Genomic DNA, 57,671 nt, shown 5'->3' on the forward strand with positions numbered 1-57,671 from the left:
GGATACCTTGCTTCTCGTATCGGGAACAGGTGAAGTGATTGAGCCGGATGACGGCATTTTGGCAATCGGCTCCGGCGGAAACTACGCCCTGTCAGCAGGAAGAGCGCTGAAAACCTATGCCGGAGAGAATCTGTCCGCCAAAGATATTGCAAAAGCCGCTTTGAAAATCGCAGGCGAGATTTGTGTGTACACAAACGATCAGATCATTTTGGAAGAACTTGAATAGAAAGGACTTGAGGCGCATGGAAAACAAACCGTTAACACCGAGACAAATCGTAGATCGGTTGGATCAATACATTGTAGGACAGCAGGATGCGAAAAAAGCTGTCGCCGTGGCATTAAGAAACCGCTATCGCAGAAGTCTTCTTGATGAAAAACTGAGAGACGAGATCGTTCCCAAAAACATCCTGATGATGGGCCCGACCGGGGTGGGGAAAACAGAGATCGCCAGACGGATCGCCAAGCTTACCGGTGCGCCATTTATAAAAATTGAAGCGACAAAATTTACAGAAGTCGGCTATGTAGGCAGAGATGTCGAATCAATGGTCAGAGACCTTGTTGAGACATCCGTGCGGCTCATTAAAGAAGAAAAAATCAGCGAAGTGAAAGAACAGGCTGAAGAAAATGCAAACAAACGTATAGTGCGGCTTCTCGTTCCGGGAAAGAAAAAACAAGCGGGTGTGAAAAATCCGTTTGAAATGCTTTTCGGAGGAAGCCAGACGGCAAATGATGATGATACCGACCAGCAGGAAGAAGCAAGCCTTGAAGAAAAAAGAAAACGCATGGCGCATCAGCTCGCATTGGGAGAGCTCGAAGACCATTACGTCTCCGTAGAGGTGGAAGAGCAGCAGCCGTCGATGTTTGACATGCTGCAAGGCTCCGGGATGGAGCAGATGGGCATGAATATGCAGGATGCGCTGAGCAATCTGATGCCGAAAAAGAAAAAACGCCGCAAAATGACGGTCAGAGAAGCAAGGAAGGTTCTGACCAATGAAGAGGCAGGCAAATTAATCGATATGGATGAAGTCGGCCAAGAGGCCGTGTTAAGAGCTGAAGAGGGCGGCATTATCTTTATTGACGAAATAGATAAAATCGCAAAAAACGGAGGGGCTTCTTCCTCAGCAGATGTATCGAGAGAAGGCGTTCAAAGAGATATCCTTCCGATTGTCGAAGGATCTACCGTCGTCACGAAATACGGCTCCGTCAAGACAGATCACGTGCTGTTTATCGCAGCCGGGGCATTCCATATGGCCAAACCGTCTGATCTGATTCCGGAGCTGCAGGGCCGCTTTCCGATTCGTGTAGAATTGAGCAAGCTGACGGTGGATGATTTTGTGAAGATTCTCGTCGAACCCGATAACGCGCTGTTAAAACAATATCAGGCTTTATTGCAGACAGAAGGTATATCTCTTGAATTTTCTGACGAAGCTATTCGTAAGATCGCCGAAGTGGCTTATCATGTGAATCAGGACACGGACAACATCGGAGCGAGAAGGCTTCACACGATATTGGAACGTCTCTTGGAAGACCTGTCGTTTGAAGCGCCGGACGTGACGATGGAAAAAGTCGCCATCACGCCGCAATACGTTGAAGAAAAGCTCGGAACGATTGCAAACAACAAAGATCTAAGTCAATTTATATTGTGAAAATTTAATAAGAGGAATTCTAGGAGGATTATTTATCATGGCTTTACTACAAAAAACACGAATTATTAACAGCATGCTGCAGGCTGCGGCAGGCAAACCCGTAAACTTTAAAGAAATGGCTGAAACGCTTCGTGACGTCATTGATTCTAATATTTTCGTCGTCAGCCGCAGAGGAAAGCTTTTGGGCTACTCTATTAATCAGCAGATTGAAAATGACCGCATGAAAAAAATGCTTGAAGACCGCCAGTTCCCGGAAGAGTACACGAGAAATCTGTTCAATGTTCCGGAGACGTCTTCAAACCTTGATATCAACAGCGAATACACGGCGTTTCCTGTGGAAAACAGAGACCTGTTCCAAGCGGGCTTAACAACGATCGTGCCGATCATCGGCGGAGGAGAGAGACTGGGCACGCTGATTCTGTCCCGTCTGCAGGATCAATTTGAAGATGATGATCTCATTCTTGCTGAATACGGAGCAACCGTTGTAGGAATGGAGATTTTAAGAGAAAAAGCGGAAGAAATCGAAGAAGAGGCGCGAAGCAAAGCGGTTGTTCAAATGGCGATCAGTTCTCTGTCTTACAGTGAACTTGAAGCGATTGAGCATATCTTTGAAGAGCTTGACGGAAACGAAGGCTTGCTTGTGGCAAGTAAGATTGCGGACCGTGTCGGCATTACGCGTTCAGTAATCGTTAACGCGCTGAGAAAGCTGGAAAGCGCAGGCGTCATTGAATCCAGATCACTGGGAATGAAGGGGACGTACATTAAAGTTCTGAACAACAAATTCCTTATTGAATTGGAAAACCTTAAATCTCATTAAGACAAAAGCAGGATCCCTGAAAATGGGGGTCCTGCTTTTTTTATGGACAATAGGTGAAAAGTTGCAGTTTAAAGTTGCTTATTGGAAGCTGATCTGAGATAATCCATCTTGCTGTGTGAAAAAAGGAGGAAGATACAGAAATTCTGCTATTTTCAGTCTTATATTAAACAAATGCTTGTAGTCCAAATACTCTAGGACTTAATGCCTACATGCAAAATAGATATAATTGAGCACTTTTTTTTAGCCTAACTTCATAGACTTTAAGCCTGTTATTTCTTACAATAAGCATATGGTTTTACAATTCTCGACAAGGATTTTTAGGAGAAAAATATCTGAAATGGAGGTAAGTGGATTTGGACTTATTTTCTGGAACTATACAAAATCTTGAGAATGCCTTGGGGAGAGCGGACATTAAGCAAAAAGTCTTAACTAATAACATCGCCAATATAGATACACCGAACTATAAGGCAAAAAAAGTCTCTTTCCGAAATTTGTTAGATCAAGAAACATCCAATCTTGAGGCGGTAAAAACCGACTATCGGCACGTTGACTTTACGGGTTCAGGGGACGATTATTCTATCGTGTCCAGCAGTGATACATCGTACCAGCAAAACGGAAACAATGTCGATATCGACAAAGAAATGACAGATTTAGCCGAAAACCAAATTAATTATCAGGCTTTGGTTGAAAGAATGAGCGGCAAATTCAATTCTCTGAAAACCGTCTTGACAGGAGGAAAATAATGAGTGGCTTTCAAAGCTTAAATATTTCGGGCTCCGCTTTAACTGCACAGCGTGTCCGGATGGACGTCGTATCGTCCAACCTGGCCAATATGGATACAACGAGAGCGAAGCAGGTAAATGGTGAATGGGTGCCTTACAGAAGAAAGCTGGTATCTCTCCAATCGGGAGGCGAATCATTTTCGTCCCTTTTACATTCCAAGATGAACGGAACAGGAAGCGCTGGAAATGGCGTAAAGGTATCTGGCGTTACGGAAGACCCGTCCGCTTTTAATCTCGTTTATGATCCGGAGAATCCTGATGCGAATAAAGACGGATATGTGCAAAAACCAAATGTAGACCCATTAAAAGAAATGGTGGATCTTGTCAGCAGCACGAGATCATATGAAGCAAACGTAACTGCATTAAACGCCTCCAAAGGCATGCTTTTGAAGGCTTTAGAAATCGGAAAGTAAGGTGATGTAAGTGGTTAACGCTATTACTCCTTTTCAGCTTCAACAAACCCAAAACACTCAAAACGTAACGAATCAATTAAACCAAACTCAAAAAACTGATTCTTCAAACCAAACAAGCTTTTCGGAGCTTTTAAAAAACTCTATTGATTCGTTAAATGAGTCACAAGTAAAATCTGACCAAATAACGAACGAACTGGCTGCAGGAAAGGATGTAAACCTTGACGAGGTCATGATCGCTGCCCAAAAAGCAAATATCTCTCTGACGGCCGCTACCGAATTCCGCAATAAAGCCGTGGAAGCCTATCAGGAAATCATGAGAATGCAGATGTAGTGGTCAGATTGAAGAGAATGACTGGAATGACCGGGGGTTAACATGAATCGTACTCTAATGCAAATGAAAACCAAAACGGCAGCGTTTTGGAACAACAGATCAAAAACACAGAAGATACTCATGGTAAGCGGCTTGGCCGCATTCATTATTTTACTCATCGTCGTTATTATTTTTACTTCGTCTGAAAAGATGGTGCCTCTTTATAAAGATTTGTCCGCGGAAGAAGCGGGGAAGATTAAAGAAGAGCTCGATACGAAAAAGGTGTCTTCTGAACTTGCTGACGGCGGCACCGTCATAAAGGTTCCTGAGAGCCAAGTGGATTCGCTTAAAGTCCAGCTTGCCGCGGAAGGCCTGCCGAAAACGGGATCAATTGATTATTCGTTTTTCGGACAAAATGCGGGCTTCGGCCTGACAGATAATGAGTTTGACGTTTTAAAGGTTGAGGCGACTCAGACCGAATTGTCAAACCTGATAAATGAAATGGACGGTATTAAAAACTCGAAGGTCATGATCAATATGCCGAAAGAAGCCGTGTTCGTCGGTGAAGATCAGCCGGCAGCGTCCGCATCCATCGTTTTGCAGATGAAACCGGGCTACTCGCTTGATCAAAACCAGATCAACGGGCTGTACCATCTCGTTTCTAAAAGTGTTCCGAACTTAAAAGAAGATAATATCGTCATAATGGATCAAAATTCTACATATTATGACAAAAGTGACAGCGGTGCAGGGTCCGTTTCTGACAGTTATGCATCTCAGCAAGGTATTAAGTCGCAGGTCGAAAAGGACATTCAAAAACATGTTCAGTCACTGCTCGGCACAATGATGGGGCAGGATAAGGTCGTTGTTTCCGTAACGGCGGATATTGACTTTACGAAGGAAAAACGCACTGAAGACACTGTTGAACCTGTCGATAAAGATAACATGGAAGGCATAGCGGTAAGCGCCGAAAAAGTTGCGGAAACGTATAAAGGCGACGGCGCAGCCAACGGCGGCACGGCCGGAACGGGAAGCAATGACACCGCGAACTATGCCGAGACAAACGGCGGTTCAAACAGCGGGGACTACGAAAAAAGCAGCAATAAAATCAACTATGAAGTCAACCGCATTCATAAAGAAATCGCGGAAAGCCCGTATAAAGTGCGTGATTTAGGCATTCAGGTCATGGTGGAGCCGCCTAATCCGAAAAATGCCGCTTCCTTATCAGCACAGAGACAGGCTGATATACAGAAGATTTTAGGAACGGTCGTCAGAACGTCTCTTGATAAAAACGAAACGCAAAATCAAAACCTGACAGACAATGATATCAACAATAAAATCGTTGTATCCGTTCAGCCGTTTGACGGAAAAACAAGCCTGAACACAGATTCGGCACAATCTTCAGGTCTTCCGATCTGGGTATACATTACAGGCGGCGTACTGCTTGCGGCCATTATTCTGCTTATTATTCTCCTCATCAGAAAGAAACGCTCACAAGAGGATGAATACGAAGAATATGAATATGAAACACCGCCGGAGCCGGTTCGATTGCCTGATATCAACGAAGAGAAAATTGAAACGGAAGAAACAGTCAGACGAAAACAGCTTGAAAAAATGGCTAAAGAAAAACCGGAAGACTTTGCTAAATTGCTTCGAAGCTGGCTGGACGAGGATTAGGGGGAATGGAAAATGGCGAAACGTGATCAGAACAAGCTTACAGGAAAACAAAAAGCAGCCATCCTCATGATTTCCTTAGGCCTTGATGTATCAGCTTCTGTGTACAAGCATTTGTCTGAAGAAGAAATTGAAAGATTGACTCTCGAGATTTCGGGAGTCAGAAGCGTCGATCATCAAAGAAAAGATGAAATCATTGAAGAATTTCATAATATCGCAATCGCTCAGGACTATATTTCACAAGGCGGTTTAAATTACGCCCGCCAAGTGCTTGAAAAAGCGCTCGGAGAAGATAAAGCGGTAAGCATTTTAAACAGGCTCACCTCTTCTTTGCAGGTAAAGCCGTTTGATTTTGCAAGAAAAGCGGAGCCCGAACAGATTTTAAATTTCATTCAGCAGGAACATCCGCAAACGATGGCACTGATTTTATCCTACCTTGACCCGGTGCAGGCCGGACAGATTTTGTCTGAGCTGAACCCGGACGTTCAGGCTGAGGTGGCAAGAAGGATTGCGGTTATGGACAGAACGTCTCCCGAAATCATAAATGAAGTGGAGCGGGTCCTTGAACAAAAGCTGTCCTCCTCCTTTACGCAGGATTATACGCAGACCGGCGGCATAGAAGCCGTTGTTGAAGTGTTAAACGGCGTAGACAGAGGAACGGAAAAAACGATCCTTGATTCATTAGAAATCCAAGATCCTGAATTGGCGGATGAAATCAAAAAACGGATGTTTGTCTTTGAAGATATTGTCACCCTTGATAACCGTGCGATTCAGCGCGTGATCAGAGACGTTGAAAACGACGACCTCCTGCTTTCATTGAAGGTTGCGAGCGAGGAAGTCAAAGAGATCGTCTTCAGCAATATGTCACAGCGTATGGTTGAAACGTTTAAAGAGGAAATGGAAATTATGGGGCCTGTGCGTTTGCGTGATGTGGAAGAGGCGCAATCAAGAATCGTGGGCGTCGTCCGCAAGCTGGAAGAAGCCGGAGAAATTGTAATCGCGCGAGGCGGAGGAGACGATATTATTGTCTAATATCATTAAACAGCAATCATCATTTTCTCCTGAACAAAAACGGCGCAAGCTTTCCTTGCAGGAAGTCAGGAAAACACATTCCCAGCCAGACCGGGAGGAACTTGAAAATCCGGAGGCGCTCATGGCCTTTGCCAAGGCCGAAGCCGACAGGGTGTCTGAAGAAGCGAAAAGTCAATTGGATCACACTCTTCGGCAGATTGAAGAAGAGAAAAACCGCTGGGCGGAAGAAAAACAAAGATTGATGGAAGAAGCGAAGGCAGAAGGATATAAAGAAGGCATGGCATTGGGAAAAGCCGAGGCTCAAGCTGAATATGCCAATCTCATCAGCCGGGCCAATGCCGTTATGGGAATGGCGAGACAGTCAGTCGAGGAAAAACTGGAAAGCGCTGAGGAAGAAATTATTGAGCTTTCCGTTGCGCTCGCTAAAAAAGTATGGCGGCAAAAAAGTGACGATAAAGAGGCTTTCCTTCTGCTGGTCAAACAGGTAGTAGCCGAAGTAAAAGATTATGATGACATCTCCATCTATGTGGACCCTGAATATTATGAGACGGTTCATCAGCATATGGACGAAATTCAGCAGCTGTTATACAAAGAATGCAGATTAAGCTTATATGCCGATGAAAAAGCCGCGAAGGGAACGTGCTCGATAGAAACTCCGTTCGGACGTGTTGATGCAGGCATAGACACTCAGCTGATGCAATTAAAGCAAAAGCTTTTAACGGCGCTTGAGGCGGGAGCGGAGCAATGAAGACACAGTATTTAATAGACTCAATTGAAACAGCGGATCCGTACAAACGCTACGGCAAGGTTAAACGGGTCATCGGGCTGATGATTGAATCAAAAGGGCCCGAAAGCTCAATCGGAGATGTTTGTCTCATTTATCCGAAAGGCCATGCAAAAAAAGCGATTAAAGCTGAGGTTGTAGGCTTCCAGGATGAAAACATTCTGTTAATGCCTTATCTGGAAGCAGCCAGTATCGCGCCGGGCAGCATTGTGGAGGCCACTGGCGAGTCGCTCCGCATCAAAGTAGGGGCGGGGTTAATCGGACAAGTTGTCGACGCGTTCGGCGAACCTCTTGACGGCCGGGCGCTTCCGAAAGGTTTGTCCCCCGTTTCGACAGAACAGCAGCCGCCAAACCCGATGAAACGCCCGCCGATACGGGAAAAGATGGGTGTCGGCGTCAGATCGATTGACAGTCTGCTGACGGTAGGAAAAGGGCAGAGAATCGGGATTTTTGCCGGAAGCGGAGTCGGGAAAAGCACCTTGATGGGAATGATTGCGAAGCAGACTGAAGCTGATTTAAACATTATCGCACTTGTCGGTGAACGGGGGCGCGAGGTGCGTGAGTTCATTGAGAAGGATTTAGGCGAAGAAGGCCTGAAACGCTCGATAGTCGTAGTCGCGACCTCTGATCAGCCTGCGTTAATGCGATTGAAAGCGGCGTATACGGCCACCGCCATTGCGGAGTATTTCCGCGATAAAGGCCGGAATGTGATGTTCATGATGGACTCCGTCACGAGGGTCGCGATGGCTCAGCGGGAAATCGGCCTGGCAGCGGGAGAACCGCCGACAACAAAAGGATATACACCTTCTGTGTTCGCTATTTTGCCCCGTTTGCTGGAAAGAACGGGCGCGAATGAACAAGGAACGATAACCGCTTTTTATACGGTTCTCGTTGACGGAGATGACATGAACGAACCGATTGCCGATACGGTGCGCGGAATATTAGACGGGCATATTGTTCTCGACCGGGCGCTTGCCAACAAGGGGCAGTTCCCGGCCGTGAACATCCTGAAAAGCATCAGCAGGGTCATGTCTAATATTTCAGATACAGCGCACATAGAGGCGGCCAACAAATTCCGCGATCTTCTGTCAACTTATCAAAACTCTGAAGATCTCATTAATATCGGAGCTTACAAAAGAGGGTCATCAAGAGAAATTGATGAAGCGATTCAGTTTTATCCGCAGCTTATTCAATTTTTAAAACAAGGAACGGAAGAACCTGCTCAACTGGAAGACAGCATTGCGGCATTGACGAGTCTGACAGGAAATGAGGAATAAACATCATGGCTTACCAATTCAGATTTCAAAAGCTGCTGGAATTAAAAGAAAATGAAAAAGACCAAACATTGACTGAATACAGACAATCGGTTTCTGAATTTGAGACAGTGGCTGAAAAACTATATGAAAATATGAGCAAAAAAGAATTGCTCGAAAAAGACAAAGAATCAAAGCTGAAATGCGGGATGAGCGTTCAGGAAATGAGACATTATCAGCAATTCGTTTCCAATCTTGAGAACACCATCTATCATTATCAAAAGCTTGTCATTATGAAACGAAATGAAATGAATGAGAAGCAGGAACAGCTCACCGAAAAAAACATTGAAGTAAAGAAATTTGAAAAAATGCGGGAAAAACAATTTAATATGTTCGCACTTGAAGATAAAGCTGCAGAGATGAGGGAAATGGACGACATTTCAATCAAGCAGTTTATGATTCAGGGGCATTAGGAGCGAATGAAATGGCCGATAAAGAAAAGAGATCTGGAAAGTTCGGTTCAATCCTGCTTTTTATCATGATCCCGCTGATTTTTCTGATCATCGTCGCAAGCATCATCCTTTGGGCTGCCGGCGTTGATGTGATGAAGCCGATTCAGGAAACAGCCGCTAAAACGCCTGTTTTAAAAGAATTGGTTCCCGAAACGAAAGAAATGAAAAGCGCGGCGGAAAAGCAGAAGGAAGACAGAACGGCTTCTCTTGAAAAGACCATAAAGGAACAAAAAAGTGAAATTAACATTTTGAATAAAGATTTAGACACAAGCAAGTCCGAAATCGATAATCTGAATCAGAAAATCCGTTCGCTGAAACAGGAAGCTGAACAGCAGCAGAAAACGAAGACGGATGAAACAAAAAAAGACGCTTCGGATTCAGCCGGAAAAGATAAAATGATCAACATCTATAAAAGTATGGACAGCGGTAAAGCGGCAAGCATTATCGTAAAGCTGAAAGAAAAAGAAGCCCTCGATATTTTAAATGGATTAAGTAAAAAGCAGCTTGCTGAAATCTTGACGAAAATGACTCCTGAACAAGCGGCTAAATATACAGAAAAACTATCCGCTGACGGAAATAAGGAGTGATGTAAGTTGAAGCTGCTTGAATTAACGGGTAATCGTACGCAGACTGCGCAAAACAGCAATGTGAAGACGAATGTAAACAGCTTAGGTCTATTTCAGAACTGGCTCCTGTCGGAAATCACTTCTCCCCGGCAGCCCGGAGATGAAACAAAAACAAGTGACGCAGAGCTGAATGATGCCCTATCGAAAATCGGTGATTGGCTGAAAGCCGGCCCGGAAGATAAAGAATTGCAGCTTAAACAGCTGCTTGAGGCGGTAAAAGCTCTTGAAGGAAAGCAGACGGCTGAAACAGCTCTTCCTTTATTGAAACAGCTTGCCGAATCCGTTGAAGACATGTTAGCGGGAAAACAGCAGGGGGCGAAGCCTGAAACGAATGAGCCGGATTCTTCCGCAAAAGACGGGGATTCCGTCAAGGATGCGCTTGAGAAGGGCCTGCTTTTCATTCAAGAAGCCGTATCCCAGCTCTTCACATCTCAGCAGGAACTGCCGGACAGCACGCAGGCAAAGGCGGTTTACCGGGAAGGCGCCCGTTTATTAGAGGCATTGAAAAAACAAGGCGTTCCGGACCGCGTGATTCAAGACCTGCGGCAGACATTTTTTCCGAAAAACGAATCTGCATCTAAACTTTACGCCATGACAGCCGCTGAGCTGAAGAGCTTTCAAAGCGTCGCGGAGCAGCTTGCGGGCCTTTCTCAAAAGGGAACAAAGGAATGGGATATGGCTGAAACTGAGCTGAAAGCTTTTGTGTTATCTCAATCATCTGAATCATCCCAAGAGTCAGCCGGGAAAACGGAACAGCAAAACGGAGGCACGGTTTCTCACGCAAAGGCGCCTGACAGCAAATTGTCTGCACATATACTGTTTTCGGGAACGAGAAGCCTTGCCGGCATTCAGCAAGCGTCCGCAGGAGCTGAACAGCAGCCGGCAGAAAATAAACCGTTAACGGATCAGGTTATCAGCGGCTGGAAACAGATGAAATACACGCCTTTCGGGAAAGCAACCGGAAGCTTTACGATTCGTCTTAATCCCGAGAACCTCGGATTTGTCACAATTAAGGTGACAAACGAAAACGGGATGTTTCAAAGCAAAATAATCGCATCCAGCCAGTCCGCGAAAGAGCTGCTGGAACAGCATCTTCCTCAGCTGAAACAGTCGCTTCCGAATATGTCGGTCCAGGTCGACCGTTTTACAGTCCCGCTTCAAAGCGGGGATCAGCAGCCTGTTTACGGGCAGACGGCAGATCACAATAAACAGCAGCATCAGGGACAGAGAGAGCAGAAGAACCAGCAGCAGTCAGGCGATTTCGGAGATATGCTGGAGGAGCTTTCTCTCAATGAAATGGAGGAAGAATAGTTGACATCAGTAAACTCGGATTATGCCGCGGCGGGCGCTTCAACCACTTCAAACGCGAAGAGCACCTCCGCAGTAAACAGCAGTACGAATTTAGGGAAAGACGAATTTCTGAAGATCTTAATGACACAGGTTCAAAACCAGGACCCGCTCAATCCGGTTGATGACAAAGAATTCATCAGCCAGATGGCGACATTTTCTTCATTGGAGCAAATGATGAATATGAATACGACGATGACTAAATTTGTAGAAAATCAAGATCCGTTTACGATGTATGTGAACTGGATCGGCAAAAATGTCACATTCAGCGACAGCGACGGGAAGGATCAGACAAGCCCAGTCAATTCAGTCAAGCATTCAAACGGCAATTACGTGCTCGTGCTTGAAAATGGCAAAGAGGTCAGTCCGTGGAATGTCACGGCCGTCAGCGAAACATCTAAATAAAAAGAAACCCAGGGGGAATTTAACATGTTACGTTCATTATATTCCGGTATCAGCGGCATGAAAAACTTTCAGACAAAACTAGATGTAATCGGCAATAACATCGCCAACGTCAACACAGTGGGATTTAAGAAAAGCCGCGTTACATTTAAAGATATGATCAGCCAGACAGTCGCCGGCGGTTCAAACGTGACCAATTCAAAACAAATCGGCTTGGGTGCCGCGACTTCTTCCATTGATGTCGTTCATTCAACCGGCGCCCCGCAGGCTACACAGAATAAAACCGACCTAGCCATTGACGGAGACGGATACTTTCAGATTAATACAGGTTCGGGAATCGTTTACACACGTGCGGGGAATTTCGGAAAGGACAATCAAGGCAACCTTGTTACGACTGACGGGTACTACCTTGAAAAAATCGGCGGCGGCAAAATCAATATTCCGACTGATGCGAAAGATTACAGCATCGGTGCAGACGGAACCGTTACATACACTGATGCAGGGGATGCGGTTCATGATGCCGGAAAAATTGGTCTGGTCACGTTCCCTAACAGCGCCGGTCTGGAAAAAATCGGAGGCAACCTTTATAGAGAATCATTAAGTTCAGGAGCTGCGAGCGCAGTCACCACTCCGGGCGAAAACGGAACGGGTAAGCTTTTGGCAGGCTATCTTGAAATGTCAAACGTAGATCTGACAGATGAATTTACCGAAATGATCGTTGCTCAGCGCGGTTTCCAATCAAACTCAAAAATCATTACGACTTCAGATGAAATCCTTCAGGAGCTGGTTAATCTGAAACGGTAAGGAGGGAGGAGAGGCGGTTAGGCCGCTTCTCCGGATTGCATGATTCAAGTCACCCGTTTAAACGGCCAGCCTTTTACGCTGAATGCGCTGTTTATCGAACAGATTGAGTGCTTCCCCGACACGACGATTACACTGTCCAACGGCAAAAAGTTCGTAGTGAAAGAACCGGAAGAAGCAGTTCTCAAAAAAGTCATATCGTTTTACCATAGCATACAAATATTTTCACTGGATCAGGGAATAGAGGAAGAAGAATGAAGAAAAAATTAGTCATCATTTTGCTGATTATTTTAATTGTCATCGCCGGCCTCGGAACGGCAGCATATTTTGTCGTCAGCGGACACTCCGGCAAAGATAAAAAGCCGACAATTGACGAAGTCGTTGCAGCCACTGTGTCTGTCGACGATATCACGACAAACTTAAAGTCTGACAGCATCATCCGTATCGGCATCAAGCTTGAAACCGACTCGGCTAAAGCGAAGGAAGAACTTGAAAAACGCGATTTTCAGGTGAAAGACAACATCATTTCCATTTTAGCTGACACAAGCGCCGGAGAGATTGAGGGAGATAAAGGAAGAGAAGCGTTTAAACAATCATTAAAAGAGAAAGTAAACAGCTATCTCCAAGAAGGAAAAGTTCAGAAAGTGTACATTACCTCCTTTAATCTGCAATAAAAACAAATTTGACAGAATACGGAGGTGAAGAAAATGTCAGGAGAAGTTCTCTCCCAAAATGAAATAGACGCACTGCTTTCCGCCATTTCCACGGGTGAGGCGGATGCGGAAGAGCTGAAAAAGGAAGTTAAAGAGAAAAAAGTAAAGGTATATGATTTTAAACGGGCTCTCAGATTCTCGAAAGATCAGATACGCAGTTTAACCCGGATACATGATAACTTTGCGAGGCTTCTCACAACACACTTTTCCGCCAAGCTCAGAACGTATATTCATATATCCGTCAGCTCAGTTGACCAGGTGCCGTATGAAGAATTTATCCGTTCCATACCGAACATGACGATTTTAAATTTATTCGATGTTCATCCGATGGAAGGCAGAATCATGATGGAGGTTAATCCCACCATCGCATACGCAATGCTGGACCGCGTCATGGGAGGCATCGGCATCACTCATAACAAAGCTGACAGCCTTACGGAAATTGAAACGAATATTATTTCTAACTTATTTGAAAATGCACTGGGCAACTACAAAGAAGCTTGGCAATCAATTGCTGATATTGACCCTGAAATGACTGAATTTGAAGTGAATCCTCAGTTTGTACAGATGGTTTCCCCAAATGAAACAGTCGTTGTCATTTCTCTCAATACACAGATAGGTGAAATCAGCGGTGTCATTAATCTTTGTATTCCCCATGTCGTACTTGAGCCGATTATCCCTAAGCTTTCCGTACATTATTGGATGCAATCAGACCGGAATGAAGCGAAGCCCGAAGAAACGAAGCTGCTTGAAAAGCGCATCATGACGGCTCAAATTCCCGTTGTGGCTCTCTTGGGCGCTTCTGAACTGACAATAGAAGAATTTTTAAGTTTGGAAGTCGGGGACTGTATAACTCTGGACAAATCAGTGACTGATCCTCTTACTGTATTGGTCGGAAACAAACCGAAGTTTTTAGGGCAGGCCGGCCGGGTGAATCGAAGACAGGCAGTGCAAATTTTAGATCACGACATAAGAGGTGAACAAGATGAACAATAGATTATCTCAAGATGAAATCGATGCTCTTCTTAACGGCACAAGCAGTCAGTCAGAGGATACAGAACAGCCTCAAGGGGCGAACTTGTCTGAACTTGAGCGCGATGCGATCGGAGAAATCGGGAATATTTCGTTCGGCAGCTCGGCTACGGCGCTGTCCACTCTTTTAAATCAAAAAGTGGACATTACGACGCCGAGTGTGACCGTCATTTCAAAAAGCAAAATCAGTGATGAATTTCCTCATCCGTATGTTGCCATTGAAGTGAACTACACAGAAGGCTTTGACGGCAGCAATTTGCTCGTCGTCGAACAAAGCGACGCGGCCATCATCGCGGATTTGATGATCGGCGGAGACGGCCGGGGCGCCGATCCGTCACTCGGTGAAATCCACCTGAGCGCCGTGCAGGAAGCAATGAATCAAATGATGGGCTCGGCTGCTACGTCAATGTCGACCGTATTCAGTAAAAAGATTGACATTTCTCCGCCAAGGGTTGAACTTCTGGATGTGACGGAAGAAAAAGGGACCGACAGAATACCTGAGGATGACCTGCTCGTAAAAGTGTCATTCCGTCTGAAGGTCGGTGAATTAATCGATTCGAGCATCATGCAGCTTTATCCGATTACGTTTGCGAAAGATCTGATCGCAGAACTGATGACTGCAGACCAGCAAGAGTCAGAGGCCGCAGAAACCGTCTCAGAACCACAGGAAACATACGAAACGCCGCAGCCGGAACCTGCCATGCAGCCGGAGCCGCAGGCAAAACCCGAGCTTCCGAAGAGACAGGGAACCGCAAAAAAAGCTGCGCCTGTTCAAGTCGCTCCGGTAGAATTCCAGGCGTTTGATCATAACGAAGCCGCACAAGGATCAAGGAATAACCTTGATATGCTGATGGATATTCCGCTTTCCGTTACGGTTGAGCTCGGCAGAACGAAGAGAAGCGTCAAAGAAATCCTTGAACTTTCTGCGGGAAGCATTATTGAGCTTGACAAGCTGGCTGGTGAACCTGTTGACATCCTGGTCAACCAGCGGATCGTGGCAAAGGGCGAGGTCGTTGTCATAGAAGAAAACTTCGGCGTGAGAGTCACTGATATTTTAAGTCAGGCAGACCGCCTTAACAATTTAAAATAAGCGAACATAGAGGAGAGAAACAGATTATGGCACACAGAATTTTAATTGTAGACGATGCAGCATTTATGAGAATGATGATCAAGGATATTTTAGTGAAGAACGGTTTTGACGTTGTAGCTGAAGCTTCAGACGGAGCGCAGGCAGTCGAAAAATTCAAAGAGCATTCCCCCGACCTAGTGACCATGGATATTACAATGCCTGAAATGGACGGGATTACAGCTCTAAAGGAAATTAAACAGATCGATCCGCAGGCGAAAATCATCATGTGTTCGGCTATGGGCCAGCAGTCAATGGTTATTGACGCGATTCAGGCCGGCGCAAAAGACTTTATCGTGAAACCGTTCCAAGCGGACCGCGTGCTTGAAGCCATTAATAAAACATTAAGCTAAAGGGTGTACGACTGTTGAAAAAGAGTCATGGTTTACTAGCTTTGATTTGTTGTTTCGTTTTACTCAATGTACATCCGTTCCCTGCTTTTGCGGCGGAGTCTGACAATTCCACCGTCAACGAATGGTTTGACAAACAATCAACAAACAAAACAGAGAAAAAAAGCGATACATCGAAACAAACGGCTGATCAAGAGATAGGGGATGCTTCTGCATCTTCTGTCTCCGCTTTTGATTTTGTAAAGATGATCGGGGCGTTATTATTCGTCATTCTGCTGATCTATGGATTTGTCAAACTGATGAATAGAAGAAACCGTCTGCTGAAGCCGTTTCAATATGTAGAAAATATCGGCGGAACGTCAGTCGGCCAAAATCGTTCCGTGCAGCTGATTAAAGTGGGAAACAGCGTTCTCGTAGTCGGTGTGGGCGAAACGATACAGCTTTTAAAAGAAATTGAAGATGAAAAAGAGCGCGAGGCGATTCTGAGCCAATACGAAGAGTCGATGTCTTCAAAAGTGGAATGGACCAAGCTCGTAAATCCGCGTAAGGATGGAGAAAAAAAGCCGCAAACGATGCTTCCGTCGTTTTCAAAAGCGCTGAAAGAACAGCTGAACGAGCTGAAACAAAGCCGTTCTGAAGGAAAGAAGAAAGGCCCTTATCATCATGAATGAATTCGTTAATCTTTTTAATTCAAGCAGTCCGACCGAAGTCAGCTCCACTGTTAAATTACTGCTGCTTTTGACTGTCTTTTCAGTAGCGCCGGGGATTCTGATTTTGATGACCTGCTTTACGAGAATCGTCATCGTTCTGTCTTTTGTGAGAACCTCACTGGCGACGCAGAACATGCCTCCGAACCAGGTTTTAATCGGCCTTGCGCTGTTCTTGACGTTTTTTATTATGGCGCCGACTTTTTCAGAGATTAATAAGGAAGCCTTAACGCCGCTGATGGACAACAAAATCAGTCTCGATGAAGCATATACAAAAGCCGAGAAGCCGATTAAAGAGTATATGAGCAAGCATACAAGACAGAAGGATCTGGCGCTGTTTATGAACTATGCCAAAATGAAAAAACCTGAATCGATTCAGGATATTCCTTTGACGACGATGGTCCCCGCTTATGCGATATCAGAACTCAAAACCGCTTTTCAAATGGGCTTTATGATTTTTATTCCGTTTTTAATTATCGATATGGTCGTGGCGAGCGTCTTAATGTCAATGGGAATGATGATGCTTCCGCCGGTTATGATCTCTCTGCCCTTTAAAATATTGCTTTTCGTTTTGGTCGATGGATGGTATTTAATCGTGAAATCTTTGCTTGACAGCTTTTAGGGTAGGTGCTAATTGTGAGTTCAGAATTTGTAATTTCCATGGCGGAAAAAGCCGTATATGTAACACTAATGATCAGCGGGCCGCTGCTTGCGATCGCGCTGATCGTCGGTTTGCTCGTCAGTATCTTTCAAGCGACAACTCAAATCCAGGAACAGACGCTAGCGTTCATTCCGAAAATCGTGGCGGTGATGCTTGGACTGATCTTTTTCGGTCCTTGGATGCTGTCGACGATTCTTTCGTTCACAACTGATCTGTTCTCTCATCTGAACCGATTTGCAGGGTAGAATCAAATGAATTCCATCATTGATTTATTTCCCGCTTTTTTATTGGTCTTTATCAGAATCTCTGCTTTTTTTGTAACGGTGCCGGTGTTCGGACATCGGAATCTGCCGGCGGTTCACCGGATCGGCTTTGCTTTTTTTCTTTCGGTGATCTGCTTCAGCACGCTGAAACATGCGCCGGAAATAGAAATAGGGGAACAGTATATGCTGCTTGTCATAAAAGAGGCCGTTGTGGGCTTGAGCCTCGGGCTGATTGCTTTCATGATGATGACAGCCATTCAGATAGCGGGTTCCTTTATTGATTTTCAGATGGGCTTTTCCATCGCCAATGTCATTGATCCGCAATCAGGAACGCAAAGCCCGCTGATCGGACAATTCGTTTATACGCTTGCGCTGTTATTTATGCTCAGCGTAAACGCCCATTATCTTTTATTGGACGGGATTTATTACAGCTTTCAGTATATCCCGCTTGATCAGGCATTTCCGTCGTTTGGAAATGATCACTTTGGACTTTTTATCGCAAAAAGCTTCAATGCCATGTTCATTATCGCTTTTCAAATGTCTGCGCCGGTTGTGGCCAGTCTGTTTTTAGTTGATTTGGCGCTCGGTATTGTGGCGAGAACGGTGCCGCAGCTGAATGTTTTCGTTGTCGGGCTTCCTCTGAAAATAGCCGTAAGCTTTATTATGCTGATCGTTTGTATGGCGGTGATGTTTGTCGTCGTCCGCAACATCTTCAGCCTTACCGTTGAAACCATGCGGAATCTATTGGCATTGGTCGGTGTGACATGATGAGACTCAGACTGAATCTGCAATTCTTTGCCGGTGAAAAAACGGAGAAAGCCACTCCGAAAAAACGGAAGGATACAAGAAAGAAAGGACAGGTCGCGAAAAGTACGGATGTGAATACAGCCGTTTCTTTACTGATTATCTTTCTTTCGCTGATCGCGCTCGGTCCTTATATGCGGGACAGGCTGCTGTCCTTTATTAAAACGTTTTATACGAAATCGATATCATTACATCTGTCAGCATCTTCCGTGCATGAACTGTTCGTCGATACGGTGAAAGATATCAGCCTCATCCTCGCGCCGATTATGCTGGTCGCGCTTGTGGCAGGTGTCGTGAGCAATTATATGCAGGTGGGTTTTCTGTTTTCTGCGGAAGTCCTCAAGCCTGACTTGAATAAGCTCAGCCCGCTGAAAGGATTTAAGCGGATTTACAGCATGAGGGCGATTGTTGAACTGGTCAAATCCATTTTGAAGATTACTGTGGTCGGTTTTGCCGCCTTTATGGTGCTCTGGCTGCATTATGGCGATATTCTCCGCCTTCCGCTTTTAACGCCTGCGGAAGTGCTCACTTTCGTTTCTAAGCTCACGCTTTGGATGGGGCTTGCGGGATCAGGGGCTCTAATGCTGCTGGCCGGGCTTGATTACTTATATCAGCGTTTTGACTATGAGAAAAATATCAGAATGTCAAAGCAGGATATAAAAGATGAATACAAAAAATCGGAGGGTGATCCGATTATCAAGTCTAAAATTAAGCAGAAGCAGCGGGAAATGGCGATGAGGCGGATGATGCAGGAAGTGCCGAAAGCGGATGTCATCATTACCAACCCGACCCATTATGCGATTGCTTTAAAATATGATGAAAAGAAAATGGACGCCCCTTACATTGTTGCCAAAGGGGTCGACCATCTCGCATTAAAAATCAGGCAGATCGCCAAAGAACACGATGTCATGACGATTGAAAACAGGCCGCTCGCGCGTGCGTTATATGATCAGGTTGACATTGACCAGGCTGTGCCGGAAGAGTTTTTCAAAGTCATTGCGGAAATTTTGGCTTATGTATATAAAACGAAACAAAAAGTATAGTGAATTTCAGATTCAAAAGGAGAGAAAAACAGCATGTCAACAAGAGATTTATCGGTTTTAATAAGTGTTGTCCTCATTGTGGCAATGCTGGTGATTCCATTCCCTCCATGGTTGTTAAGTATTTTGATCATCATTAATATCTCTCTTGCGTTGATCGTGCTTCTCACCACAATGAATATGCAAGAACCGCTGCAATTCTCGATATTCCCGTCATTGCTGCTGTTATTGACGCTGTTTCGGCTTGCGCTCAATGTGTCGACGACACGTTCGATTCTTTCTCACGGAGAAGGGGGAAAGGTAGTTGAGACATTCGGGAATTTCGTTGTCGGCGGAAATGTGCTGGTAGGGCTTGTTGTTTTCATTATCTTGATTATTATTCAGTTTATCGTCATTACAAAAGGCGCCGAGCGGGTATCGGAAGTGGCGGCGAGATTTACGCTCGATGCGATGCCCGGAAAGCAAATGAGTATTGACGCGGATTTAAATGCCGGCATGATTACGGAGCAGGATGCAAAGCACAGACGTGAAAAAGTCGCCCGGGAAGCGGATTTTTACGGCGCCATGGACGGTGCGAGCAAATTCGTCAAAGGGGATGCCATCGCGGGGATCATCATCGTGATGATCAATATTATTTTCGGAATCGTAATCGGCATGCTGCAGCAGGGGATGAGCATACAAGAAGCTGCGTCTCACTTTACAATGCTGACGGTCGGTGACGGTATCGTTTCTCAAATGCCGGCCTTGCTCATTTCAACGGCTACGGGGATTGTCGTGACGAGAGCGGCCTCTGAAGGAAACCTCGGTCACGATATTACAGGCCAGCTGTTTGCTTATCCGAAGCTCTTGTATGTAGCCGCGGGAACTGTACTTTTGCTCGGTCTGCTTACACCGATCGGCATTCTGCTGACGGGGCCGATCGCTGGTCTGCTTGCATTCGGCGCTTATATGCTGTCCAAAGCGGATAAGCCGAGCGAAGAAGAGGAAGAAATTCTTGAAGAAGAGGCTCAGGCGGATGAACTGAAAAGCCCGGAAAGCGTTGTGCAGCTTTTACATATTGATCCGATTGAATTTGAGTTCGGATACGGACTCGTGCCGCTTGCAGACGCGGGGCAGGGCGGTGATCTTCTTGACCGCATCGTCATGATCAGACGTCAGCTTGCGCTTGAATTGGGACTTGTCATTCCGGTTGTGCGCATCAGGGATAATATCGCGCTCCAGCCGAATGAATACAGATTGAAAATTAAAGGCAATGAAGTCGCTAAAGGAGAGCTCCTGCTAGATCATTACTTAGCGATGTCACCGACGCCTGAAGATGACGTCATTGAAGGCATTGAAACGATTGAACCGTCGTTCGGACTTCCCGCAAAATGGATCAGCGAAGCTGCAAAAGATGAAGCGGACATGCTGGGGTATACAGTTGTTGATCCGGCGTCAGTCGTATCTACGCATATTACAGAAAAAATTAAGCAGCATGCTCATGAACTGGTCGGCAGACAGGAAACAAAGCAGCTGATCGATCATCTGAAGGAAAATTATCCTGTGCTTGTTGAGGAAGTCACGCCAAACCCTCTTTCTGTCGGCGATATTCAAAAGGTGCTTGCCAAATTGCTGAGAGAAAAAGTTTCAATCAGAAACTTGGTGACCATTTTTGAAACTCTTGCCGATTACGGAAGATTAACGACAGATTCAGACCTTTTGACAGAATACGCGAGACAGTCGCTTGCCAAACAAATCACGGCACAATATGCGAGAGAGCATGAAACGCTGAAGGTCATCACATGCTCAGGCCGGGTGGAAAAAGCGATTGCAGACGGGGTTCAGCAGACTGAACAGGGCAATTACCTGTCACTCGACCCTGAGGTTTCAGACAGCATCATCCGTTCTGTCGCTAAAGAGGCCGAGCAGCTTTCCATCCGACAGGAGTCGGCGATTCTTCTTTGCTCGCCTGCTGTCAGAATGTATGTAAAACAGCTGTTAGAACGGTATTTCCCTGATCTTCCGGTTCTTTCTTATAATGAGCTGGAAGCAAATGTTGAAGTACAGAGCATTGGAGTGGTGGATATTTAATGAAAATAAAAAAATTTACAGCCGCTTCAATGCAGGATGCCGCGAAGCAAATCAAAAAGGAACTCGGCAATGATGCCGTTATTTTACATTCCAAACAAGTAAAGAAACGAAAATGGCTGGGGCTGCGGTCGCAGCAGGCCGTCGAAGTGATAGCGGTTTTAGATCGTGACGTCAGGGAAGCGAGAAAAACGCCGCCGGCTGCCGCTGGAGAAATGAAAAAGACGGAAACGGCGGAGAAAGCTGAGCCTGTTCAGCCGCCGCGTCTTCCGGATCAAAGTATTTCCGGCGAACTGGCGCATTTGAAAGAAGTGCTCCCTGAACCATTAAAAAAAGCCGAGAGACTATTGAAGCAAGCCGGGCTTCCTGATCATACGCAAAAAGCCGTACTCAGTGAATTGCTCAGTTCTTCAATTGTTTCCGGAGATTTAACTGAAGATAATGTCAGCTCAAAACTGCAGGATTTGTTAGTGAAAAAACTCCCTTCGGCAGACAGGTGGCAGGAAGGGATTCAATCAAAATACGTCGTGCTTTTCGGTTCAACCGGGGCCGGCAAAACGACTACACTTGCGAAACTCGCGGCCTCATCAATGCTGACAGAGCATAAAAAAATTGCCTTTATGACGACGGATACTTACCGGATTGCCGCGGTCGAGCAGCTGAAGACATATGCGGAGCTGCTTCAGGCTCCTCTTGAAGTATGCTATTCAAAGGAAGAATGCCTGAAGGCACTGGAAAAATTCGCTGAATATGACCATGTTTTCATTGATACAGCCGGCAGAAACTTTAAAGAAGAGCAGTATATTACGGAATTACAAGAGATGATTCCGTTTGAATCAGGATTACAATCCTTTCTCGTATTATCGGCATCTGCAAAATATGAAGATATGAAACAGGTGCTGAAACAGTTTTCCGGTGTGCCGGTCAATCAATTCATTTTCACGAAAACGGATGAAACCGCCTCACTCGGCTCCGTGTTTCAAGTGCTGTCGGAATCAAGAATCGGCGCCGCCTATTTGACAAATGGACAGGATGTGCCTGAAGATATCCTATCGGCTTCACCAAAAGAGTTTGTAAGGATGCTTTTGGCATGAAACCCGATCAGGCAGAGTCATTAAGAAGGAAAATGAGAGAGCGGCAAATGATCAAGCCGGAGCTTTATGAGAAAAAAGCGAAGACATTAGCCGTCATCAGCGGTAAAGGCGGCGTCGGAAAATCTAATTTAACATTAAACATGGCAGTTGCCCTGCAGGAAAAAGGAAAAAAAGCACTCATCATTGATCTTGACATCGGAATGGGCAACATTGATGTGCTGATCGGCGCTGCTTCTTCCCGCACCATTATTGATGTGATGGAGAATCGGCATGCATTAGCTCAATCACTTTCCTCCGGTCCGAAAGGCCTTCGCTACATATCCGGAGGAACGGGGCTTGAGGCGATCTATCAAGCAGACAGAGAGAAGTGGTCGGCTTTTATGAATGGTCTTTCCGCTGTATTAAGCGATTTTGATTACGTTCTGTTTGATATGGGAGCGGGACTTTCAAAAGAACAGCTGCCGTTTATTTTATCGGCGGAAGACATTCTCGCCGTGACAACGCCTGAGCCGACGGCCATTATGGATGCCTACAGCGCGATCAAACATCTTTTGCTCGCGGATGAACGGCTGACCGTAAACATTGCCGTCAATCGCGCCCGCGCCCAAAAACAGGCGCTGGACACGTACAACCGCCTTTCTCATGCGATTCACACGTTTTTAGGCGCGGAGGTGCGTTTCGCCGGCTCCATACCCGATGATCCGCTAGTAAGTCAAGCCGTCATTGACCAGGTGCCTTTTTTAATAAAAAGTCCTCACGCAAAAGCCAGCAGGTCCGTCCGTCTTCTGACGGATGTCTTGTTTCAAACGGAAGAAAACAAACCAAGAGAAGAGAAACCGGCATTTATTGAGAGATTATCTTCTTTTTTATTGAGGAGGACTTTACAGTGATTCGTGTGCTTGTCGTTGATGACTCAGCTTTTATGAGAAAGATGATTACCGATTTTCTGGCTGCGGAAGTGCAGATAGAAGTCATCGGGACAGCCAGAAACGGGGAAGAGGCGCTGAAGAAAATAGAGCTTCTCAAACCGGATGTTGTCACGCTTGATATTGAAATGCCGGTCATGAACGGAACGGATACATTACGGAAGATCATCAGCATATATAAACTTCCCGTCATCATGGTATCGAGCCAGACACAACAAGGGAAGGACCGAACGATCAACTGCCTGGAAATGGGCGCTTTTGATTTTATCACTAAGCCTTCCGGATCGATTTCACTTGATCTTTATAAAATTAAAGAGCAGCTGATTGAGAGAGTGATTGCAGCCGGGCTGTCCCGCGCACAAAAACCTGAGGCGGCAGTGAAAGAGCCTTCTATCCCGGAACGTCCGGCTTTGGCGGGATTTGAAAGACCGAAAGCAAAATCCGCCAAGCAGGCCGTATTCATCGCGACCTCTACAGGCGGACCGCGTGCCCTGCAAAAGGTGATTCCGAAACTGCCGAAGAATTTAAAGGCGCCTGTATTTGTCGTTCAGCACATGCCGGAAGGCTTCACCGCTTCACTTGCAGACAGACTCAACCATTTGTCAGATATTCAGGTCAAAGAAGCGGAAAACGGTGAAGAAGCGAAAGACGGATGGGTGTACATCGCGCCCGGCGGAAAAAATATGACGGTTGCAGAGGAAGGCGGAAGGCTCCGCATCATTCTTGACGTTCATGATACGGAAAGCCGGCATAAACCGTCAGCCGATTATTTGTTTCGGTCGGCAAGCCGCTTATCCGATTACGAAAAGGTAGCCGTCATTATGACAGGCATGGGCAGCGACGGAACCGAAGGCGTAAAAGAAATGCTCAGAACAGGCGGCGTTAAAACGATTGCGGAATCGGACGAATCCTGTGTTGTGTTCGGAATGCCGAAGTCAGCGATAAAGGCGGGCCTCATTCATGAGATTAAACATGTGGAAGATATCGCGGCATCCATCACCGGATGTGTGAAAAAAGAGAGGGTGTGAATCAATTGGATATGAATCAATATTTAGATGTCTTTATTGATGAAAGTAAAGAGCACTTACAGACATGTAACGAAAAGCTGCTGCTGTTGGAAAAAGATCCGGCAGACCTTCAGCTTGTGCATGACATCTTCAGAGCTGCCCATACGCTGAAAGGCATGAGCGCAACGATGGGATATACAGATCTGGCGCATTTAACCCACCTGATGGAAAATGTGCTGGACGCCATCCGCAACGGAGAAATGCCCGTTACATCGGATTGGCTGGATGTGCTGTTTGAAGCGCTTGATCATCTTGAAGAGATGGTGCAGTCCATTATTGACGGAGGAGACGGCAAACGTGATATTTCTGAAGTAAGTGCGAAGCTCGACGTAAATGCGGTGCATGAGACTGCGGCTTCAGCCGAAACAGCAGAACCGCCGGCTTCAAAACAGCAGACTTCAACTGAATGGAATTATGATGAGTTCGAACGGACTGTTATTGAAGAGGCGGAAGAGCAAGGATTCAGCCGCTATGAAATAACGGTTTCCCTGAATGAAAGCTGCATGCTCAAAGCCGTGCGCGTGTACATGATATTTGAAAAGCTGAATGAAGCCGGGGAAGTCGCAAAAACGATACCCGCCGCGGAAGTACTTGAGACGGAAGATTTCGGAACGGATTTTCAGGTGTGTTTCTTGACAAAGCAGCCTGCTGAAGAAATTAAAGAACTCATCAGCGGCATTTCAGAAGTGGAGAAAGTCGAAATTTCTGCCGGTGCGCCGTTAAAAACGGGCGAAAAACCGCAAGCGGCTGAACCGGTGAAGGAAACTCCGGTTAAAAAGGCTGAAAAAACGCCGAAGCCGCAAGCGAAAACGGAAGAACAGCCGAAGCATCACAGCGGCTCGAAAACGATTCGTGTCAACATTGAAAGACTGGATTCTTCAATGAATCTTTTTGAAGAACTTGTCATTGACCGCGGACGTCTTGAGCAGATCGCCAAAGAGCTTGACCACAATGAGCTGACTGAAACCGTTGAACGCCTGACCAGAATTTCGGGCGACCTTCAGTCTATTATTCTTAATATGCGGATGGTGCCGGTAGAAACCGTCTTTAACCGTTTCCCGAGAATGATCCGCCAGCTTCAAAAGGAATTAAACAAGAAAATCGAATTGTCCATCATCGGAGCTGAAACGGAGCTGGACCGCACGGTGATTGATGAAATCGGCGATCCGCTTGTGCATTTAATCAGAAACAGCATCGATCACGGCATTGAATCGCCTGAAGTGCGGGTGAATAAAGGAAAACCGGAATCGGGTCATGTCGTGCTTAAGGCATATCACAGCGGCAATCATGTCTTTATTGAGGTTGAAGATGACGGGGCCGGCCTGAACAGAAAGAAAATTCTTGAAAAAGCGCTCGAGCGGAGTGTAATCACCGAACGTGATGCTGAAACGCTTGAAGATAATGAGATTTACGAGCTTATTTTTGCTCCTGGCTTCTCGACCGCCGATCAAATTTCTGACATTTCAGGGCGGGGCGTCGGCCTGGATGTCGTAAAAAATAAACTCGAATCACTCGGCGGCTCTGTCAGTGTCAAATCCGCGGAAGGCCAAGGTTCTCTTTTCAGTATCCAGCTTCCGCTGACACTTTCAATTATATCCGTTCTTCTCATTAAACTGGAAGAAGAGACGTTTGCGATACCGATTTCTTCTATTATAGAGACGGCTGTTATTGATAAGAAAGATATCCTGCAGACGCATGACAGAGAAGTGATTGATTTCAGAGGCCAAATCGTTCCGATCGTCTATCTGAAAAAAGAATTCGGCATTACGGATTCAAAACAGGATGCCGATCAGTTCCATGTAATCGTCGTGAAAAAGGGCGATAAATCCACTGCTTTTGTCGTGGACTCTTTTATCGGACAGCAGGAAGTCGTACTGAAATCACTTGGCGACTATTTGACGAACGTCTTTGCGATTTCCGGCGCTACGATTCTCGGAAACGGAGAAGTGGCGCTGATTATTGATTGCAATGCGCTGATCTACTAAAACGACACGAGGAGGTGCCCGCATGACTGCTGAAATCAAAACAGGTGAAAAAATGATTGTGTTTATGATAAACGGGAAAGAATACGCTATCTCAGTTTCCCAGGTGAAATCAATTGAAAAGTGGCAAAAACCGACGAGGGTCCCGGGTGTGGAATCTTATATCCGCGGCGTTATCAATCTGCGCGGAGTGATTACCCCGGTTCTTGATTTAAGAAAACGTCTGAACCAGCCTGAACAGGACATCACAGAAGAGACACGGATTATCATCATTTCTTACCGTGACGCCGATGTCGGATGGGTCGTGGATGAGGCCAATGACGTCATCACCGTGCATGAAAATGAAATTGAATCCGCGCCTGAAAGCCAGACAAAGGAAACGGATGTGTGGATTAAACAGATCGTCAAGCAAGATAACAGGCTCCTCAATATTATCGATGCGCATGCGGTGCTGGATAAAGGTGCTTCGGCATCTGCGTCCGGAGAGCCGAATGCTTAAAGGGGAAAAGACAACATGAGTAAGTTTGAAGCGATCAAAGAAGAGCAGATGGATATTTTGCGGGAAGTCGGAAATATCGGGGCGGGTCACTCGGCTTCTGCCATGGCTCAGCTGCTGAACAGAAAGATAGACATGGAAGTGCCGTTTGCGACTTTATTGACATTTGATGAGCTCGCTGATTTTTTCGGCGGGGCTGAAACGCCGGTCGCCAGTATCTTTTTAAGAATGGAAGGCGACATGACCGGTTCTATCTTTCTCATCATGCCTTTTGATCAAGCGGAACAGTTTATCAGAGAGCTGATCGGAAATCCGGATTTTGATATTGACCAGTTGGGTGAAGATCATTTGAGTTCTTCTGCTTTACATGAGTTCGGCAATATTTTAGCAGGCTCCTATTTAACGGCATTGGCTGATTTGACAAAGCTTGAGATTTACCCGAGCGTGCCGGAAATCTCACTTGATATGTTCGGCGCGGTTATCAGTGAAGGACTGATGGAGCTCAGCCAAGTCGGAGAGCATGCCATTGTCGTAGATACTTCTATTTTTGACCAGGGCAGCCGGCAGGAGCTCAAAGCCCATATGTTTATGCTCCCGGACTATGATTCTTTTGAAAAGCTCTTCGTCTCATTGGGTGCGGCTTTATGAGCCGTGCGGAAGCCGCAGTCGTTAAAGTGGGGATTGCGGATGTTCAAGTCGCGCGTTACCCGGATAAAATCCGAACCTCGGGACTCGGTTCATGCGTGGGGCTGGTTTTATACGATAAAGACAAACAAACGGCAGGACTCGTTCACGTCATGCTGCCGGACTCCGGTTTATCAAAAACGGCGGAGCTCAACCGTGCAAAATACGCGGACACCGCCGTTAAGATGACAATTGATATGCTTTTGAAAGCCGGCTGCCGCAAGTTTGCCCTGAAAGCAAAACTCGCCGGGGGAGCGGAGATGTTTAAGTTTAAAATGACAAACGACCTGATGAAAATCGGTCCGAGGAATGTAGCGGCTATCAAAGAGCAGCTTTCATTGTATAACATTCCGGTCATCAGTGAAGATACGGGCGGCTCAAGCGGCCGGACGATTGAATTTGAGCCAAAGTCCTGCATGCTGCACATTCGAACTGTTAAACAAGGTGAAACAACGATTTAATAAAGGTATGAGGTAGGGGGATAACAATGCAATCCTTGAATTATGAAGATCAGGTGCTTTGGTCGCGCTGGAAAGAGTGGAAAGATCCTAAAGCCGGTGATGATTTAATGCGCCGTTACATGCCGCTGGTCACATATCATGTCGGCAGAATTTCCGTCGGACTGCCGAAATCGGTGCATAAAGACGATCTAATGAGCCTTGGTATGCTTGGTTTATATGATGCCCTGGAAAAATTTGACCCCGGCCGGGATTTAAAATTTGATACCTATGCCTCGTTTAGAATTCGCGGTGCAATCATCGACGGGCTGCGTAAAGAAGATTGGCTGCCCAGAACTTCACGGGAGAAGACAAAAAAAGTCGAAGCGGCAATCGAAAAACTTGAACAGCGCTACCTTCGGAATGTGACGCCTTCAGAGATCGCAGAAGAGCTGGGGATGACGGAGCAGGACGTAGTATCAACGATGAATGAAGGTTTTTTTGCCAATCTCTTATCAATTGATGAAAAGCTTCACGACCAGGATGACGGTGAGAATATTCAAGTGATGATCAGAGATGACAAAAATGTGCCGCCGGAAGAAAAAATCATGAAGGACGAGCTGATCGCTCAGCTTGCGGGCAAAATTCACGAGCTCTCTGAAAAAGAGCAGCTTGTCGTCAGTTTATTCTATAAAGAAGAACTGACTTTGACCGAAATCGGACAAGTCCTGAACCTTTCGACGTCGCGGATTTCACAGATTCATTCAAAGGCGCTGTTTAAATTAAAGCACCTGCTTGAAAAAGTAATTCAATAATGAACTCATGGTTAGCGAGTGAAAAACATGTCAACACTATTATGGCTTTTAAGCTTTGTGCTTCACGGCGTACTGCTTTATGCCGTCATTATTCTGTACACGAGGTTTTCAGCCCTCAAGGAGACGGAGCGCCAGCAGAAGAAGATTCTTGAAGAGACGGAAAACACTCTTGCAGCGTTTCTGCTTGAGCTGAAAGAAGAAAATGAAAGACTCGAAGACGCAAAAAGCCGGAATGATCAAGCGCCTGACGCAGAAGACGCCGAATCCCGGCCGGAACCGAAAAAAGAGCCTGATATTCCGGACCACATGGAAAAGCTCATCAGTGCAACGGAACGGGCTGAAAGTGATGAAAACAGCGGCGCGCATTCGTTTGAAGAACGTGTTTCAGAATTATATGAACAAGGGCTCACCCCCGCGGAAATCGCCAAACGGGTGCAGAGCGGAAAGACAGAAATCGAGCTGTTTTTAAAATTTCGCGGCAAAGCTGTAAAGGATTCTTGATTGTCGCATAAAGCTGTGTTATATTATGTCTTGGTGTTAAATACACACGCTTAACGATTTATGCAGAGGGTGCTGCAAACGGCAGTTCTGCACAAAAATGACCTAAGCGGAGGAAAAAAACCATTTTATTAGGAGGAAATCACATGTCAGTTATTTCTATGAAACAATTGCTTGAAGCTGGTGTTCACTTCGGCCACCAAACACGCCGCTGGAACCCAAAAATGAAGCGTTACATTTTCACGGAGCGTAACGGAATCTACATCATTGACCTTCAAAAAACAGTGAAAAAAGTAGAGGAAGCTTACAACTTCACGAAAAACCTTGCTGCTGAAGGCGGAAAAATCCTTTTCGTCGGCACAAAAAAACAAGCTCAGGATTCTGTTAAAGAAGAAGCTGTACGCTCTGGCATGTACTATGTCAACCAACGCTGGTTGGGCGGTACACTGACAAACTTCGAAACAATCCAAAAACGCATTAAGCGTCTGAAAGACATCGAGAAAATGCAAGAAAACGGTACATTTGAAGTACTTCCGAAAAAAGAAGTTGTTCAATTGAAAAAAGAATTAGAGCGTCTTGAAAAATTCCTCGGCGGAATTAAAGACATGAAGGATCTTCCTGATGCATTATTCATCATCGATCCTCGCAAAGAGCGCATCGCTGTTGCGGAAGCTCGCAAATTGAACATTCCTATCATCGGAATCGTAGATACAAACTGTGATCCTGATGAAATTGATGTCGTAATCCCTGCAAACGATGACGCAATCCGCGCTGTCAAACTTCTTACTTCTAAAATGGCAGATGCTATTCTTGAAGCGAAGCAAGGCGAAGAAGAAGCGGAAGCTGCTGAAGAGACTGCACCTGAAACAGAAACGACAACTGCGTAACCTAATCAAAAGGTGATAAGAGGGACTGCCTTTTATCACCTTTTTTCAAGAAAAATGTATCTATACATATCTTGTTTACACATATAAGGAGGAATTCAAATGGCTATTACTGCACAGCAGGTAAAAGAACTGCGTCAAAAAACAGGCGCTGGTATGATGGACTGTAAAAAAGCATTGACTGAAACTGACGGAGATATGGACAAAGCAATCGACCTTCTGAGAGAAAAAGGAATTGCGAAAGCGGCTAAAAAAGCTGACCGTATCGCTGCTGAAGGTTCTACTCTTATTAAAACTGACGGCAACAAAGGCGTTATCTTAGAAGTAAACTCTGAAACTGATTTCGTTGCGAAAAACGAAGGCTTCAAAGAGCTTCTGAACACGCTTGCTGATCACCTTCTTGCAAACGCTCCTGCTGATCTTGAAGAAGCGATGGGTCAAAAGATGGAAAACGGTTCTACTGTTGAAGAATACATCACAAGCAACGTTGCTAAAATCGGAGAGAAAATCACTCTTCGCCGTTTTGCTGTTCTTACAAAAGAAGACAGCGAAGCGTTCGGTGCTTACCTTCACATGGGAGGCCGCATCGGCGTATTATCCGTTCTTAGCGGAACAACTGACGAAGATCTTGCAAAAGACATCGCGATGCATGTTGCAGCGGTAAATCCTCGTTATATTTCCCGCGACCAAGTGTCTGAAGAAGAAGCAAACCATGAGCGTCAGATCCTGACTCAGCAAGCTCTTCAAGAAGGCAAACCGGAAAACATCGTAGCTAAAATGGTTGAAGGCCGTCTGAACAAATTCTTCGAAGAAATTTGCTTATTAGACCAAGCTTTCGTTAAAAACCCAGACGAAAAAGTGAAACAAGTTGTGGCTGCGAAAAACGCATCTGTTAAAACTTACGTCCGCTACGAAGTTGGAGAAGGTATTGAAAAACGCCAAGAAAACTTTGCTGAAGAAGTTATGAACCAAGTGAAAAAATAATGGCGGAAAGCCTTGGCGAATCTTTCGCGGCTTTTCAGGCAGTATAGGGGACACTACTTGTGTTCCCTATTTTTAAAACTATATTTACAAACCTTTTTTTCTCTTGCATAATAGGAAACGGCAATGTTTACACTTGGAGGTTATTATGGAAAAACCAAAATACAATCGTATCGTTTTAAAGCTTAGCGGAGAAGCATTGGCAGGAGAGCAGGGAAACGGCATTAATCCGACTGTTATCCAATCCATCGCTAAACAGGTAAAAGAAATCGCTGAGCTTGACGTCGAAGTGGCCGTAGTTGTAGGCGGCGGCAACTTATGGCGCGGAAAAACAGGCAGTGACTTAGGAATGGATCGTGCGACGGCCGATTATATGGGCATGCTTGCTACTGTCATGAACTCACTTGCCCTGCAGGACAGCCTGGAAACGCTCGGAATTCAGTCCAGAGTGCAGACATCAATTGAAATGCGTCAGGTCGCTGAGCCTTACATCAGAAGAAAAGCCATCCGCCACCTGGAGAAAAAACGCGTTGTGATTTTTGCCGCGGGAACAGGAAACCCTTATTTCTCTACGGACACAACCGCAGCGCTGCGTGCCGCTGAAATCGAAGCGGATGTGATTTTAATGGCGAAAAATAATGTCGACGGTGTGTATAATGCCGATCCGAGAAAAGATGAGTCAGCCGTTAAATACGAAAAATTATCTTATCTCGATGTGTTAAAAGACGGGCTGGAAGTCATGGATTCTACGGCTTCTTCACTATGTATGGATAATGATATTCCGCTGATCGTCTTTTCTATTATGGAAGAAGGAAATATTAAGCGTGCCGTAATCGGCGAATCAATCGGAACGATCGTAAGGGGGAAATAACGTTGTCAAACGAAGTATTAACACAAACAAAAGAACGCATGGAAAAAGCGGTTGCCGCTTATTCACGTGAATTGGCGTCAGTCCGCGCGGGACGTGCCAACCCATCTCTATTGGATAAAGTGACAGTAGAATACTACGGTGCCCAAACACCTTTAAACCAGCTGTCTTCCATCAATGTGCCTGAAGCGCGTATGCTTGTTGTCACACCGTATGACAAAACGGCAATCGGCGATATTGAAAAAGCGATCCTGAAAGCTGATCTTGGCGTAACTCCGACAAGTGACGGAACAATTATCCGCATCGCGATCCCGGCTCTGACGGAAGAAAGACGTAAAGAACTTGTCAAAGTCGTGAAAAAATACGCGGAAGAAGCGAAAGTAGCAGTCCGTAATGTCCGCCGTGACAGCAACGACGACCTCAAAAAACTTGAGAAAAACGGAGACATTACAGAAGACGAGCTTCGTGCTTCCAGTGAAGACGTTCAAAAGCTGACAGATGAATATGTGTCAAAAATTGACAGTGTCACGAAGGACAAAGAAAAAGAAATCATGGAAGTTTAATGAAAAACTATGTACAATAGATAATGTGAAAAGACCCTCTCATGTTTACAGGGGGTTTTTTTGTTAATACTGTTGATTACATTGATCATCAGCAACGCAACCTTTTTGGGTGACGGAGGAATCTCATGCTCAACATACTCAAAAATTGGAAGAATCAGCAGAATGCGGCTTCCAACTTAGAACGGTATACAAAAGAAGACATACTGAAGGGTGAAATTCCCGCACACATTGCCATTATTATGGACGGAAACGGACGCTGGGCGAAGAAGCGCTCACTCCCGCGGATTGCCGGACATCATGAAGGTATGAAAGTGGTAAAAAGGGTGACAAAGCTCGCAAATCAGCTCGGCGTTAAAGTTCTGACTCTTTATGCGTTTTCAACTGAGAATTGGAAGCGCCCGAAGATGGAAGTCGACTTTTTGATGAAGCTTCCGGAAGAGTTCCTGAATACGTATCTTCCTGAATTGATAGAGGAAAATGTACAGGTGAAAATTATCGGAGATGAATCCGCGCTCCCTTCTCATACGTACAGGGCGATTGAGAAGGCCGTAAAAGATACAGAACAAAATGACGGGCTGATTCTCAATTTCGCTTTGAACTACGGCGGACGCACGGAAATCGTCAATGCGGCAAAAGCATTGGCCGAACAGGTGAAAAGCGGCACGCTGAATATCGAAGACATTGATGAAGCGCTCTTTTCCGGGCATTTAATGACAGAATCAATCCAGGACCCGGAGCTGCTCATCAGAACGAGCGGAGAAATCAGACTGAGCAACTTTATGCTTTGGCAGGTGGCTTACAGTGAATTTGTTTTTACAGATGTCCTGTGGCCCGATTTTAAAGAAGATCACTTTCTGCAGGCAGTGGGAGAATTTCAGCAGCGGGGCCGGAGGTTTGGCGGAATTTAGAGGATGGTGGAAATGAAACAAAGATTGTTAACAGGTGTTCTGGCAGCGGCACTATTTTTATTTTTGGTTATTTTCGGAGGATTGCCGTTCACCGTATTTGTTTACGTGATGGGAAGTATAGCGCTTTTTGAGCTTTTGCGGATGAAAAAGCTCAGATTTTTTTCTTTTCCGGGTCTGATCAGCCTCTTGTTGTTATGGCTGTATATGATGCCGGACAAATATCATTTTTTCGATGCGAAAATGGAAGTAACGATTTTCGCCGTATTGATTCTGCTCAGCTATACGGTGCTCGTGAAAAACACCTTTACGTTTGATGAAGTCGGGTTTATCGTTCTCGCGACGGTATATATCGGACTGTGTTTTCATTATTTTATTGAAATCAGAAACATTGAAACAAACGGGCTTTTGTATATCTTTTATGCCTGCGTTGTCATATGGTCAACGGACTCAGGCGCATATTTCGTCGGAAAGTCGCTCGGGAAGCGGAAGCTGTGGCCCGAAATCAGTCCCAACAAAACGGTGGAAGGGTTTCTCGGCGGTATTGTCATCGCCCTTATTTTTACGGCTGTTTTTCAGCTGTTTGCGCACCTTCCGATTTCATACCCGGTTCTTTTGGTCATCACGCTTGTTCTGTCTGTGTTCGGACAGATCGGGGATTTGGTTGAATCAGCGCTTAAGCGGCACTATGATGTGAAAGATTCGGGGAAAATCCTTCCCGGGCACGGCGGCATTTTAGACCGATTTGACAGCTTTTTGTTTGTCATGCCGTTCTTATACTTTCTGCTTGCGCTTTTTTCATGAGAAAGGCTAATATGAAAATAAGACCGATCTGGACGCATAGAATGGGAGTGGCATTTTGAAGAATATTTGTCTTTTAGGAGCAACAGGATCAATCGGGGAGCAGACGTTAGACGTATTGCGCATGCATCAAGATCAGTTCCGTCTCGTCTCGATGACTTTCGGTAAAAACGCCGAGAAAGCGATCCCGTTGATCAGAACGTTTCAGCCGAAATATGTAGCAGTCGGCGACATGGATACATATCAAAAAGTGAAAGAAGCGTCTTTTTCTCATGAATGTCAAATCGGCATCGGAGAAGAAGGCCTGATTGAAGCGGCAGTCATGGACGAAGTGGATATCGTGGTCAATGCGCTGCTTGGAAGCGTCGGTTTAATCCCGACTTTGAAAGCGATTGAACAGAAAAAAACAATTGCGCTTGCAAATAAGGAAACTCTCGTCACTGCCGGGCATATAGTGAAAGGACACGCAAAACGATACGGTGTTTCTCTTCTTCCGGTCGACAGCGAACATTCCGCTATTTTTCAGGCGCTGCAAGGCGAACAGAGCAAAAATATCGAGCGCCTGATCATTACGGCATCCGGCGGCAGTTTCAGAGATAAAACGCGGCAGGAGCTTGAGTCTGTAACGATTGCCGACGCCCTTAATCACCCGAACTGGTCGATGGGTGCAAAGATTACGATTGACTCGGCTACAATGATGAATAAAGGGCTTGAAGTCATTGAAGCGCATTGGCTGTTTGATATTCCGTATGAACAGATTGACGTTGTATTACATAAAGAGAGCATCATTCATTCGATGGTTGAATTTCACGACAGAAGCGTCATCGCCCAGCTCGGAAATCCGGACATGAGGGTGCCGATTCAATACGCGCTGACATATCCGGACCGGCTGCCTCTGCCTGAAGCAAAAAGGCTTGAATTATGGGAGATCGGAAGCCTTCATTTTGCGAAAGCTGACTTTGAAAGGTTCCGCTGCTTACAATTTGCCTTTGAATCAGGTAAAATAGGGGGAACGATGCCGACGGTTTTAAATGCGGCCAACGAAGAAGCCGTTGCCGCTTTTCTTGCCGGACGGATTTCATTCTTATCGATTGAGGACCTGATTGAAAAAGCATTGGACCGCCACAGCGTAATTCAGGATCCGAGTCTTGCGGATATCCAAGAAGTGGACAAAGACACCCGGGGATACGTTAATTCAATACTCACATAAGGTGGTATGTTCGTGAATACAGTTATCGCGTTTATTATTATTTTCGGAACGCTCGTTTTTTTCCATGAGCTCGGGCATTTATTGCTCGCCCAAAGAGCGGGAATCCTTTGCCGTGAATTTGCGATCGGCTTCGGCCCTAAAATCTTTTCATTTAAAAAGAATGAAACCGTGTATACGATCAGGCTCCTTCCGGTCGGAGGGTTCGTCCGCATGGCCGGTGAAGATCCGGAGATGATTGAAGTCAAACCCGGTTATACCGTCGGGCTTCTTTTTAATAAAGATGACGAAGTGGAAAAAGTCATCATTAATCAAAAGGAAAAATATCCCGACGCTTTAATTATCGAGGTGGAGACGGCTGATCTTGAGCACGAAATGAAGATTACCGGGTACGAGCAGGGGAAAGAAGATGAACTGGCGGGCTTTACTGTCAGTCAGACCTCTTTTTTTATCGTAGACGGAGAAGAAGTGCAGATTGCGCCTTACAATCGACAATTCGGGTCTAAACCCGTATGGAAGCGGATTAAGGCGATTGCTGCCGGTCCGATAATGAACTTCATCTTAGCGTATGTCATTCTCGTCATGCTCGGATTTATTCAAGGCGTGCCTTCGAATCAGCCTGAGCTCGGGAAGCTGACAGACAATGGACGCGCAGCTGCTGCCGGTTTAAAAGAAGGCGACTATATCCAGAGCATTAACGGTGAAAAAATGAGGTCATGGACCGACATCGTGACAGCGGTAAAAGAAAATCCCGGGAAAAAAATCGATGTCGCCGTCAAACGGGACGGCAAATCGTTTCATATCTCGGTTACACCTGAAGCTGTAAAAGATGAAAATAAAAAAACAATCGGCCGCTTCGGCTCTTATGCGCCGACTGAAAAAGGCGCGCTTGCAGCGATTGCTTACGGCGCGACATCTACCGTTGATGTCACAAAAGCGATCCTGACCAATCTGAGCAAACTTGTGACAGGCCAGTTTAAGCTTGATATGCTTTCGGGCCCTGTCGGCATTTATGATATGACCGATCAAGTTGCAAAAACCGGTATTATCAACTTATTCCAGTTTGCGGCGTTTTTAAGCATCAACCTGGGAATCGTCAACCTGCTGCCGATACCGGCGCTTGACGGCGGACGGCTGCTGTTTTTATTCATTGAAGCAATCCGCGGCAAGCCGATAAACCGTGACAAGGAAGCATTTGTCGTATTTATCGGCGTAGCTTTCTTAATGCTTCTTATGCTGGTTGTCACATGGAACGATATCCAGCGCTTATTCTTATAATTGACTAGTAAAAAATCAGAGGTGCGAAGACATGAGACAAAGTTTGACGCTTATTCCGACCCTGAGAGAAGTGCCGGCTGATGCTGAAGCAAAAAGCCATAAGCTTCTGCTGAGAGCGGGATTTATCAGACAAAATACGAGCGGGGTTTACAGCTACATGCCCCTGGCTTACAGGGTCATTCAAAACATTCAGAAGATCGTGCGTGAAGAAATGGAAAAAATCAACGCGGTGGAAATGCTGATGCCGGCCCTTCAGCAGGCTGAAACATGGCAGGAATCAGGCAGATGGTATACGTACGGGCCTGAATTAATGCGTCTGAAAGACCGCCACGGCCGTGAATTTGCTTTAGGAGCGACACATGAAGAAGTCATTACTTCTCTCGTGCGCGATGAGGTGAAATCTTATAAGCGTCTGCCGCTCACTCTTTACCAGATCCAGTCTAAATTCAGAGATGAAAAACGCCCGCGTTTCGGGTTATTGCGCGGACGCGAATTCATCATGAAAGATGCGTATTCTTTCCATGCTTCTGAAGAAAGTCTGGAGGAAACATACCAAAACATGTACGGCGCATACAGCAGCATTTTCGCACGCTGTGAATTAAACGTCCGTCCCGTTATTGCCGACTCGGGCGCGATGGGCGGAAAAGACACGCATGAATTTATGGCTCTTTCTGAAATAGGGGAAGATACCATCGCTTATTCCGATGGATCCTCTTACGCAGCCAATACGGAAATGGCGGAAGTTGTCATGAACAGCGAGCCGTCAGATGAAACACCCGAGGCATTGGAGAAAATTGATACGCCGAATGTCAAAAGCATTGAAGAGCTCGCTTCGTTCTTGCAGATCGAGCCGAGCGCCTGCATCAAATCAATGCTGTTTAAAGCGGATGACCGATTTGTTCTCGTGTTAGTAAGAGGCGATCATGAGGTCAATGACGTGAAAGTGAAAAACCTTCTGAACGCGGAAGTGGTTGAACTTGCGTCTCATGAAGAAGTAGCGGAGAAACTTGGCACGGAGCCGGGATTTGCGGGGCCGATCGGCGCTGCCGGCGACATTGAGATTTATGCCGACCAAGCCGTGAAAGTAATGGTAAACGCCGTTTGCGGCGCGAATGAAAAAGACCGTCATTACCGAAACGTAAACATCGAACGTGACGCGTCTGTAAAAGCATACGCCGATCTTCGAATCATTCAGGAAGGCGATCCGTCACCTGACGGAAAAGGCACGATCCGTTTCGCTGAAGGGATTGAGGTCGGACAAGTCTTTAAACTCGGCACGCGTTACTCTGAAGCGATGAATGCGACATACCTTGATGAAAACGGGCGTGCGCAGCCGATGCTGATGGGATGTTACGGAATCGGCGTGTCCAGAACGCTTTCAGCCATCGCTGAACAGCATCACGACGAAAAAGGCTTGATCTGGCCGAAGAGCGTTGCTCCGTATGATCTTCATATTTTGGCGCTGAATATGAAAAACGAAGCGCAAAAAGAGCTTGCTGAACAGCTTTACGGCAAATTCCAGGCGGAAGGTTATGAGGTATTATACGATGACCGCGCTGAACGCGCAGGCGTGAAGTTTGCTGATTCTGATCTGATCGGCCTTCCGATCCGCATCACTGTCGGAAAACGTGCCGACGAAGGCATCGTAGAAGTGAAAATCCGCAAAACCGGTGAATCTGCCGAAGTTTCAGTGGATGAGCTTTCTGAATTTATTAAGACGAAGTAATCACCATAACGAATCGTACAAAATCATGTTAAAATAGAGAAAAAAGAAGGTACCTCATCACCTGCGGAGGTACCTTCACTTATGATGTTTTAAGGGAGGGATACTGTCTGAATGGAACAGTTATCAGTAAACAGAAGACAGTTTCAGATTCTTCTGCAGCAGCTTAATATGACAGATGATACCTTCATGACATACTTTGAAGACGGAGAGATTGATAAACTGACAATCCATAAAGCAGAAAAAGCCTGGCATTTCCAATTTCGCTTTAAGGCTCTTTTGCCGTATCAAATATATGATTCATTCATGATGAGGTTAACACAATCGTTTGCTCACATCGCCCGTGTCACATCGTCTGTTCAGGTCATCGACCCTACAGTGACAGAGGAGCTTGTACAGGATTATTGGACACGCTGTATTGAAGAGCTTGAAGGAACCTCGCCGCCGATGGTGGCTCTTTTGAATCAGCAGAAACCGAAGCTCAAGGGAAATAAACTGATCGTGAAAACAAAAACAGATACAGAAGCATCTGCGCTCAAAAATAAATACAGCGCACTGATTCAGCACAGCTACCGCCAATTCGGCTTTCCGGAACTGCAGCTGGATACCGAAATTTTCGTATCTGACCAAGAAGTCCAGAAATTCCGCGAGCAAAAGCTTGCTGAAGATCAGGAGCGGGCGATGCAGGCGCTTATCGAGATGGAGAAGAAGGAAAAAGAGGGCGATGAGGATCAGGCACCGTCCGGACCGCTTGTCATCGGCTATCAAATTAAAGAGAACGAAGAAATCCGGACGCTTGACAGCATCATGGATGAAGAAAGAAGAATCACGGTGCAGGGGTTTGTGTTTGATGCTGAAACACGCGAGCTGAAAAGCGGACGCACGCTCTGCATTTTCAAAATCACGGACTATACAAACAGTATTTTAGTAAAAATGTTCGCCAGAGAAAAAGAAGACGCCGCTTTGATGAAAACGCTGAAAAAAGGCATGTGGGTGAAGGCGCGGGGAAGCATTCAAAACGATACATTCGTCAGAGACCTCGTCATGATTGCAAATGACGTGAATGAAATAAAAGCCAAAACCCGTGAAGACACCGCTCCTGAAGGCGAAAAACGGGTTGAACTTCATCTGCATTCTCCGATGAGCCAAATGGATGCTGTAACGGGCATCGGAAAGCTTGTCGAACAGGCGAAAAAATGGGGACATGAAGCGATTGCGTTAACTGATCATGCCGTTGTGCAGTCTTTCCCGGATGCCTATTCCGCCGCGAAAAAACACGGCATTAAAATGATTTACGGAATGGAAGCCAATATCGTAGATGACGGCGTTCCGATCGCATACAATCCAGCTCACCGTCTCCTGGAAGAAGACACATACGTCGTCTTTGACGTTGAAACGACAGGTCTGTCCGCAGTGTATGACACCATCATTGAGCTTGCCGCAGTCAAAATAAGAGGCGGAGAAATCATCGATAAATTCGAAGCGTTCGCCAATCCGCACCATCCGCTGTCAGCAACGACGATAGAGCTTACCGGGATTACGGACGACATGGTCCGCGACGCTCCCGATGTCGTTGACGTCGTCCGGGATTTTAAAGAATGGATCGGCGATGACGTGCTTGTGGCTCATAACGCCAGCTTTGATATGGGATTTTTAAATGTGGCGTACAAGCGTCTTTTGAAAACGGAAAAAGCGAAAAATCCAGTCATTGATACGCTGGAACTCGCGCGTTTCCTGTATCCTGAGTTTAAAAATCACCGCTTAAATACGTTATGTAAGAAGTTTGATATCGAATTAACCCAGCATCACCGAGCGGTCTTTGACGCTGAAGCAACGGGCTACCTGCTGTTGAAAATGCTCAAAGATGCCGCTGAAAAAGACATTTTTTATCATGATCAGCTGAATGAGAATATGGGACAATCCAATGCTTATCAAAGATCAAGGCCTTATCACGCTACATTGCTCGCCGTAAATGAGACCGGCCTTAAAAATCTGTTTAAGCTTGTGTCCATTTCTCATATTCAATATTTCTACAGAGTGCCGCGCATTCCGAGGTCGCAGCTTAATAAATACAGAGAAGGTCTGTTAATCGGCTCTGCCTGTGACAGGGGAGAGGTCTTTGAAGGCATGATGCAAAAATCACCTGAAGAGGTTGAAGATATCGCATCCTTCTATGATTATCTTGAAGTGCAGCCGCCGGAAGTATACAGACACCTTCTGCAGCTTGAGCTCGTCCGGGATGAAAAAGCGCTGAAAGAAATCATCGCCAACATCACGAAGCTCGGGGAAAAATTGAATAAGCCGGTCGTTGCCACCGGAAATGTCCACTATTTAAACGATGAGGATAAAATTTACCGGAAGATCTTAATATCTTCCCAAGGCGGCGCCAACCCGTTAAACCGGCACGAACTGCCTAAAGTGCACTTCAGAACGACAGATGAAATGCTGGATGCTTTCTCCTTTCTCGGTGCGGAAAAAGCGAAAGAAATCGTGGTTGACAATACGCAGAAAGTCGCTTCGATGATCGATGAGATCAAACCGATCAAAGACGATCTGTACACGCCGAAAATTGACGGAGCTGATGAAGAAATCCGTGAAATGAGCTATCAGCGCGCCAGAAGTATTTACGGTGAAGAGCTTCCTGAAATTGTGGAAGCGAGAATAGAAAAAGAATTAAAAAGCATCATCGGTCATGGATTCGCCGTTATTTATCTCATCTCTCATAAGCTTGTAAAACGGTCTCTGGATGACGGTTATCTCGTCGGCTCCCGGGGGTCCGTCGGTTCATCGCTTGTGGCGACCTTAACGGAAATCACTGAAGTGAATCCGCTCGCTCCGCACTATGTGTGCCCGAGCTGCCGATATTCCGAATTCTTTAATGACGGATCAGTCGGTTCCGGTTTTGACCTTCCGGATAAAAGCTGCCCGTCTTGCGGCACACCTTTGAAAAAGGACGGGCATGATATCCCGTTTGAAACGTTCTTAGGCTTTAAAGGTGACAAAGTACCCGATATCGACTTGAACTTTTCAGGTGAGTATCAGCCGCATGCCCATAACTACACGAAAGTATTGTTCGGTGAAGATAACGTGTATCGCGCGGGAACGATCGGCACAGTTGCGGAAAAGACGGCTTACGGATATGTGAAAGGCTATGCGGGCGACCACAACCTACACATGCGCGGCGCGGAGATCGACCGTCTGGTGCAGGGCTGCACCGGCGTTAAGAGAACGACCGGCCAGCACCCGGGGGGGATTATCGTTGTCCCGGATTACATGGATATTTACGATTTTTCCCCGATACAATTCCCGGCAGATGCGACGGGGTCTGAATGGAAAACGACTCATTTTGACTTCCACTCCATTCATGACAACCTGCTGAAGCTTGATATATTGGGGCACGATGATCCGACAGTCATCCGGATGCTCCAGGATTTAAGCGGAATTGATCCGAAGACGATTCCGACAGATGATCCGGAGGTTATGAAGATTTTCCAAGGCACAGAATCGCTCGGCGTCACTGAAGAGCAGATCGGCTGTAAAACGGGGACGCTCGGCATTCCTGAATTCGGGACGCGATTTGTGCGGCAGATGCTTGAGGATACGAAGCCGACGACGTTCTCCGAGCTTGTCCAGATTTCCGGGCTTTCCCACGGAACGGACGTATGGCTCGGCAATGCGCAGGAACTGATACACAACAATACGTGTGAACTGAGCGAAGTGATCGGCTGCCGTGATGACATTATGGTTTACTTGATCTATCAGGGCCTTGAGCCTTCACTGGCCTTTAAAATCATGGAATTCGTCCGTAAAGGCAAAGGCCTGACGCCGGAATGGGAAGAAGAAATGAAAAAGAACAATGTGCCGAACTGGTATATTGATTCATGCAAAAAAATCAAATACATGTTCCCGAAAGCCCACGCCGCCGCATACGTGCTGATGGCGGTGCGGATTGCCTATTTTAAAGTGCATCACGCGCTTTTATATTATGCTGCGTATTTTACCGTCCGCGCAGATGACTTTGACATTGATACAATGATTAAAGGCTCGACCGCCATCAGAGCGGTGATGGATGATATCAGCTCTAAAGGGCTTGATGCTTCGCCGAAGGAGAAAAACCTCCTTACCGTGTTAGAGCTTGCGCTTGAAATGTGTGAGCGCGGCTATTCCTTCCAGAAGGTCGATCTATACCGTTCGAGCGCTTCGGAATTTATCATTGACGGCAACAGTCTCATCCCGCCGTTCAACTCAATTCCGGGACTCGGAACCAACGCCGCTCTCAATATTGTGAAAGCGCGGGAAGAAGGAGAGTTCCTTTCAAAAGAGGATCTTCAAAAACGAGGAAAAGTGTCAAAAACCATTTTAGAGTATTTAGACCGTCACGGCTGTCTTGAGTCGCTTCCGGACCAAAATCAGCTGTCTCTGTTTTAAGCTTTGTGCACAGCCTCCCAGCGGAGTTTGATTTGCATTAAATATATGGTTATGGTATAGTTTTATTGGAAATGCTAACGATTACCGAGGCAAAGAGTGGGGAAACCCGCTCTTTTGTATTGAACAGGCAATTTTGCCTCGACATGTCCATCGTTTTCTCAATGCCCCTGCTCTTTTGAAGCAGGGTTTTTATGCAGAGGAACGGCTGATATGATATCGACAGCACAAGGAGGAAAAACATGAGCAAAAAAGTGACTGATACCGTTCAAGGAATGGCTCAGCCCATACTGGATGACCTTCAGCTTGAACTCGTAGACATTGAATTTGTCAAAGAGGGTCAAAACTGGTTCCTTCGCGTGTTTATTGATTCCGATAACGGTGTTGATATTGAGGAGTGCGCCAAAGTCAGCGAAGCGTTAAGCGAAAAGCTGGATGAGGCCGATCCGATCACTCAGAACTACTTTCTTGAAGTATCTTCTCCTGGAGCCGAGCGTCCATTAAAGAAAAAAGCCGACTTCGAAAAATCACTGGGCAAAAATGTGTACATGAAAACGTACGAACCGATTGACGGTTTAAAAGTGTTTGAAGGCAAATTGGCTGAATTTGATGGACAAACTGTTACAATAGAGATGACGGTCAAAACAAGAAAGAAACGGGTCAATATTCCGTATGAAAAAATAGCTAACGCAAGATTAGCTGTAACATTTTAATGAATGAAGTATTAGTGTTTAAGGGGGGAGACCGCTAACATGAGCAGTGAACTATTAGATGCTCTCACTATTCTTGAAAAAGAAAAAGGCATCAGTAAAGACATTATCATCGAAGCAATTGAAGCTGCCTTAATTTCCGCGTATAAGCGAAATTTTAACCAGGCGCAAAACGTACGGGTCGATCTGAACCGTGAGACGGGCACGATCCGCGTGTTCGCAAGAAAGGATGTCGTAGACGAGGTATACGATTCAAGACTTGAAATCTCGCTTGACGACGCCCAGCACATCCATCCGAACTACCTTGTCGGAGATGTCGTTGAAATAGAAGTAACGCCGAAAGACTTCGGCCGCATTGCTGCGCAGACGGCGAAACAAGTGGTGACGCAGCGTGTCCGTGAAGCTGAGCGCGGCGTGATTTACTCAGAATTTATCGATCGTGAAGAAGACATCATGACGGGAATTGTACAGCGCTTAGACAGCAAGTTTATTTACGTGTCTCTCGGCAAGATTGAAGCGCTGCTGCCCGTCAATGAACAAATGCCGAATGAGAGCTATAAACCGCACGATCGGATTAAAGTATTTATCACAAAAGTCGAAAAAACGACAAAAGGGCCGCAGATCTATGTATCAAGAACGCATCCTGGCCTGTTGAAGCGTCTTTTTGAAATCGAAGTGCCGGAAATTTATGACGGAACGGTCGAACTGAAATCCGTTGCCAGAGAAGCGGGCGACCGCTCTAAAATCTCTGTCCGCACTGATGACCCTGACGTTGATCCGGTCGGTTCATGCGTTGGTCCTAAAGGCCAGCGGGTGCAGGCGATCGTCAATGAACTGAAAGGCGAAAAAATTGATATCGTCAACTGGTCTGATGATCCGGTTGAATTTGTTGCCAATGCGCTCAGCCCGTCTAAAGTGCTGGATGTCATCGTCAGCGAAGAAGAAAAAGCCACGACTGTCATCGTTCCTGATTACCAGCTTTCTCTGGCAATCGGAAAAAGAGGGCAAAACGCCCGCTTAGCCGCGAAACTGACAGGCTGGAAAATCGATATCAAAAGTGAAACGGATGCAAGAGACCTTGGCATCTATCCGAGAGAGCATGAAGAAGATGACGATTTAGAGCCGCTCTTTATGGAGCCTGAAACAGCCGAATCGGATGAATAAGAGGTGACTTTAGGTGAATAAGCGAAAAAAAATTCCTCTGCGCAAATGCGTGGTAACGGGGGAAATGAAGCCTAAAAAGGAACTGATCCGAATTGTCCGTTCTAAAGAAGGAGAGATTTCAGTCGATCCGACCGGAAAGAAGAACGGGCGGGGTGCCTATATCACCCTTGAGAAAGAATGCATCTTAGCTGCGAAAAAGAAAAACACATTGCAAAATCAATTTCAATCACAAATCGATGACCAGATTTTCGAAGAATTGCTGGAACTGGCGGAAAAGGTGAAAAAATAACATGTCTGGAATGGAATGGTTTCCCTTGCTGGGTCTGGCCAATCGAGCTCGTAAGGTCGTGTCGGGCGAGGACTTGGTTATAAAAGAAATTAGAAATGCGCGTGCAAAACTTGTTCTGCTGACAGAAGATGCATCTGCGAATACTGCAAAAAAAGTATCCGATAAATGCAATTATTATAAAGTGCCTTATAAAAAAGTCGAAAGCCGCGCGGATCTCGGCCGCTCTATCGGCAAGGAATCACGTGTCGTTGTCGCCGTCACTGACCAAGGTTTTGCGAATAAGCTGATCAGCTTGCTCGATTAATATTTTTGGGGGTGAACGAATGGCTAAAATGAGAGTTTACGAATATGCAAAAGCCATCAATGTTTCAAGCAAGGAAATTTTGACTGCGCTGAAAAACATGGATATAGTAGTAAATAACCATATGGCAATGCTTGAAGAAAAGACCATTAAGCAGCTTGATGCGAAATTTAAAAAAGGCGGCGCCGGCGTTACATCTCAGAAGCCTGCGGAAACGAACAAAAACAAGCCGCAAGGGATTAATCAGCAGCCTGCTGGGAATCAACCAAACAAAATTCGAGACGGAAAGAAGAATGACGTGCAGAATAATCAATTTAACAAAAACAAGAAGAACAACAACAACAAAAACAAAAACAAACGCAATCATAACAACAAAAATCAGTATCAGCAAAAACCGCTGAAGCCGAAAAAAGAGCTTCCTGAGAAAATTACGTTTTCCGGCTCTTTAACAGTCGGGGCCTTAGCCGAAGAACTTGGCAAAGAACCGTCTGAACTCATTAAAAAACTGATGCTTCTGGGCGTAATGGCTACGATTAACCAGGAGCTTGACAAAGACACAATCGAACTGATCGCATCTGAATACGGTGTGGAAACAGAAGAAGTGATTGTGCTCGAAGAAACTGAGCTTGAAAAGTATGAAGAGGCTGACAAAGAAGAAGATCTTCAAATCCGTCCGCCTGTCGTGACGATCATGGGCCACGTTGACCACGGGAAAACGACCCTTCTTGACAGCATCAGAAAAACAAAAGTTGTTGAAGGTGAAGCCGGCGGAATCACCCAGCATATCGGGGCGTACCAGATCGAAGAAAACGGCAAAAAAATCACGTTCTTAGATACTCCGGGACACGCGGCGTTCACAACAATGCGTGCGCGCGGTGCGGAAGTAACTGATATAACCATTTTAGTCGTAGCGGCTGATGACGGCGTTATGCCGCAAACAGTCGAAGCCATCAACCATGCGAAAGCGGCTGAGGTTCCGATTATCGTTGCCGTGAATAAAGTGGATAAAGAAAGCGCGAACCCTGACCGTGTCATGCAGGAGCTGACTGAATACGGACTCGTTCCTGAAGCATGGGGAGGCGAAACGATTTTCGTTCCTCTGTCCGCTCTTACAGGCAAGGGAATTGACGAGCTTGTCGAAATGATTCTGCTTGTCAGTGAAGTGGAAGAGCTGAAAGCCAATCCGAACCGTCAGGCAAAAGGAACGGTTATTGAAGCTGAGCTCGATAAAGGAAGAGGATCTGTCGCGACACTTCTCGTTCAAACGGGAACATTGCATGTCGGAGATCCGATCGTTGTCGGAAATACATTCGGCCGCGTGCGGGCCATGGTCAATGATCTCGGCCGCCGCGTGAAAACAGCCGGACCGTCCACACCTGTAGAAATCACGGGCTTAAACGACGTACCGCAGGCTGGCGATCAATTCCTCGTCTTTAAAGATGAAAAAACAGCCCGTTCTGTCGGTGAAGCACGCGCTTCCAAGCAACTGGAAGAACAGCGCAGCGACAAAGCGAAGCTGAGCCTCGATGATCTGTTTGAACAAATTAAACAAGGCGATGTTAAAGACATCAACTTAATCGTAAAAGCTGACGTTCAAGGTTCAGCCGAAGCGTTAACAGCCGCTCTTCAAAAAATTGAAGTAGAAGGCGTAAAAGTGAAAATCATTCACACAGGCGTCGGTGCGATTACGGAATCAGACATCATTCTCGCATCTGCTTCAAATGCAATCGTTATCGGGTTTAATGTGCGCCCAGACGGAAATGCTAAGAGCACGGCTGAAGCTGAAAATGTAGATATCCGTCTTCACCGTATCATTTACAAAGTCATCGAAGAAATTGAAGCGGCGATGAAAGGAATGCTTGATCCTGAGTACGAAGAAAAAGTCATCGGTCAGGTTGAAGTGCGCCAAACATTCAAAGTGTCGAAAATCGGCACGATTGCCGGCGGATATGTAACAGACGGCCACATTACACGTGACAGCGGACTCCGCCTGATCCGTGACGGCGTGGTCATCTTCGAAGGGGAAGTAGACGTTCTGAAACGCTTCAAAGATGATGTGAAAGAAGTTTCACAAGGATATGAATGTGGTATAACGATTAAGAAATACAATGACATTCGCGAAGGCGACGTCCTTGAAGCGTATGTCATGCAGGAAATCGAAAGAAAGTGATCGGATTTGCGGAATGTGAATGCATCATTTATGATGCGGGATCATTAAAGGAGAAACGAGCCGTTCTGAAGCGGATTATAACGAGGGTTCAGAATAAGTTCAACGTGTCGGCCGCAGAAATCGGCTATCAGGACACTTGGCAGCGGACCAGCTTCGGAATCGCCGTCGTCTCCTCCTCTCACGTTCAGGCGGAAAAGGAGATCCAGCGTGTACTCGCGTTTATTGACTCCTTTCCCGAGATAGAACGGACGATCACTAGAACAGAGTGGTTTTAACTTAGAGGTGATTGAATTGAGTATGAGAGCAAACCGTGTCGGCGAGCAGATGAAAAAAGAGCTCGGGGATATTATCAGCCGAAAGCTGAAAGACCCGAGAATCGGATTTCTCACTGTAACAGACGTACGTGTTTCAGGTGATTTACAAATAGCGAAGGTGTATATCTCCGTCCTCGGCGGAGAGAAAAAGAAAGAGGAGGCGCTGAAAGGGCTTGAGAAAGCGAAAGGATTTATCCGTTCCGAAATCGGCAGCCGAATCAGACTCCGCAAAACGCCTGAGCTTGAATTTGAATTTGATGAATCAATTGAGTACGGCAATCGTATTGAAACATTGATTCACGAACTGCATTCAGATAAACCGTCTGAATAACGGGAAAGAGGATGGGCGAGTGTCGTCTGTCCTCTTTTCTGCGTTTTACGGGATACAATTGATAACAAAGGAGCGAAAGACAGATGGTTAACGGAGTTCTCCTTTTACATAAACCGGTCGGCATGACTTCTCACGACTGTGTAATGAAAATAAGAAAACTGTTAAAAACAAAGAAAGTCGGGCATACGGGAACCCTTGATCCGGAAGTGTCAGGCGTACTGCCGATCTGTGTCGGACGGGCTACAAAGATCGTTGAGTACGTCACCGACAAGTCAAAAACGTACGATGCTGAGATCACTCTCGGTTTCTCCACATCGACCGAAGATCAGACGGGAGAAACGGTCAGCGTAAAGCCTGTCAGGGAGCCGCTGGAAGAAGCGGATATCAAAGCCGTTTTAGACGAATTGAAGGGACCGCAGGAACAAGTGCCGCCGATGTATTCCGCGGTAAAGGTCAACGGGAAAAAGCTCTATGAATACGCCAGAGCGGGTATTGAAGTGGAGCGGCCGAAGCGGAATATCACGATTGAAGATATCGCGCTCACTTCCCCTGTCACTTATAACGAAGACACAGCATCATTCCGCTTTACAGTCACGTGCTCAAAAGGCACTTACGTCAGAACGTTGGCGGTGACAATCGGTGAAAAACTCGGCTATCCTGCGCATATGTCGCATCTCATCCGCACTGCTTCCGGCGATTTCAGCCTTGATGAATGTTTCACGTTTGAGGAACTTGAACAGCAGGTTTCGGACGGAACGGTTGCAGAGCATGCCGTGCCGATCGATAGAGCGCTCAATCATTTGCCGAAATGGGTCATAAGTGATACATTAGCTAAGAAAGCTGAAAACGGGTCAGTGTTTGACATCCCGGCGGAATTTTCTGCAATGACAGCTGACGCCCGTATAGCGGTCTGTACTGAAGACGGAGAATGTGTGGCCATTTATATGCCGCATCCTTCAAAAAAAGGACTGCTGAAACCGGCTAAAGTGCTCATGCAAAAAAGCGAACAATAAGAAAAAAGGTGACCGTTCTGTGAAGACGATACATATTTCTCATCCGCATCATTTACAAAAAGAAGAGCAGCCGGCGTCTGTCATGGCGCTCGGCTACTTTGACGGCGTTCATTTGGGACACCGGAAAGTAATCGGAACAGCCAGACAAATTGCCGAAGAAAAAGGCCTGTCGCTGGCCGTTATGACGTTTCATCCACACCCTTCCCATGTGTTGGGCAGGGACAAAGAGCCAAAGGATCTGATTACGCCGCTTGAAGATAAAATCAGCCAGATCGGGCGTTTAGGCGCTGATGTGCTGTATGTCGTAAAGTTTGATGAAGCGTTTGCGTCTCTGTCTCCAAAACAGTTTGCCGAGGAGTATATTTTAGGGTTGAACGCGCGGCACGCTGTGGGAGGCTTCGATTTTACGTACGGAAAATACGGAAAAGGCACGATGGAGACGCTGCCGGACGATTTAAACGGCAAGGCCGGATGCACGACTGTCGAGAAACAGACCGAGCAGGACAGAAAGATCAGCTCCACTTATATCCGGTCAGCGCTCCAGGATGGTGACGTTGAACTTGCGCACACTCTTCTCGGCCAGCCGTATTTTATCCGGGGCACTGTGATTCACGGAGACAAAAGAGGCCGCACCATCGGTTTTCCGACCGCGAATGTCGGCCTGCACAACAGCTATATCGTGCCGCCGACAGGCGTGTATGCAGTGAAAGCCGAAATAAAAGGCGAGGTGTATGAAGGCGTCTGCAACATCGGCTACAAACCGACCTTTTATGAAAAGCGTCCCGATCAGCCGTCAATTGAAGTTCATTTGTTTAATTTTCAACAGGATGTATACGGAGAAGACGTTAAAATCGAGTGGTACAAACGAATCCGAAGCGAACGGAAGTTTAACGGCATCGATGAACTGACGGCTCAGATCGGGAAAGACAAACAAGAAGCGATCCGTTTTTTCAGCAAATAACGGAAAAAACATCAAAAGTACACAAATTTTATTCTAAAAGATTTGCATATGGGCGCGATTTTTAGTATCATATGTTTCGTAGTCTTAAAACCATTGCTTGGCAATCCGAAGTCACCGACGGTTGCTAGGTAACTGGGGCTAATTATGATATGGAGGTGAAACAGGATGGCAATTACTCAAGAGCGTAAAAATCAACTCATCAGCGAGTTCAAAACACACGAATCTGATACTGGTTCTCCAGAAGTTCAGATCGCTATCCTAACAGACTCAATTAACAACTTGAACGAGCATTTGCGTACTCACAAGAAAGATCACCACTCACGTCGCGGTCTTCTTAAAATGGTAGGTAAACGTCGTAATCTTCTTACGTATCTGCGTAATAAAGACGTAACTCGTTACCGTGAGTTAATTAACAAACTAGGCTTACGTCGATAATCGTAAAAAGCGGGAGGATTCCCGCTTTTTTATCGTATTAAAGCGAAAAAAATAATAATAAAAAAAACAATGAAATCCTTTTACATACTACTTTGACATTGATATGTTCAATTCATTTCGTTCATAATAGGAGTAATTGATTATTTCACACATTAAGAGAGGAGCTCGTAATCGAATGGGACAAGAGAAACATGTCTTTACCATAGATTGGGCCGGCAGACAGCTTACAGTAGAAGCCGGCCAGCTTGCCAAACAGGCAAACGGCGCTGTCATGGTCCGCTACGGCGATACTGCAGTGCTCAGCACAGCAACCGCATCAAAAGAACCGAAACCGCTAGATTTTTTCCCGCTTACCGTTAACTATGAAGAAAGATTATACGCAGTAGGTAAAATTCCGGGCGGTTTTATTAAAAGAGAAGGCCGTCCAAGTGAAAAGGCCGTTTTAGCCAGCCGTCTGATCGACCGTCCGATCCGCCCGCTTTTCGCAGACGGATTCCGTAACGAAGTACAGGTCATCAGCATTGTCATGAGTGTTGATCAGGACTGCTCATCTGAAATGGCTGCAATGTTCGGTTCATCACTCGCTCTTTGCGTTTCCGATATCCCGTTTGAAGGCCCGATCGCGGGTGTGACGGTAGGCCGCATTGACGGGAAATTCGTCATCAATCCGACGGTTGACCAGCTTGAAAAAAGTGATATCAACCTCATCGTTGCAGGCACAAAAGATGCCATCAACATGGTGGAAGCCGGAGCGGATGAAGTTCCTGAAGAAATCATGCTTGAGGCGATTATGTTCGGTCACGAAGAAATCAAGCGCCTGATCGCATTCCAAGAAGAAATCGTCGCAGCAGTCGGCAAAGAGAAAACAGAGATCGAACTGTATGAAATTGACGAAGAGCTCAGCGCAAAAGTAAAAAGCCTTGCGGAGCCGGATCTGCTCAGCGCCATTCAGGTTCACGAAAAACATGCTCGCGAAGACGCGATCAATGAAGTGAAAAATGCAGTTGTCGCGAAATTCGAAGAAGAAGAGCATGATGAAGATACGATTAAAAAAGTGAAACAGACACTGTCTAAACTCGTGAAAAACGAAGTGCGCCGTTTGATCACAGAAGAAAAAGTCCGTCCGGACGGCCGCGGCGTTGATCAAATCCGCCCGCTTTCTTCAGAAGTCGGCCTTCTGCCGAGAACACACGGATCCGGGCTGTTTACGAGAGGACAGACGCAGGCGCTCAGCGTATGTACATTAGGAGCCCTTGGAGACGTTCAGATTCTTGACGGTTTAGGCGTGGAAGAGTCAAAACGCTTTATGCATCATTATAACTTCCCGCAGTTCAGCGTAGGGGAGACAGGCCCGATGCGCGGACCGGGACGCCGTGAGATCGGTCACGGTGCTCTTGGAGAGCGTGCGCTTGAGCCGGTCATTCCGAATGAAAAAGACTTCCCGTATACGGTCCGCCTCGTATCTGAAGTGCTTGAATCAAACGGTTCCACTTCACAGGCCAGCATCTGCGCAAGTACGCTTGCCATGATGGACGCAGGTGTTCCGATTAAAGCCCCTGTTGCAGGTATCGCGATGGGACTTGTGAAATCAGGCGAGTACTATACGGTATTAACCGATATTCAAGGAATGGAAGACGCCCTCGGTGACATGGACTTTAAAGTAGCCGGCACGGAAAAAGGCGTGACAGCGCTGCAAATGGACATTAAAATTGAAGGCCTTTCAAGAGAAATTCTTGAAGAAGCGCTTCAGCAGGCGAAAAAAGGAAGAATGGAAATCTTGGACAGCATGCTCAGCACGCTTGGTGAATCAAGAAAAGAACTTTCTCAATATGCGCCGAAAATTTTAACGATGACCATTAATCCGGATAAAATCCGTGACGTTATCGGACCGAGCGGTAAACAAATCAACAAAATCATTGAAGATACCGGTGTTAAAATTGACATTGAACAAGACGGCACCATCTTTATTTCTTCTACTGATGAAAGCAGCAACCAAAAAGCGAAAAAAATCATCGAAGATCTTGTCAGAGAAGTCGAAGTCGGCCAACTTTACCTCGGTAAAGTGAAACGGATTGAGAAATTCGGCGCTTTTGTTGAAATCTTCAGCGGAAAAGACGGTCTCGTTCACATCTCTGAACTAGCGCTCGAACGGGTCGGCAAGGTTGAGGATGTTGTGAAAATCGGTGACGAAATCCTTGTGAAGGTAACTGAAATTGACAAACAGGGACGAGTGAATCTGTCGCGTAAAGCAGTGCTGCGCGAAGAGAAAGAAAAAGAACAGGAACAACAACAATCTTAAATGAAAACCTAACAAGGAGCCTGGGAGACCCGGCTTCTTTATTTTGAGAAAGACAACAGACGGGTTCTACCTTGTCCTCCTCATACATAATGTGTGATGAGGGGGGAAGGACATGTTGAAAAAATTCGTGCCGTTTGCCGTTTTTTTATTTCTTTTTTTTGTTTCGTTTGAAATGTTAAAAAACCCGTATACAGTTGATTACATAGACGCAATGAAAAAAGACGCGGTAACTGTGTCAGCATCAAAAGATCCGCTCTATGAAGAATTACTGCAAAAAGCGTCAGAGTATGAAGTGAAGCCGCAAGACGCGCGGATTGATAAAATATGGAAGAGTATACCGGGGTATAACGGTTTAAAAGTCAATGTGGAAAAATCCTATAAACAAATGAAAAAGGACGGAGAATTTCACGAAGACGACCTTGTCTATGAGCAGGTAAAGCCGAAAGTCCATCTTGATTCTCTCGCGCCTGAACCCATTTATAAAGGAAATCCCGACAAACCGATGGTCGCTTTCCTGATAAATGTCGCCTGGGGAAATGAATACGTGGAGCAAATGCTGCCTATTCTGAAGCAGCACCAGGTCAAAGCAACTTTCTTTCTTGAAGGGAAATGGCTGAAAAACAATCAGGAACTGGGGAAAAAAATAGCGGCAGACGGACATGAAATCGGAAATCATTCATACAATCACCCTGATATGAGCAAACTGACTTCAGGAAGCATTTCCGAACAGCTTGACAAAACCAATGCACAAATCAGCGAGACGCTCGGCATGAAGCCGAAATGGTTTGCGCCGCCAAGCGGCAGCTTCAGAAAAGCCGTGGTCGACCTTGCGGCGGAAAAAGGAATGGGCACCATCATGTGGACCGTTGACACCATTGACTGGCAAAAACCGTCTCCCGCTGTTTTACAAACAAGGGTGTTGAGCAAAATACATAACGGAGCCATGATTTTAATGCATCCGACTGATCCGACTGCGAAAAGCCTGGATACACTGATTGCAAAAATCAAAGAAAAAGGCTACGCGCTCGGCTCAGTGTCTGACTTAATGGATGAAAACAGGCTGATGAAGTAGCAGGCAGTTGCCTGTCTTTGAATAGGAGGAACAGACTTGATAAAACGCTATACATGCCAAAACGGTGTAAGAGTTGTGCTTGAAAATAATCCAACGGTGCGGTCTGTGGCAATCGGCGTCTGGATCGGGACGGGATCACGTCATGAAACGCCGGAGACAAACGGTATTTCGCACTTTCTTGAGCATATGTTTTTTAAAGGAACAAATACCAGGTCCGCACGTGAAATCGCAGAATCCTTCGATCGGATAGGCGGCCAAGTGAATGCCTTCACTTCAAAAGAATATACGTGCTATTACGCCAAAGTGCTGGATGAGCATGCAAACTACGCACTTGATGTGCTGGCTGATATGTTCTTTCATTCTGCTTTTGACGAAGATGAGCTCAAAAAAGAAAAGAACGTCGTATATGAAGAAATCAAAATGTATGAAGATGCGCCGGATGACATTGTCCACGATCTGCTGAGCAAAGCGACATACGGCAATCATTCGCTCGGATACCCGATTCTCGGGACGGAGGAAACGCTTTCATCGTTTAACGGCGATTCTCTCAGACAGCATATGGATGACTTTTACACGCCGGACCGCGTCGTCATTTCTGTCGCCGGAAATGTAACGGAACAATTCATTAAAGACGTGGAGAAATGGTTCGGTACATACGAAGCGAAGGGCAAAGCAAGCGGGATCAGCGAGCCTGAGTTTCATTATGAAAAGCTGACCAGAAAAAAAGACACCGAACAGGCGCATCTCTGTCTCGGTTTCAAAGGCCTGAAAGTCGGAGATCCGGACATTTACGATTTGATCGTCTTAAACAACGTGCTTGGCGGAAGCATGAGCAGCCGTCTTTTCCAGGATGTGCGCGAAGATAAAGGACTGGCCTATTCTGTATACAGCTATCACAGTTCCTATGAAGACAGCGGTATGCTGACGATTTACGGAGGCACCGGCGCGAATCAGCTCGGACTTCTGTCTGAAACCATTCAGGAAACGTTATCGGTTCTAAAACGTGACGGTATCACCCCGAAAGAGCTGGAAAACAGCAAAGAGCAAATGAAGGGGAGCTTAATGCTCAGCTTAGAAAGCACAAACAGCAAAATGAGCCGAAACGGGAAAAACGAACTCCTGCTCGGAAAGCATAAGACCATGGATGAAATTATCGCTGAACTAAATGCGGTCAGCCTGGAAAGTGTCAACGGCCTCAGCCGCCGCTTATTTACGGATGATTACGCACTATCGCTCATCAGCCCGAGCGGCAATATACCGGCCTCGTCTTAAGCTGCAAAGCAGTCTGCCTCTATACGGGGCAGGCATTTTTTTTTGCTCCGGGTCATATAGTACAAGGGGGTGGCTATCATGAGGCTCAGTGAACTGTCAGGTAAAGAAATTGTGGACATTAAACGGGCAGAGCGGCTCGGCGTGCTCGGCCAGACCGATTTGGAAATTAATGAACAGGACGGACAAATTACCGCGCTGTTGATACCGACGGTAAAATGGTTCGGATTGCGAAAACAAGGCCACGACATCCGCGTCCCCTGGAACCATATCCAAAAAATCGGGTCAGACATGATCATTTTAGACGTTCCGGGGGAGATCACGCCTCCCGAAGAGTAGATCTTATTCATTTTTTGCAAGCACCGGCTCATACAGCCGGTGCTTTTTTCATGAAAAAGACGCTGTACATTCACCGCCCTTTCTCTTTGCACATACGATGAAGAGGAGGATGACACTTAAAAGATCCAGTAACTGTAAAGAAGGTGAACGTTTCAGATGTTAACCGGATTAACAATTGCGATCATTGGCGGTGACGCAAGACAGCTTGAGATTATAAGAAAGCTGACAGAACAGCATGCCGATATTTATCTTGCAGGGTTTGACCAATTGGATGACGGTTTTACAGGAACCGTCAAATGCAAAATTGATGAGATTCCCTTTCAAAAAATAGACAGTATCATCCTGCCTGTATCGGCAACGACCGGAGAAGGCGTTGTTTCCACGGTTTTTTCAAATGAAGAAGTGGTATTAAAGCAGAGCTATCTTGAGCGGACACCGGAGCATTGCGTCATTTATTCAGGCATCTCCAATGCATATCTTGAGGGGATCGCCAGCGAAGCCGGCCGTAAGCTTGTGAAATTATTTGAGCGGGACGACATCGCGATATTCAACTCGATTCCCACTGTTGAAGGAACAATCATGATGGCGATTCAGCATACGGATTATACCATTCACGGATCAAATGTCGCCGTTCTCGGCATGGGGCGCACCGGTATGACGATCGCCCGGACGTTTGCAGCGTTAGGGGCGAAAGTAAAAGTGGGCGCGCGGAGTTCGGCTCATTTAGCCCGTATATCGGAAATGGGGCTTTCTCCTTTTCAACTTGAAGAGCTTACTGAACATGTAAATGATATTGATATCTGCATTAACACCGTACCGAGCTTGATTCTGAATCAAAGCGTTTTATCGCGCATGACGCCGAAGACCTTGATTTTGGATTTAGCATCCCGTCCGGGCGGAACGGATTTCAAATATGCTGAAAAACAAGGCATTAAAGCGCTGCTTGCTCCGGGTCTTCCGGGAATTGTGGCCCCGAAAACAGCCGGACAGATTATTGCGAACGTATTGAGCAAGCTTTTGGCAGACTTAAAGAAAGAGGGGAAATAGCCATGTCTCTGAAAGGGAAAAGAATCGGATTCGGATTAACCGGCTCGCATTGCACATATGAGGAAGTGTTTCCGCAAATAGAGGCGCTTATCAGTCAAGGAGCTGAAGTCCGGCCGGTCGTGACGTCAACCGTTCAATCGACCGATACCCGCTTTGGGGAGGGGGGAGATTGGGTCAGAAAAATTGAAGAAGCAACAGGCTTTGAGGCGATTGATTCCATCGTAAAAGCGGAGCCTCTCGGGCCGAAACTTCCGCTCGACTGCATGGTCATCGCCCCTTTAACCGGAAATTCAATGAGCAAACTCGCAAATGCGATGACTGACAGCCCCGTCCTTATGGCTGCGAAAGCCACGATCCGCAACGGCCGGCCGGTCGTGCTCGGAATTTCAACAAATGACGGACTCGGTTTAAACGGAACGAATTTAATGAGGCTGATGTCCGCAAAAAACATATATTTCATCCCGTTCGGCCAGGATGACCACGTGAAAAAACCGACATCGCTCGTCGCCAGAATGGATCTCCTTCCGATTACGGTAGAAAAAGCTCTTTTGCACCAGCAGGTTCAGCCGGTGCTCGTACACCATCATGAATAAAAAATCATGATGACAGAAAATCATTCCGGAATAAAAAAATTCGGTCAATCCGTGACTATTCTATGGTAAAATAAAACGTAAAATGCAAAGTCAATTCAACAAATGATGCTTAATTGGCGGAAGGAGTTTTACAGATGGGAAGAGGATTACACGTAGCAGTTGTCGGAGCGACGGGAGCCGTAGGACAGCAAATGCTGAAAACACTGGAAGACAGAAACTTTGAAATCGAAACACTCACACTACTATCCTCAAAGCGTTCTGCTGGTACGAAAGTAACGTTTAAAGGCGAAGAATATACAGTGCAGGAAGCTGTTCCTGAAAGCTTCGAAGACGTTCATATCGCGTTATTCAGCGCCGGCGGAAGCGTATCACAAAGCTTGGCGCCTGAGGCTGTAAAACGGGGAGCCATCGTGATTGACAATACGAGCGCATTCCGTATGGACGAAAATACACCGCTCGTGGTGCCTGAGGTGAACGAAGGTGATCTGCACAAACATAACGGCATTATCGCCAACCCTAACTGTTCAACGATTCAGATGGTGGCTGCGCTTGAACCGATCCGCAAAGCGTACGG

62 protein-coding genes (2 of these 62 running past the window's edge) are annotated in these 57,671 nt (G+C 46.1%); all 62 read left to right on the top strand.

The annotated features are described in order from the left end of the window. A protein-coding gene (hslV, locus tag ACWJJX_RS03705) for an ATP-dependent protease subunit HslV (protein WP_003154267.1) crosses the window boundary here: on the top strand, window positions 1–226 show its 3' portion. 320 nt of this gene lie to the left of the window's left edge; 226 of the gene's 546 nt are visible here — the last part of the coding sequence; its start codon lies beyond the left edge, outside the window; it ends in the stop codon at window positions 224–226. Between the two features lie 16 nt (window positions 227–242). Then, window positions 243–1,646, top strand: a complete 1,404-nt coding sequence (hslU, locus tag ACWJJX_RS03710) for an HslU--HslV peptidase ATPase subunit (protein WP_394815693.1) — start codon at window positions 243–245, stop codon at window positions 1,644–1,646. A 37-nt stretch (window positions 1,647–1,683) separates the two neighbouring features. After that, window positions 1,684–2,463 carry a GTP-sensing pleiotropic transcriptional regulator CodY gene (gene codY, locus ACWJJX_RS03715; RefSeq protein ID WP_003154263.1) on the top strand — a complete coding sequence of 260 codons (780 nt, stop codon included), beginning with the start codon at window positions 1,684–1,686 and terminating at the stop codon, window positions 2,461–2,463. A 353-nt stretch (window positions 2,464–2,816) separates the two neighbouring features. Further along, window positions 2,817–3,206 carry a flagellar basal body rod protein FlgB gene (gene flgB, locus ACWJJX_RS03720; RefSeq protein WP_003154260.1) on the top strand — a complete coding sequence of 130 codons (390 nt, stop codon included), beginning with the start codon at window positions 2,817–2,819 and terminating at the stop codon, window positions 3,204–3,206. Beyond that, complete coding sequence (gene flgC, locus ACWJJX_RS03725; RefSeq protein ID WP_003154259.1) at window positions 3,206–3,658, top strand: flagellar basal body rod protein FlgC; 453 nt, start codon at window positions 3,206–3,208, stop codon at window positions 3,656–3,658. Before flgB ends, flgC begins: the two co-directional genes overlap by 1 nt. A 10-nt stretch (window positions 3,659–3,668) precedes the next feature. Next, window positions 3,669–3,989, top strand: a complete 321-nt coding sequence (fliE, locus tag ACWJJX_RS03730) for a flagellar hook-basal body complex protein FliE (protein ID WP_007409777.1) — start codon at window positions 3,669–3,671, stop codon at window positions 3,987–3,989. A 42-nt stretch (window positions 3,990–4,031) separates the two neighbouring features. Further along, window positions 4,032–5,642, top strand: coding sequence for a flagellar basal-body MS-ring/collar protein FliF (gene fliF, locus ACWJJX_RS03735; protein ID WP_062623353.1), 1,611 nt, complete (start codon window positions 4,032–4,034; stop codon window positions 5,640–5,642). A 12-nt stretch (window positions 5,643–5,654) separates the two neighbouring features. After that, window positions 5,655–6,671: a flagellar motor switch protein FliG gene (fliG, locus tag ACWJJX_RS03740; RefSeq protein ID WP_003154256.1), complete on the top strand. Its 1,017-nt coding sequence runs from the start codon at window positions 5,655–5,657 to the stop codon at window positions 6,669–6,671. Then, window positions 6,664–7,419, top strand: a complete 756-nt coding sequence (gene fliH, locus ACWJJX_RS03745; RefSeq protein ID WP_165409043.1) for a flagellar assembly protein FliH — start codon at window positions 6,664–6,666, stop codon at window positions 7,417–7,419. The genes fliG and fliH overlap by 8 nt, the downstream gene beginning before the upstream one ends. Beyond that, window positions 7,416–8,732, top strand: coding sequence for a flagellar protein export ATPase FliI (gene fliI, locus ACWJJX_RS03750; protein WP_031379121.1), 1,317 nt, complete (start codon window positions 7,416–7,418; stop codon window positions 8,730–8,732). Before fliH ends, fliI begins: the two co-directional genes overlap by 4 nt. A 5-nt stretch (window positions 8,733–8,737) precedes the next feature. After that, window positions 8,738–9,181 (top strand): flagellar export protein FliJ, encoded by a 444-nt coding sequence (gene fliJ / locus ACWJJX_RS03755; protein ID WP_003154253.1) that lies wholly within the window; start codon window positions 8,738–8,740, stop codon window positions 9,179–9,181. An 11-nt stretch (window positions 9,182–9,192) separates the two neighbouring features. Beyond that, on the top strand, window positions 9,193–9,807 hold the full coding sequence (locus tag ACWJJX_RS03760) for a MotE family protein (protein WP_015388236.1): 615 nt from the start codon (window positions 9,193–9,195) through the stop codon (window positions 9,805–9,807). A gap of 6 nt (window positions 9,808–9,813) precedes the next feature. Further along, window positions 9,814–11,157, top strand: a complete 1,344-nt coding sequence (locus ACWJJX_RS03765) for a flagellar hook-length control protein FliK (protein ID WP_454022746.1) — start codon at window positions 9,814–9,816, stop codon at window positions 11,155–11,157. Beyond that, window positions 11,158–11,598 (top strand): flagellar hook assembly protein FlgD, encoded by a 441-nt coding sequence (gene flgD, locus ACWJJX_RS03770; protein ID WP_003154247.1) that lies wholly within the window; start codon window positions 11,158–11,160, stop codon window positions 11,596–11,598. A gap of 24 nt (window positions 11,599–11,622) precedes the next feature. Beyond that, window positions 11,623–12,399, top strand: a complete 777-nt coding sequence (flgG, locus tag ACWJJX_RS03775; RefSeq protein ID WP_454022747.1) for a flagellar basal body rod protein FlgG — start codon at window positions 11,623–11,625, stop codon at window positions 12,397–12,399. 39 nt (window positions 12,400–12,438) lie between these two features. Further along, window positions 12,439–12,654, top strand: a complete 216-nt coding sequence (locus ACWJJX_RS03780) for a flagellar FlbD family protein (RefSeq protein ID WP_003154243.1) — start codon at window positions 12,439–12,441, stop codon at window positions 12,652–12,654. Further along, window positions 12,651–13,070 (top strand): flagellar basal body-associated protein FliL, encoded by a 420-nt coding sequence (gene fliL, locus ACWJJX_RS03785; protein WP_003154241.1) that lies wholly within the window; start codon window positions 12,651–12,653, stop codon window positions 13,068–13,070. Before ACWJJX_RS03780 ends, fliL begins: the two co-directional genes overlap by 4 nt. Window positions 13,071–13,103: 33 nt before the next feature. After that, entirely contained in the window at window positions 13,104–14,102 is a 999-nt protein-coding gene (gene fliM, locus ACWJJX_RS03790; RefSeq protein ID WP_003154240.1) for a flagellar motor switch protein FliM, read from the top strand. Further along, window positions 14,092–15,228: a flagellar motor switch phosphatase FliY gene (gene fliY / locus ACWJJX_RS03795; RefSeq protein ID WP_031379118.1), complete on the top strand. Its 1,137-nt coding sequence runs from the start codon at window positions 14,092–14,094 to the stop codon at window positions 15,226–15,228. Before fliM ends, fliY begins: the two co-directional genes overlap by 11 nt. A 26-nt stretch (window positions 15,229–15,254) precedes the next feature. Continuing rightward, entirely contained in the window at window positions 15,255–15,617 is a 363-nt protein-coding gene (cheY, locus tag ACWJJX_RS03800) for a chemotaxis protein CheY (protein WP_003154238.1), read from the top strand. Between the two features lie 14 nt (window positions 15,618–15,631). Next, complete coding sequence (gene fliZ / locus ACWJJX_RS03805) at window positions 15,632–16,285, top strand: flagella biosynthesis regulatory protein FliZ (RefSeq protein WP_003154237.1); 654 nt, start codon at window positions 15,632–15,634, stop codon at window positions 16,283–16,285. After that, complete coding sequence (gene fliP / locus ACWJJX_RS03810; RefSeq protein ID WP_003154235.1) at window positions 16,278–16,943, top strand: flagellar type III secretion system pore protein FliP; 666 nt, start codon at window positions 16,278–16,280, stop codon at window positions 16,941–16,943. Before fliZ ends, fliP begins: the two co-directional genes overlap by 8 nt. Window positions 16,944–16,957: 14 nt before the next feature. Next, window positions 16,958–17,227, top strand: coding sequence for a flagellar biosynthesis protein FliQ (gene fliQ, locus ACWJJX_RS03815; protein ID WP_003154234.1), 270 nt, complete (start codon window positions 16,958–16,960; stop codon window positions 17,225–17,227). A gap of 6 nt (window positions 17,228–17,233) precedes the next feature. Then, entirely contained in the window at window positions 17,234–18,013 is a 780-nt protein-coding gene (gene fliR / locus ACWJJX_RS03820; RefSeq protein WP_003154233.1) for a flagellar biosynthetic protein FliR, read from the top strand. Further along, on the top strand, window positions 18,013–19,092 hold the full coding sequence (flhB, locus tag ACWJJX_RS03825) for a flagellar biosynthesis protein FlhB (protein WP_003154232.1): 1,080 nt from the start codon (window positions 18,013–18,015) through the stop codon (window positions 19,090–19,092). The genes fliR and flhB overlap by 1 nt, the downstream gene beginning before the upstream one ends. A 33-nt stretch (window positions 19,093–19,125) precedes the next feature. Continuing rightward, the gene (flhA, locus tag ACWJJX_RS03830; RefSeq protein ID WP_003154231.1) at window positions 19,126–21,159 is read left to right on the top strand and encodes a flagellar biosynthesis protein FlhA; all 2,034 of its coding nucleotides are present in this window, start codon (window positions 19,126–19,128) and stop codon (window positions 21,157–21,159) included. Beyond that, window positions 21,159–22,250, top strand: coding sequence for a flagellar biosynthesis protein FlhF (gene flhF / locus ACWJJX_RS03835; protein WP_229154052.1), 1,092 nt, complete (start codon window positions 21,159–21,161; stop codon window positions 22,248–22,250). Before flhA ends, flhF begins: the two co-directional genes overlap by 1 nt. Then, entirely contained in the window at window positions 22,247–23,140 is an 894-nt protein-coding gene (locus tag ACWJJX_RS03840) for a MinD/ParA family protein (protein WP_077722199.1), read from the top strand. The genes flhF and ACWJJX_RS03840 overlap by 4 nt, the downstream gene beginning before the upstream one ends. After that, window positions 23,137–24,204, top strand: a complete 1,068-nt coding sequence (locus tag ACWJJX_RS03845) for a protein-glutamate methylesterase/protein-glutamine glutaminase (protein ID WP_416406317.1) — start codon at window positions 23,137–23,139, stop codon at window positions 24,202–24,204. The genes ACWJJX_RS03840 and ACWJJX_RS03845 overlap by 4 nt, the downstream gene beginning before the upstream one ends. Window positions 24,205–24,209: 5 nt before the next feature. Beyond that, complete coding sequence (cheA, locus tag ACWJJX_RS03850; protein WP_326363311.1) at window positions 24,210–26,228, top strand: chemotaxis protein CheA; 2,019 nt, start codon at window positions 24,210–24,212, stop codon at window positions 26,226–26,228. A 22-nt stretch (window positions 26,229–26,250) separates the two neighbouring features. After that, window positions 26,251–26,724, top strand: a complete 474-nt coding sequence (gene cheW, locus ACWJJX_RS03855; protein WP_003154225.1) for a chemotaxis protein CheW — start codon at window positions 26,251–26,253, stop codon at window positions 26,722–26,724. A gap of 15 nt (window positions 26,725–26,739) precedes the next feature. After that, a complete protein-coding gene (cheC, locus tag ACWJJX_RS03860) occupies window positions 26,740–27,369 on the top strand; it encodes a CheY-P phosphatase CheC (RefSeq protein WP_014417781.1) in 630 nt (209 codons plus the stop codon). Next, a complete protein-coding gene (gene cheD, locus ACWJJX_RS03865) occupies window positions 27,366–27,866 on the top strand; it encodes a chemoreceptor glutamine deamidase CheD (RefSeq protein ID WP_003154219.1) in 501 nt (166 codons plus the stop codon). The genes cheC and cheD overlap by 4 nt, the downstream gene beginning before the upstream one ends. A gap of 26 nt (window positions 27,867–27,892) precedes the next feature. Further along, window positions 27,893–28,657 carry an RNA polymerase sigma-28 factor SigD gene (gene sigD / locus ACWJJX_RS03870; RefSeq protein ID WP_003154217.1) on the top strand — a complete coding sequence of 255 codons (765 nt, stop codon included), beginning with the start codon at window positions 27,893–27,895 and terminating at the stop codon, window positions 28,655–28,657. A gap of 27 nt (window positions 28,658–28,684) precedes the next feature. Then, a complete protein-coding gene (locus ACWJJX_RS03875) occupies window positions 28,685–29,158 on the top strand; it encodes a DUF6115 domain-containing protein (protein WP_070081826.1) in 474 nt (157 codons plus the stop codon). A gap of 143 nt (window positions 29,159–29,301) precedes the next feature. Next, window positions 29,302–30,042, top strand: coding sequence for a 30S ribosomal protein S2 (rpsB, locus tag ACWJJX_RS03880; RefSeq protein WP_003154215.1), 741 nt, complete (start codon window positions 29,302–29,304; stop codon window positions 30,040–30,042). A gap of 99 nt (window positions 30,043–30,141) precedes the next feature. Continuing rightward, a complete protein-coding gene (gene tsf, locus ACWJJX_RS03885; RefSeq protein WP_003154214.1) occupies window positions 30,142–31,023 on the top strand; it encodes a translation elongation factor Ts in 882 nt (293 codons plus the stop codon). Window positions 31,024–31,168: 145 nt separating this feature from the next. Then, window positions 31,169–31,891 carry a UMP kinase gene (gene pyrH, locus ACWJJX_RS03890; RefSeq protein ID WP_003154213.1) on the top strand — a complete coding sequence of 241 codons (723 nt, stop codon included), beginning with the start codon at window positions 31,169–31,171 and terminating at the stop codon, window positions 31,889–31,891. 2 nt (window positions 31,892–31,893) lie between these two features. After that, window positions 31,894–32,451 (top strand): ribosome recycling factor, encoded by a 558-nt coding sequence (gene frr / locus ACWJJX_RS03895; protein ID WP_003154212.1) that lies wholly within the window; start codon window positions 31,894–31,896, stop codon window positions 32,449–32,451. 125 nt (window positions 32,452–32,576) lie between these two features. After that, complete coding sequence (locus tag ACWJJX_RS03900) at window positions 32,577–33,359, top strand: isoprenyl transferase (RefSeq protein WP_003154211.1); 783 nt, start codon at window positions 32,577–32,579, stop codon at window positions 33,357–33,359. A gap of 3 nt (window positions 33,360–33,362) precedes the next feature. Then, window positions 33,363–34,160 carry a phosphatidate cytidylyltransferase gene (locus ACWJJX_RS03905; RefSeq protein ID WP_007409796.1) on the top strand — a complete coding sequence of 266 codons (798 nt, stop codon included), beginning with the start codon at window positions 33,363–33,365 and terminating at the stop codon, window positions 34,158–34,160. A 55-nt stretch (window positions 34,161–34,215) separates the two neighbouring features. Further along, window positions 34,216–35,367 (top strand): 1-deoxy-D-xylulose-5-phosphate reductoisomerase, encoded by a 1,152-nt coding sequence (gene dxr, locus ACWJJX_RS03910; RefSeq protein WP_172614694.1) that lies wholly within the window; start codon window positions 34,216–34,218, stop codon window positions 35,365–35,367. Between the two features lie 6 nt (window positions 35,368–35,373). Beyond that, window positions 35,374–36,642: an RIP metalloprotease RseP gene (gene rseP / locus ACWJJX_RS03915; protein WP_007611459.1), complete on the top strand. Its 1,269-nt coding sequence runs from the start codon at window positions 35,374–35,376 to the stop codon at window positions 36,640–36,642. Window positions 36,643–36,673: 31 nt separating this feature from the next. Then, window positions 36,674–38,368 carry a proline--tRNA ligase gene (gene proS, locus ACWJJX_RS03920; protein WP_003154202.1) on the top strand — a complete coding sequence of 565 codons (1,695 nt, stop codon included), beginning with the start codon at window positions 36,674–36,676 and terminating at the stop codon, window positions 38,366–38,368. Window positions 38,369–38,479: 111 nt separating this feature from the next. Next, window positions 38,480–42,793 (top strand): PolC-type DNA polymerase III, encoded by a 4,314-nt coding sequence (locus ACWJJX_RS03925; protein ID WP_024085302.1) that lies wholly within the window; start codon window positions 38,480–38,482, stop codon window positions 42,791–42,793. 239 nt (window positions 42,794–43,032) lie between these two features. Next, complete coding sequence (rimP, locus tag ACWJJX_RS03930; protein ID WP_003154197.1) at window positions 43,033–43,503, top strand: ribosome maturation factor RimP; 471 nt, start codon at window positions 43,033–43,035, stop codon at window positions 43,501–43,503. A gap of 39 nt (window positions 43,504–43,542) precedes the next feature. Beyond that, window positions 43,543–44,664 carry a transcription termination factor NusA gene (gene nusA, locus ACWJJX_RS03935; RefSeq protein ID WP_003154195.1) on the top strand — a complete coding sequence of 374 codons (1,122 nt, stop codon included), beginning with the start codon at window positions 43,543–43,545 and terminating at the stop codon, window positions 44,662–44,664. A 13-nt stretch (window positions 44,665–44,677) separates the two neighbouring features. Further along, on the top strand, window positions 44,678–44,953 hold the full coding sequence (gene rulR / locus ACWJJX_RS03940) for a glucose-induced regulator RulR (RefSeq protein ID WP_003154193.1): 276 nt from the start codon (window positions 44,678–44,680) through the stop codon (window positions 44,951–44,953). Between the two features lies 1 nt (window position 44,954). After that, entirely contained in the window at window positions 44,955–45,257 is a 303-nt protein-coding gene (locus tag ACWJJX_RS03945; protein WP_003154192.1) for a YlxQ family RNA-binding protein, read from the top strand. A 19-nt stretch (window positions 45,258–45,276) separates the two neighbouring features. Next, window positions 45,277–47,424: a translation initiation factor IF-2 gene (gene infB, locus ACWJJX_RS03950; protein ID WP_015388229.1), complete on the top strand. Its 2,148-nt coding sequence runs from the start codon at window positions 45,277–45,279 to the stop codon at window positions 47,422–47,424. Further along, on the top strand, window positions 47,421–47,699 hold the full coding sequence (locus ACWJJX_RS03955; RefSeq protein ID WP_003154188.1) for a DUF503 domain-containing protein: 279 nt from the start codon (window positions 47,421–47,423) through the stop codon (window positions 47,697–47,699). Before infB ends, ACWJJX_RS03955 begins: the two co-directional genes overlap by 4 nt. Before the next feature lie 16 nt (window positions 47,700–47,715). Next, on the top strand, window positions 47,716–48,069 hold the full coding sequence (gene rbfA, locus ACWJJX_RS03960) for a 30S ribosome-binding factor RbfA (RefSeq protein WP_003154185.1): 354 nt from the start codon (window positions 47,716–47,718) through the stop codon (window positions 48,067–48,069). Between the two features lie 83 nt (window positions 48,070–48,152). Continuing rightward, the gene (gene truB, locus ACWJJX_RS03965; RefSeq protein ID WP_003154184.1) at window positions 48,153–49,082 is read left to right on the top strand and encodes a tRNA pseudouridine(55) synthase TruB; all 930 of its coding nucleotides are present in this window, start codon (window positions 48,153–48,155) and stop codon (window positions 49,080–49,082) included. Window positions 49,083–49,101: 19 nt separating this feature from the next. Continuing rightward, window positions 49,102–50,043 carry a bifunctional riboflavin kinase/FAD synthetase gene (ribF, locus tag ACWJJX_RS03970; RefSeq protein ID WP_007611467.1) on the top strand — a complete coding sequence of 314 codons (942 nt, stop codon included), beginning with the start codon at window positions 49,102–49,104 and terminating at the stop codon, window positions 50,041–50,043. A gap of 165 nt (window positions 50,044–50,208) precedes the next feature. Then, a complete protein-coding gene (gene rpsO / locus ACWJJX_RS03975; RefSeq protein ID WP_003154182.1) occupies window positions 50,209–50,478 on the top strand; it encodes a 30S ribosomal protein S15 in 270 nt (89 codons plus the stop codon). A 175-nt stretch (window positions 50,479–50,653) separates the two neighbouring features. Beyond that, on the top strand, window positions 50,654–52,777 hold the full coding sequence (gene pnp / locus ACWJJX_RS03980) for a polyribonucleotide nucleotidyltransferase (protein ID WP_003154181.1): 2,124 nt from the start codon (window positions 50,654–50,656) through the stop codon (window positions 52,775–52,777). Window positions 52,778–52,889: 112 nt separating this feature from the next. Continuing rightward, window positions 52,890–53,849 carry a polysaccharide deacetylase family protein gene (locus ACWJJX_RS03985; RefSeq protein ID WP_003154180.1) on the top strand — a complete coding sequence of 320 codons (960 nt, stop codon included), beginning with the start codon at window positions 52,890–52,892 and terminating at the stop codon, window positions 53,847–53,849. A gap of 36 nt (window positions 53,850–53,885) precedes the next feature. Continuing rightward, window positions 53,886–55,121: a M16 family metallopeptidase gene (locus tag ACWJJX_RS03990; protein ID WP_070081831.1), complete on the top strand. Its 1,236-nt coding sequence runs from the start codon at window positions 53,886–53,888 to the stop codon at window positions 55,119–55,121. Window positions 55,122–55,199: 78 nt separating this feature from the next. Next, on the top strand, window positions 55,200–55,457 hold the full coding sequence (locus ACWJJX_RS03995) for a YlmC/YmxH family sporulation protein (protein WP_003154176.1): 258 nt from the start codon (window positions 55,200–55,202) through the stop codon (window positions 55,455–55,457). A gap of 156 nt (window positions 55,458–55,613) precedes the next feature. Continuing rightward, on the top strand, window positions 55,614–56,504 hold the full coding sequence (dpaA, locus tag ACWJJX_RS04000; RefSeq protein WP_025851250.1) for a dipicolinic acid synthetase subunit A: 891 nt from the start codon (window positions 55,614–55,616) through the stop codon (window positions 56,502–56,504). A 2-nt stretch (window positions 56,505–56,506) separates the two neighbouring features. Further along, window positions 56,507–57,097 carry a dipicolinate synthase subunit B gene (gene dpaB / locus ACWJJX_RS04005; protein ID WP_007409809.1) on the top strand — a complete coding sequence of 197 codons (591 nt, stop codon included), beginning with the start codon at window positions 56,507–56,509 and terminating at the stop codon, window positions 57,095–57,097. Between the two features lie 134 nt (window positions 57,098–57,231). Then, a protein-coding gene (asd, locus tag ACWJJX_RS04010) for an aspartate-semialdehyde dehydrogenase (RefSeq protein ID WP_070081832.1) crosses the window boundary here: on the top strand, window positions 57,232–57,671 show its 5' end (the start). It continues 601 nt past the right edge of the window; only the first 440 of its 1,041 coding nucleotides appear in the window; the start codon lies at window positions 57,232–57,234; its stop codon lies off the right edge, out of view.

The organism is Bacillus sp. YH3-2-B2 (genome assembly GCF_053663335.1).

Excerpts from the sequence above, each read along its gene's own strand:
- hslU (WP_394815693.1), top strand. The coding sequence starts at position 243 with ATGGAAAACAAACCGTTAACACCGAGACAAATCGTAGATCGGTTGGAT.
- codY (WP_003154263.1), top strand. The coding sequence starts at position 1,684 with ATGGCTTTACTACAAAAAACACGAATTATTAACAGCATGCTGCAGGCT.
- flgC (WP_003154259.1), top strand. The coding sequence starts at position 3,206 with ATGAGTGGCTTTCAAAGCTTAAATATTTCGGGCTCCGCTTTAACTGCA.
- fliF (WP_062623353.1), top strand. The coding sequence starts at position 4,032 with ATGAATCGTACTCTAATGCAAATGAAAACCAAAACGGCAGCGTTTTGG.
- fliG (WP_003154256.1), top strand. The coding sequence starts at position 5,655 with ATGGCGAAACGTGATCAGAACAAGCTTACAGGAAAACAAAAAGCAGCC.
- fliI (WP_031379121.1), top strand. The coding sequence starts at position 7,416 with ATGAAGACACAGTATTTAATAGACTCAATTGAAACAGCGGATCCGTAC.
- fliJ (WP_003154253.1), top strand. The coding sequence starts at position 8,738 with ATGGCTTACCAATTCAGATTTCAAAAGCTGCTGGAATTAAAAGAAAAT.
- ACWJJX_RS03760 (WP_015388236.1), top strand. The coding sequence starts at position 9,193 with ATGGCCGATAAAGAAAAGAGATCTGGAAAGTTCGGTTCAATCCTGCTT.
- flgG (WP_454022747.1), top strand. The coding sequence starts at position 11,623 with ATGTTACGTTCATTATATTCCGGTATCAGCGGCATGAAAAACTTTCAG.
- ACWJJX_RS03780 (WP_003154243.1), top strand. The coding sequence starts at position 12,439 with ATGATTCAAGTCACCCGTTTAAACGGCCAGCCTTTTACGCTGAATGCG.
- fliL (WP_003154241.1), top strand. The coding sequence starts at position 12,651 with ATGAAGAAAAAATTAGTCATCATTTTGCTGATTATTTTAATTGTCATC.
- fliM (WP_003154240.1), top strand. The coding sequence starts at position 13,104 with ATGTCAGGAGAAGTTCTCTCCCAAAATGAAATAGACGCACTGCTTTCC.
- fliY (WP_031379118.1), top strand. The coding sequence starts at position 14,092 with ATGAACAATAGATTATCTCAAGATGAAATCGATGCTCTTCTTAACGGC.
- cheY (WP_003154238.1), top strand. The coding sequence starts at position 15,255 with ATGGCACACAGAATTTTAATTGTAGACGATGCAGCATTTATGAGAATG.
- fliP (WP_003154235.1), top strand. The coding sequence starts at position 16,278 with ATGAATGAATTCGTTAATCTTTTTAATTCAAGCAGTCCGACCGAAGTC.
- fliR (WP_003154233.1), top strand. The coding sequence starts at position 17,234 with ATGAATTCCATCATTGATTTATTTCCCGCTTTTTTATTGGTCTTTATC.
- flhB (WP_003154232.1), top strand. The coding sequence starts at position 18,013 with ATGAGACTCAGACTGAATCTGCAATTCTTTGCCGGTGAAAAAACGGAG.
- flhA (WP_003154231.1), top strand. The coding sequence starts at position 19,126 with ATGTCAACAAGAGATTTATCGGTTTTAATAAGTGTTGTCCTCATTGTG.
- flhF (WP_229154052.1), top strand. The coding sequence starts at position 21,159 with ATGAAAATAAAAAAATTTACAGCCGCTTCAATGCAGGATGCCGCGAAG.
- ACWJJX_RS03840 (WP_077722199.1), top strand. The coding sequence starts at position 22,247 with ATGAAACCCGATCAGGCAGAGTCATTAAGAAGGAAAATGAGAGAGCGG.
- cheW (WP_003154225.1), top strand. The coding sequence starts at position 26,251 with ATGACTGCTGAAATCAAAACAGGTGAAAAAATGATTGTGTTTATGATA.
- cheC (WP_014417781.1), top strand. The coding sequence starts at position 26,740 with ATGAGTAAGTTTGAAGCGATCAAAGAAGAGCAGATGGATATTTTGCGG.
- cheD (WP_003154219.1), top strand. The coding sequence starts at position 27,366 with ATGAGCCGTGCGGAAGCCGCAGTCGTTAAAGTGGGGATTGCGGATGTT.
- sigD (WP_003154217.1), top strand. The coding sequence starts at position 27,893 with ATGCAATCCTTGAATTATGAAGATCAGGTGCTTTGGTCGCGCTGGAAA.
- ACWJJX_RS03875 (WP_070081826.1), top strand. The coding sequence starts at position 28,685 with ATGTCAACACTATTATGGCTTTTAAGCTTTGTGCTTCACGGCGTACTG.
- rpsB (WP_003154215.1), top strand. The coding sequence starts at position 29,302 with ATGTCAGTTATTTCTATGAAACAATTGCTTGAAGCTGGTGTTCACTTC.
- tsf (WP_003154214.1), top strand. The coding sequence starts at position 30,142 with ATGGCTATTACTGCACAGCAGGTAAAAGAACTGCGTCAAAAAACAGGC.
- pyrH (WP_003154213.1), top strand. The coding sequence starts at position 31,169 with ATGGAAAAACCAAAATACAATCGTATCGTTTTAAAGCTTAGCGGAGAA.
- ACWJJX_RS03900 (WP_003154211.1), top strand. The coding sequence starts at position 32,577 with ATGCTCAACATACTCAAAAATTGGAAGAATCAGCAGAATGCGGCTTCC.
- ACWJJX_RS03905 (WP_007409796.1), top strand. The coding sequence starts at position 33,363 with ATGGTGGAAATGAAACAAAGATTGTTAACAGGTGTTCTGGCAGCGGCA.
- rseP (WP_007611459.1), top strand. The coding sequence starts at position 35,374 with ATGTTCGTGAATACAGTTATCGCGTTTATTATTATTTTCGGAACGCTC.
- proS (WP_003154202.1), top strand. The coding sequence starts at position 36,674 with ATGAGACAAAGTTTGACGCTTATTCCGACCCTGAGAGAAGTGCCGGCT.
- ACWJJX_RS03925 (WP_024085302.1), top strand. The coding sequence starts at position 38,480 with ATGGAACAGTTATCAGTAAACAGAAGACAGTTTCAGATTCTTCTGCAG.
- rimP (WP_003154197.1), top strand. The coding sequence starts at position 43,033 with ATGAGCAAAAAAGTGACTGATACCGTTCAAGGAATGGCTCAGCCCATA.
- nusA (WP_003154195.1), top strand. The coding sequence starts at position 43,543 with ATGAGCAGTGAACTATTAGATGCTCTCACTATTCTTGAAAAAGAAAAA.
- ACWJJX_RS03945 (WP_003154192.1), top strand. The coding sequence starts at position 44,955 with ATGTCTGGAATGGAATGGTTTCCCTTGCTGGGTCTGGCCAATCGAGCT.
- infB (WP_015388229.1), top strand. The coding sequence starts at position 45,277 with ATGGCTAAAATGAGAGTTTACGAATATGCAAAAGCCATCAATGTTTCA.
- truB (WP_003154184.1), top strand. The coding sequence starts at position 48,153 with ATGGTTAACGGAGTTCTCCTTTTACATAAACCGGTCGGCATGACTTCT.
- rpsO (WP_003154182.1), top strand. The coding sequence starts at position 50,209 with ATGGCAATTACTCAAGAGCGTAAAAATCAACTCATCAGCGAGTTCAAA.
- pnp (WP_003154181.1), top strand. The coding sequence starts at position 50,654 with ATGGGACAAGAGAAACATGTCTTTACCATAGATTGGGCCGGCAGACAG.
- ACWJJX_RS03985 (WP_003154180.1), top strand. The coding sequence starts at position 52,890 with ATGTTGAAAAAATTCGTGCCGTTTGCCGTTTTTTTATTTCTTTTTTTT.
- ACWJJX_RS03995 (WP_003154176.1), top strand. The coding sequence starts at position 55,200 with ATGAGGCTCAGTGAACTGTCAGGTAAAGAAATTGTGGACATTAAACGG.
- dpaA (WP_025851250.1), top strand. The coding sequence starts at position 55,614 with ATGTTAACCGGATTAACAATTGCGATCATTGGCGGTGACGCAAGACAG.
- dpaB (WP_007409809.1), top strand. The coding sequence starts at position 56,507 with ATGTCTCTGAAAGGGAAAAGAATCGGATTCGGATTAACCGGCTCGCAT.